The organism is Metapseudomonas otitidis (assembly GCF_011397855.1).
Lineage (GTDB): Bacteria > Pseudomonadota > Gammaproteobacteria > Pseudomonadales > Pseudomonadaceae > Metapseudomonas > Metapseudomonas otitidis.
The window spans coordinates 4,582,763-4,636,135 of the sequence record NZ_AP022642.1; the positions used below are offsets into that span (position 1 = coordinate 4,582,763).

General features: G+C 65.8%; 59 protein-coding genes and 2 tRNA genes (1 of these 61 running past the window's edge). 26 read left to right on the forward strand and 35 right to left on the reverse strand.

Annotated features, from left to right (window positions below):
* Positions 1-435: 435 nt before the first annotated feature.
* The 4 genes from rmuC to PotMrB4_RS21105 form a co-directional block, all read right to left on the reverse strand.
* The gene (gene rmuC, locus PotMrB4_RS21090; protein ID WP_202119851.1) at positions 436-1,911 is read right to left on the reverse strand and encodes a DNA recombination protein RmuC; all 1,476 of its coding nucleotides are present in this window, start codon (positions 1,909-1,911) and stop codon (positions 436-438) included.
* Between the two features lie 52 nt (positions 1,912-1,963).
* The gene (locus PotMrB4_RS21095; protein ID WP_044405541.1) at positions 1,964-2,377 is read right to left on the reverse strand and encodes a tetratricopeptide repeat protein; all 414 of its coding nucleotides are present in this window, start codon (positions 2,375-2,377) and stop codon (positions 1,964-1,966) included.
* Between the two features lie 387 nt (positions 2,378-2,764).
* On the reverse strand, positions 2,765-3,514 hold the full coding sequence (locus PotMrB4_RS21100; protein ID WP_107330689.1) for an RES family NAD+ phosphorylase: 750 nt from the start codon (positions 3,512-3,514) through the stop codon (positions 2,765-2,767).
* An 18-nt stretch (positions 3,515-3,532) separates the two neighbouring features.
* Positions 3,533-3,904, reverse strand: coding sequence for an MbcA/ParS/Xre antitoxin family protein (locus tag PotMrB4_RS21105; protein WP_044405544.1), 372 nt, complete (start codon positions 3,902-3,904; stop codon positions 3,533-3,535).
* Between the two features lie 132 nt (positions 3,905-4,036).
* Between PotMrB4_RS21105 and PotMrB4_RS21110 the strand changes: the two genes are divergently transcribed.
* From PotMrB4_RS21110 to PotMrB4_RS21120, 3 genes are all read left to right on the forward strand, one after another.
* Positions 4,037-4,519: a GreA/GreB family elongation factor gene (locus PotMrB4_RS21110; protein ID WP_172434404.1), complete on the forward strand. Its 483-nt coding sequence runs from the start codon at positions 4,037-4,039 to the stop codon at positions 4,517-4,519.
* A 36-nt stretch (positions 4,520-4,555) separates the two neighbouring features.
* Complete coding sequence (locus tag PotMrB4_RS21115) at positions 4,556-4,951, forward strand: hypothetical protein (protein WP_044405547.1); 396 nt, start codon at positions 4,556-4,558, stop codon at positions 4,949-4,951.
* A 204-nt stretch (positions 4,952-5,155) separates the two neighbouring features.
* Positions 5,156-5,329 carry a hypothetical protein gene (locus PotMrB4_RS21120; protein WP_172432200.1) on the forward strand — a complete coding sequence of 58 codons (174 nt, stop codon included), beginning with the start codon at positions 5,156-5,158 and terminating at the stop codon, positions 5,327-5,329.
* Positions 5,330-5,356: 27 nt separating this feature from the next.
* Here PotMrB4_RS21120 and PotMrB4_RS21125 read toward each other — a convergent pair whose 3' ends face one another.
* From PotMrB4_RS21125 to PotMrB4_RS21135, 3 genes are all read right to left on the reverse strand, one after another.
* A complete protein-coding gene (locus PotMrB4_RS21125; RefSeq protein WP_172434405.1) occupies positions 5,357-5,782 on the reverse strand; it encodes a LexA family protein in 426 nt (141 codons plus the stop codon).
* A 109-nt stretch (positions 5,783-5,891) separates the two neighbouring features.
* Positions 5,892-7,496 carry a M28 family metallopeptidase gene (locus PotMrB4_RS21130; protein WP_074971869.1) on the reverse strand — a complete coding sequence of 535 codons (1,605 nt, stop codon included), beginning with the start codon at positions 7,494-7,496 and terminating at the stop codon, positions 5,892-5,894.
* A 275-nt stretch (positions 7,497-7,771) separates the two neighbouring features.
* A complete protein-coding gene (locus tag PotMrB4_RS21135; protein WP_074971870.1) occupies positions 7,772-8,437 on the reverse strand; it encodes an O-methyltransferase in 666 nt (221 codons plus the stop codon).
* A gap of 94 nt (positions 8,438-8,531) precedes the next feature.
* On the opposite strand from PotMrB4_RS21135, the gene PotMrB4_RS21140 reads away from it, so the two are divergent.
* Positions 8,532-9,164: a TetR family transcriptional regulator gene (locus tag PotMrB4_RS21140; protein WP_107331600.1), complete on the forward strand. Its 633-nt coding sequence runs from the start codon at positions 8,532-8,534 to the stop codon at positions 9,162-9,164.
* Positions 9,165-9,212: 48 nt separating this feature from the next.
* On the opposite strand, the gene PotMrB4_RS21145 is transcribed toward PotMrB4_RS21140, so the two are convergent.
* Positions 9,213-9,743, reverse strand: a complete 531-nt coding sequence (locus PotMrB4_RS21145) for a TetR/AcrR family transcriptional regulator (RefSeq protein ID WP_232060750.1) — start codon at positions 9,741-9,743, stop codon at positions 9,213-9,215.
* Between the two features lie 597 nt (positions 9,744-10,340).
* On the opposite strand from PotMrB4_RS21145, the gene PotMrB4_RS21150 reads away from it, so the two are divergent.
* The 9 genes from PotMrB4_RS21150 to PotMrB4_RS21190 all read left to right on the forward strand — a co-directional run bounded on the left by PotMrB4_RS21150 (position 10,341) and on the right by PotMrB4_RS21190 (position 22,042).
* Positions 10,341-11,381, forward strand: coding sequence for an SDR family oxidoreductase (locus PotMrB4_RS21150; RefSeq protein WP_107331598.1), 1,041 nt, complete (start codon positions 10,341-10,343; stop codon positions 11,379-11,381).
* 36 nt (positions 11,382-11,417) lie between these two features.
* Positions 11,418-12,932 (forward strand): class I adenylate-forming enzyme family protein, encoded by a 1,515-nt coding sequence (locus PotMrB4_RS21155; RefSeq protein WP_172434406.1) that lies wholly within the window; start codon positions 11,418-11,420, stop codon positions 12,930-12,932.
* On the forward strand, positions 12,922-13,533 hold the full coding sequence (locus PotMrB4_RS21160; RefSeq protein ID WP_044405561.1) for an HAD-IB family hydrolase: 612 nt from the start codon (positions 12,922-12,924) through the stop codon (positions 13,531-13,533). The genes PotMrB4_RS21155 and PotMrB4_RS21160 overlap by 11 nt, the downstream gene beginning before the upstream one ends.
* Before the next feature lie 3 nt (positions 13,534-13,536).
* The gene (locus PotMrB4_RS21165) at positions 13,537-15,303 is read left to right on the forward strand and encodes an FAD-dependent monooxygenase (protein ID WP_172434407.1); all 1,767 of its coding nucleotides are present in this window, start codon (positions 13,537-13,539) and stop codon (positions 15,301-15,303) included.
* Between the two features lie 99 nt (positions 15,304-15,402).
* The gene (locus PotMrB4_RS21170; RefSeq protein ID WP_172434408.1) at positions 15,403-16,455 is read left to right on the forward strand and encodes an acyl carrier protein; all 1,053 of its coding nucleotides are present in this window, start codon (positions 15,403-15,405) and stop codon (positions 16,453-16,455) included.
* 29 nt (positions 16,456-16,484) lie between these two features.
* Positions 16,485-19,841: a polyketide synthase family protein gene (locus PotMrB4_RS21175; RefSeq protein WP_172434409.1), complete on the forward strand. Its 3,357-nt coding sequence runs from the start codon at positions 16,485-16,487 to the stop codon at positions 19,839-19,841.
* A 31-nt stretch (positions 19,842-19,872) separates the two neighbouring features.
* Positions 19,873-20,328, forward strand: a complete 456-nt coding sequence (locus tag PotMrB4_RS21180; protein ID WP_172434410.1) for an SRPBCC family protein — start codon at positions 19,873-19,875, stop codon at positions 20,326-20,328.
* Between the two features lie 33 nt (positions 20,329-20,361).
* A complete protein-coding gene (locus PotMrB4_RS21185; RefSeq protein WP_044405569.1) occupies positions 20,362-21,045 on the forward strand; it encodes an outer membrane protein in 684 nt (227 codons plus the stop codon).
* Between the two features lie 445 nt (positions 21,046-21,490).
* Positions 21,491-22,042: a GNAT family N-acetyltransferase gene (locus tag PotMrB4_RS21190; RefSeq protein WP_172434411.1), complete on the forward strand. Its 552-nt coding sequence runs from the start codon at positions 21,491-21,493 to the stop codon at positions 22,040-22,042.
* Positions 22,043-22,195: 153 nt separating this feature from the next.
* Here the strand turns inward: PotMrB4_RS21190 and PotMrB4_RS21195 are convergent, their stop codons facing one another.
* A complete protein-coding gene (locus PotMrB4_RS21195; protein WP_232060751.1) occupies positions 22,196-22,435 on the reverse strand; it encodes a DNA-binding protein in 240 nt (79 codons plus the stop codon).
* A 171-nt stretch (positions 22,436-22,606) separates the two neighbouring features.
* Positions 22,607-22,882: a helix-turn-helix domain-containing protein gene (locus tag PotMrB4_RS21200; RefSeq protein ID WP_074971879.1), complete on the reverse strand. Its 276-nt coding sequence runs from the start codon at positions 22,880-22,882 to the stop codon at positions 22,607-22,609.
* Between the two features lie 112 nt (positions 22,883-22,994).
* On the opposite strand from PotMrB4_RS21200, the gene PotMrB4_RS21205 reads away from it, so the two are divergent.
* From PotMrB4_RS21205 to PotMrB4_RS21220, 4 genes are all read left to right on the forward strand, one after another.
* Positions 22,995-23,165: a hypothetical protein gene (locus PotMrB4_RS21205; RefSeq protein ID WP_160481535.1), complete on the forward strand. Its 171-nt coding sequence runs from the start codon at positions 22,995-22,997 to the stop codon at positions 23,163-23,165.
* Positions 23,162-23,446, forward strand: a complete 285-nt coding sequence (locus PotMrB4_RS21210) for a hypothetical protein (protein WP_074971880.1) — start codon at positions 23,162-23,164, stop codon at positions 23,444-23,446. The genes PotMrB4_RS21205 and PotMrB4_RS21210 overlap by 4 nt, the downstream gene beginning before the upstream one ends.
* Positions 23,447-23,592: 146 nt before the next feature.
* A complete protein-coding gene (locus PotMrB4_RS21215; protein WP_142015445.1) occupies positions 23,593-23,829 on the forward strand; it encodes a type II toxin-antitoxin system ParD family antitoxin in 237 nt (78 codons plus the stop codon).
* Positions 23,826-24,149, forward strand: a complete 324-nt coding sequence (locus tag PotMrB4_RS21220; RefSeq protein WP_172434412.1) for a type II toxin-antitoxin system RelE/ParE family toxin — start codon at positions 23,826-23,828, stop codon at positions 24,147-24,149. Before PotMrB4_RS21215 ends, PotMrB4_RS21220 begins: the two co-directional genes overlap by 4 nt.
* A gap of 61 nt (positions 24,150-24,210) precedes the next feature.
* Here the strand turns inward: PotMrB4_RS21220 and PotMrB4_RS21225 are convergent.
* From PotMrB4_RS21225 to dapA, 4 genes are all read right to left on the reverse strand, one after another.
* Positions 24,211-24,300 (reverse strand) — tRNA-Ser (locus PotMrB4_RS21225).
* A 149-nt stretch (positions 24,301-24,449) separates the two neighbouring features.
* The gene (locus tag PotMrB4_RS21230) at positions 24,450-25,319 is read right to left on the reverse strand and encodes a phosphoribosylaminoimidazolesuccinocarboxamide synthase (RefSeq protein ID WP_044414056.1); all 870 of its coding nucleotides are present in this window, start codon (positions 25,317-25,319) and stop codon (positions 24,450-24,452) included.
* Between the two features lie 122 nt (positions 25,320-25,441).
* Positions 25,442-26,557 carry an outer membrane protein assembly factor BamC gene (gene bamC, locus PotMrB4_RS21235; protein ID WP_044414059.1) on the reverse strand — a complete coding sequence of 372 codons (1,116 nt, stop codon included), beginning with the start codon at positions 26,555-26,557 and terminating at the stop codon, positions 25,442-25,444.
* Between the two features lie 18 nt (positions 26,558-26,575).
* Positions 26,576-27,454 carry a 4-hydroxy-tetrahydrodipicolinate synthase gene (gene dapA, locus PotMrB4_RS21240; protein WP_044414061.1) on the reverse strand — a complete coding sequence of 293 codons (879 nt, stop codon included), beginning with the start codon at positions 27,452-27,454 and terminating at the stop codon, positions 26,576-26,578.
* A 166-nt stretch (positions 27,455-27,620) separates the two neighbouring features.
* On the opposite strand from dapA, the gene PotMrB4_RS21245 reads away from it, so the two are divergent.
* Positions 27,621-28,178: a glycine cleavage system protein R gene (locus PotMrB4_RS21245; RefSeq protein WP_044414064.1), complete on the forward strand. Its 558-nt coding sequence runs from the start codon at positions 27,621-27,623 to the stop codon at positions 28,176-28,178.
* Between the two features lie 16 nt (positions 28,179-28,194).
* Positions 28,195-28,668 carry a peroxiredoxin gene (locus PotMrB4_RS21250; RefSeq protein WP_069562186.1) on the forward strand — a complete coding sequence of 158 codons (474 nt, stop codon included), beginning with the start codon at positions 28,195-28,197 and terminating at the stop codon, positions 28,666-28,668.
* Positions 28,669-28,722: 54 nt separating this feature from the next.
* On the opposite strand, the gene PotMrB4_RS21255 is transcribed toward PotMrB4_RS21250, so the two are convergent.
* On the reverse strand, positions 28,723-29,802 hold the full coding sequence (locus PotMrB4_RS21255) for an AI-2E family transporter (RefSeq protein ID WP_074971884.1): 1,080 nt from the start codon (positions 29,800-29,802) through the stop codon (positions 28,723-28,725).
* A 22-nt stretch (positions 29,803-29,824) separates the two neighbouring features.
* The gene (locus PotMrB4_RS21260; RefSeq protein WP_044414073.1) at positions 29,825-30,064 is read right to left on the reverse strand and encodes a sulfurtransferase TusA family protein; all 240 of its coding nucleotides are present in this window, start codon (positions 30,062-30,064) and stop codon (positions 29,825-29,827) included.
* Positions 30,065-30,170: 106 nt separating this feature from the next.
* On the opposite strand from PotMrB4_RS21260, the gene PotMrB4_RS21265 reads away from it, so the two are divergent.
* Entirely contained in the window at positions 30,171-31,604 is a 1,434-nt protein-coding gene (locus PotMrB4_RS21265) for a M48 family metalloprotease (protein ID WP_044414076.1), read from the forward strand.
* Between the two features lie 60 nt (positions 31,605-31,664).
* Here PotMrB4_RS21265 and nadA read toward each other — a convergent pair whose 3' ends face one another.
* The 16 genes from nadA to aspS form a co-directional block, all read right to left on the reverse strand.
* Entirely contained in the window at positions 31,665-32,723 is a 1,059-nt protein-coding gene (gene nadA, locus PotMrB4_RS21270) for a quinolinate synthase NadA (protein WP_172434413.1), read from the reverse strand.
* 187 nt (positions 32,724-32,910) lie between these two features.
* A tRNA-Lys gene (locus tag PotMrB4_RS21275) sits at positions 32,911-32,986 on the reverse strand.
* A 59-nt stretch (positions 32,987-33,045) separates the two neighbouring features.
* Positions 33,046-33,720: a 7-cyano-7-deazaguanine synthase QueC gene (gene queC, locus PotMrB4_RS21280; RefSeq protein ID WP_172434414.1), complete on the reverse strand. Its 675-nt coding sequence runs from the start codon at positions 33,718-33,720 to the stop codon at positions 33,046-33,048.
* Between the two features lies 1 nt (position 33,721).
* Entirely contained in the window at positions 33,722-34,369 is a 648-nt protein-coding gene (gene queE / locus PotMrB4_RS21285) for a 7-carboxy-7-deazaguanine synthase QueE (RefSeq protein WP_172434415.1), read from the reverse strand.
* A 118-nt stretch (positions 34,370-34,487) separates the two neighbouring features.
* A complete protein-coding gene (gene ybgF, locus PotMrB4_RS21290; RefSeq protein ID WP_107328286.1) occupies positions 34,488-35,309 on the reverse strand; it encodes a tol-pal system protein YbgF in 822 nt (273 codons plus the stop codon).
* Positions 35,310-35,314: 5 nt separating this feature from the next.
* Positions 35,315-35,812, reverse strand: a complete 498-nt coding sequence (gene pal, locus PotMrB4_RS21295) for a peptidoglycan-associated lipoprotein Pal (RefSeq protein WP_044414089.1) — start codon at positions 35,810-35,812, stop codon at positions 35,315-35,317.
* Between the two features lie 59 nt (positions 35,813-35,871).
* Positions 35,872-37,176: a Tol-Pal system beta propeller repeat protein TolB gene (tolB, locus tag PotMrB4_RS21300; protein ID WP_074971887.1), complete on the reverse strand. Its 1,305-nt coding sequence runs from the start codon at positions 37,174-37,176 to the stop codon at positions 35,872-35,874.
* On the reverse strand, positions 37,173-38,195 hold the full coding sequence (gene tolA, locus PotMrB4_RS21305; RefSeq protein ID WP_107328285.1) for a cell envelope integrity protein TolA: 1,023 nt from the start codon (positions 38,193-38,195) through the stop codon (positions 37,173-37,175). Before tolA ends, tolB begins: the two co-directional genes overlap by 4 nt.
* Positions 38,195-38,653, reverse strand: coding sequence for a protein TolR (tolR, locus tag PotMrB4_RS21310; protein ID WP_044414098.1), 459 nt, complete (start codon positions 38,651-38,653; stop codon positions 38,195-38,197). Before tolR ends, tolA begins: the two co-directional genes overlap by 1 nt.
* Positions 38,654-38,689: 36 nt before the next feature.
* A complete protein-coding gene (gene tolQ / locus PotMrB4_RS21315) occupies positions 38,690-39,385 on the reverse strand; it encodes a protein TolQ (RefSeq protein WP_044414101.1) in 696 nt (231 codons plus the stop codon).
* A 2-nt stretch (positions 39,386-39,387) separates the two neighbouring features.
* Positions 39,388-39,834 carry a tol-pal system-associated acyl-CoA thioesterase gene (gene ybgC / locus PotMrB4_RS21320; protein WP_044414103.1) on the reverse strand — a complete coding sequence of 149 codons (447 nt, stop codon included), beginning with the start codon at positions 39,832-39,834 and terminating at the stop codon, positions 39,388-39,390.
* An 86-nt stretch (positions 39,835-39,920) separates the two neighbouring features.
* Positions 39,921-40,973, reverse strand: a complete 1,053-nt coding sequence (gene ruvB / locus PotMrB4_RS21325; protein WP_044414106.1) for a Holliday junction branch migration DNA helicase RuvB — start codon at positions 40,971-40,973, stop codon at positions 39,921-39,923.
* A 6-nt stretch (positions 40,974-40,979) separates the two neighbouring features.
* Positions 40,980-41,585, reverse strand: coding sequence for a Holliday junction branch migration protein RuvA (gene ruvA / locus PotMrB4_RS21330; RefSeq protein WP_172434416.1), 606 nt, complete (start codon positions 41,583-41,585; stop codon positions 40,980-40,982).
* Between the two features lie 21 nt (positions 41,586-41,606).
* Positions 41,607-42,131: a crossover junction endodeoxyribonuclease RuvC gene (gene ruvC / locus PotMrB4_RS21335; RefSeq protein WP_044414112.1), complete on the reverse strand. Its 525-nt coding sequence runs from the start codon at positions 42,129-42,131 to the stop codon at positions 41,607-41,609.
* Positions 42,132-42,264: 133 nt separating this feature from the next.
* Positions 42,265-43,014, reverse strand: a complete 750-nt coding sequence (locus tag PotMrB4_RS21340; RefSeq protein WP_044414115.1) for a YebC/PmpR family DNA-binding transcriptional regulator — start codon at positions 43,012-43,014, stop codon at positions 42,265-42,267.
* 62 nt (positions 43,015-43,076) lie between these two features.
* Positions 43,077-44,852 (reverse strand): aspartate--tRNA ligase, encoded by a 1,776-nt coding sequence (aspS, locus tag PotMrB4_RS21345; RefSeq protein ID WP_172434417.1) that lies wholly within the window; start codon positions 44,850-44,852, stop codon positions 43,077-43,079.
* A gap of 244 nt (positions 44,853-45,096) precedes the next feature.
* On the opposite strand from aspS, the gene PotMrB4_RS21350 reads away from it, so the two are divergent.
* From PotMrB4_RS21350 to PotMrB4_RS28530, 4 genes are all read left to right on the forward strand, one after another.
* On the forward strand, positions 45,097-46,206 hold the full coding sequence (locus PotMrB4_RS21350; protein ID WP_172434418.1) for an HD domain-containing phosphohydrolase: 1,110 nt from the start codon (positions 45,097-45,099) through the stop codon (positions 46,204-46,206).
* 148 nt (positions 46,207-46,354) lie between these two features.
* A complete protein-coding gene (locus tag PotMrB4_RS21355; protein ID WP_044414123.1) occupies positions 46,355-46,825 on the forward strand; it encodes a Dps family protein in 471 nt (156 codons plus the stop codon).
* 107 nt (positions 46,826-46,932) lie between these two features.
* On the forward strand, positions 46,933-48,000 hold the full coding sequence (locus PotMrB4_RS21360; protein WP_044414125.1) for a GGDEF domain-containing protein: 1,068 nt from the start codon (positions 46,933-46,935) through the stop codon (positions 47,998-48,000).
* Between the two features lie 158 nt (positions 48,001-48,158).
* Entirely contained in the window at positions 48,159-48,761 is a 603-nt protein-coding gene (locus tag PotMrB4_RS28530; protein ID WP_044414456.1) for a cold-shock protein, read from the forward strand.
* 74 nt (positions 48,762-48,835) lie between these two features.
* Here the strand turns inward: PotMrB4_RS28530 and PotMrB4_RS21370 are convergent, their stop codons facing one another.
* Complete coding sequence (locus PotMrB4_RS21370) at positions 48,836-49,045, reverse strand: SlyX family protein (RefSeq protein ID WP_172434419.1); 210 nt, start codon at positions 49,043-49,045, stop codon at positions 48,836-48,838.
* 3 nt (positions 49,046-49,048) lie between these two features.
* Positions 49,049-49,474: an HIT family protein gene (locus PotMrB4_RS21375; RefSeq protein WP_172434420.1), complete on the reverse strand. Its 426-nt coding sequence runs from the start codon at positions 49,472-49,474 to the stop codon at positions 49,049-49,051.
* A gap of 613 nt (positions 49,475-50,087) precedes the next feature.
* Between PotMrB4_RS21375 and PotMrB4_RS21380 the strand changes: the two genes are divergently transcribed.
* The gene (locus tag PotMrB4_RS21380; protein WP_165674200.1) at positions 50,088-51,383 is read left to right on the forward strand and encodes an OprD family porin; all 1,296 of its coding nucleotides are present in this window, start codon (positions 50,088-50,090) and stop codon (positions 51,381-51,383) included.
* 73 nt (positions 51,384-51,456) lie between these two features.
* Here PotMrB4_RS21380 and PotMrB4_RS21385 read toward each other — a convergent pair whose 3' ends face one another.
* Entirely contained in the window at positions 51,457-51,864 is a 408-nt protein-coding gene (locus PotMrB4_RS21385; RefSeq protein ID WP_232060873.1) for a PaaI family thioesterase, read from the reverse strand.
* Positions 51,865-51,978: 114 nt separating this feature from the next.
* Between PotMrB4_RS21385 and PotMrB4_RS21390 the strand changes: the two genes are divergently transcribed.
* Positions 51,979-53,373, forward strand: partial view of a proline--tRNA ligase gene (locus PotMrB4_RS21390; protein ID WP_172434422.1) — the 5' portion only. Its footprint extends 321 nt past the window's final position; the window shows 1,395 of its 1,716 coding nt (coding positions 1-1,395); the start codon lies at positions 51,979-51,981; the stop codon falls past the right edge of the window.

The window sequence follows — 53,373 nt, forward strand, 5'->3', positions numbered from 1 at the left end:
ATCACCTGTTTCGCCTTGCCGGGCGAGCACCTGGTCTCTGAAGCCCCCCGCCAGACAATGAGCAAATCTGAAGCGCACGGTGAAATCCTGCCTGGCTCAGAGGGTAAGGCGGGGAACCTGCCTCTTCAGGAGGCCGAGCGCAGTCGTTGCGCAGGGGGACGAGCGGCATGGATGCCGCGAGAGGCGCGCCAGGCCATGGATGGCCCATCGCGCCGGCCCCCGTAGCGGCGACGGAGGGAGGGAAGCCCCGCGAGGCGGGACCCGGATGGAGGGGCGAGCCCTTTTGGTTGCTTTTCTGTGGGCGGCATTCCGACGATTGAGAAAAGTGACTCGCCTGGGAAGGCGAAACAAAAAACATCCGCAGAACTCGATAACGGGCTTGGCCATTACCGCCTCAGCCCCCACCCGTTGTAGCCCCTATGAAACCTAACCCACCTATTCCCGCCCCTCGTCTTCATCCCCCCACGCCGCTGCCTGCTCCAGCAGGTCGGGGGCGAGGCTCTTGCTGGCGCGGGCGCCCAGCAGCTTGAGGTTCTCGGCGCGGGAGATGAGGTTGCCGCGCCCGTCCACCAGCTTGTTGCGGGCGGCGGCGTAGGCCTTGTCCAGCTGCTGCAGGCGGCTGCCCATCTCGTCCAGGTCCTGGATGAAGGCGACGAACTTGTCGTACAGCGCCCCGGCGCGCTCGGCGATCTCGCGGGCGTTCTGGGTCTGCCGCTCCTGGCGCCAGAGGCTGTCGATCACCCGCAGGGTGGCCAGCAGGGTGGTGGGGCTGACGATGACGATGTGCTGGTCGAAGGCTTCCTGGAACAGGCCGGGGTCGGCCTGCACGGCGGCGGCGAAGGCGGCTTCGATGGGCACGAAGAGCAGCACGAAGTCCAGGCTGTGGAGCCCTTCCAGGCGCTGGTAGTCCTTCACCGAGAGGCCCTTGAGGTGGCCGCGCAGGGAGCCGACGTGGGCCTTGAGGGCCTGGAGGCGGGCGTTCTCGTCCTCGGCGGCGAGGTAGCTCTGGTAGGCGGTGAGGCTGACCTTGGCGTCCACCACCACCTGCTTGTCACCGGGCAGCTGGATCAGCACGTCCGGCTGGAAGCGCTGGCCGTCGGGGCTGTTGAGACTGACCTGGGTGCGGTACTCGCGGCCCTTCTCCAGCCCGGCGTGCTCCAGCACCCGCTCCAGCACCAGTTCGCCCCAGTTGCCCTGGGTCTTCTGGCCCTTGAGGGCGCGGGTGAGGTTGGTGGCTTCGTCGCCCAGGCGCTGGTTGAGCTGTTGCAGGCGCTCCAGTTCGCGGCCGAGGGAGAAACGCTCGCGCGCCTCTTGTTGATAACTCTCCTCGACGCGCTTCTCGAAAGCCTGGATGCGCTCCTTGAGCGGGTCGAGCAACTGGCCGAGGCGCTGCTGGCTGGTTTCGGCGAAGCGCTGCTCGCGCTCGTCGAAGATGCGCCCGGCGAGTTCGGCGAACTGGGCACGCAGGTCGTCACGGGCGGCCTGCAGGTCGGCCAGGCGCTGGGCGTGGGCTTCCTGCTGCTCGCGCAGTTCGGCGGCCAGGGCGGCGCGCTCGCTGTCGAGACGGCGCAGCTCGGCGTCCTTGCTGGCGCGTTCGTCGTTCCAGCCGGCGACGGCTTCACGGGCGGCGCGGCGCTCCACGGCCAGCAGTTCGGACTCTCGGCGCAGGGCGGCCAGCTCGGCCTGCTGGTCGGCGTTGAACTGGTTCAGTTCGCGCACTTCCGCCCGGCAGTCCTCCAACTGGGCGGCGAGGCCGTCCTGGGCCAGTTGGGCAGTGGCCAGGCGCTCGTCCAGCACCAGGCGCTCGGCCTCCAGGACGGTGACCCGGCGTTGCTGGCGCCAGGCCAGGCCGAGCAACGGCGCGGCGGCCAGCAGCAGGCCAAGCAGCAGGTTGGGCAGATCGAGTGGCATGGAGGGCTCCGCGGCAGGGTGCCGGGCAGTATACCCAGCGCCCTGGGGGCGGTCAGGCCTGGGGCAGGCGGGTCAGCAGGCGGCTGGCCTCGTGGGAACCCTGGGCGGCGGCCTGTTCCAGCCAGTGGCGGGCCTGCTGCAGTTCCTGGGTACGCGGCTGGGTATAAAGACGCCCCAGTTCGAGCTGGGCGCGGCGGTCGCCGGCACGGGCGGCCTGGCGCAGCAGGTCGAGGCCGATGCGGCGGTCGCGGGTATTGCCACAGTCCCGGCAGAGCATCTGCCCAAGGCGGCTCTGGGCGGCGACCACGCCCTGGCGGGCGGGCTGCTTGAGCAGGCGGCCGGCGATGCGCTTGACGCTGTCGGCCTGGCTCAGGCGCGGGCTGTCCAGCAGCCACAGGGCGACGCGCAACGGCAGGCGTTGGTCATCGGTGCGGGAAGGGTCGATGGCGGGGGTGCGAAACTTCATTGAAAGGCAGGGGAAGCCGAGAAGGCGCGCCACTCTACTCCTTTTTTTCCACAGGTAAAGACTTGCCAATATCCACAGGCGGCGTTCTAGAGGGCCGCCTTGGGACAATCCACAGAAGCTGTGGATAACTTTGTGAAAAACGTGCTCACACTTCTCCCGGGGCCCGATGGAACGGGCCTTACAGACAGATTGGCGATTTTTTCACCAGTGGAAAAAGTCCTTATTTTTCATCGTTTTAGATTGACAAGACGAAGAATCAAATGGTTACGCGCGTTTGTGACTGCGAAATGACAGGGTGCTTCGCGAGTGTGCACAACTGCGTTCACGGCCCCGCGCGAACGCCCTGTTTCAGGGCGTTTGGCGGGGGGTGACAGGGCCCATTCCGGGTCACGCCGGCTGGGGGATGACGCCGTCCACCAGGAAGGCTTCGCGGCGGAACAAACGAGGCTGGTCCGGCGCCTGGGCGTGCTTGTAGGCGACGTAGTCGGCGGTGGTTTCGCAGAACCAGGGGGTGAGGTTGCGCGGGCGCCGTTCGGTGAAGGCGTCGGGGGTGAACAGGGCGATGTTCAGCCCCTGCTGCGGGCAGCGGGCGGAGCGGTATTCGAAGGCTTCGACCCCGGCGGCACGCATGGCCGCCCCCAGGGCCTGGGTGGCGCGGTAGTCGCGGCGATCGAGCAGCGCCGGGTAGGCATCGAACGGCGGGTTCTGCAGGCTCACGCCGCGCTCCACCTGGAAGCGCGCCTCGAAGGAGGCGTGCTCCGAGAGGATGCGTCCGCTGGGCGGTGGGGTGGCCATGCCGCTCCACAGCACGAAGCGGTAGAAGGCGCCTTCGGCCATGGCCGTCTCCAGGCGCGCGGCGGCATAGAACAGGCTGGGCTCGTGCACCGTGCCGAAGCGCGAGCCCCAGCGCAGCGGCGGGTAGCGGAACGGGGTCTTGAGCAGGTAGTGCAGCGGTTCGGCGCTGCGCGGCAGGGGCGGTTTGCTGGTCTCGATGAGTTCTTCCAGCAGGGCCTGTTCGGCGAGGTTGTCCACCAGTTGCAGGGTCGCCACCTGTTCCTGGCTCTCCACCAGGCGCACCACGCGCCCGCGCAGAGGGGTGATGTGGCGTTCGCCGTCGCATGCGCTCCAGATGTCCATTTCCATGCGCTCGAACCCTCAGACCTTGCCGCGAATGGCGTCGAGGTACTCCACCACCCGCACCAGCCCCTGCACCTGCCCCATCAGCTCCAGCGGTACGCCGCCAAGGTGACGGTTCTCGGTGCGCAGGAAGTGGCGCATGTCCTCGAGGTTGCCGCCGAACAGCGCGAACAGGGCGCGGTAGATGCGGATCACCAGCAGCGCCAGTTCACCGGTCTTGCTCTGCGGGCGGATGCTGCCGGCGTCGGCCCAGCGGGTGACGACGGTGCGGTGGACGCCGACGATGTCGGCCAGTTGCTGGCGGGTCAGCCCCAGTTGCTCGCGGGTGTTGAGCAGGGCCTTGGCCAGGACGGCGTCGGGATCGAGGTGGGGGCGGGTCAGCGCGCTCATGGTCTTCCTCCGTGCGTTGGCATCAATATACATCATCAATGCTGCTTTATCACACACGGAAGCGCCCTGCGGGCGCATCGACAGCCACGCGCCAGGACGTAGAATGGCCCGCCCACGCGAACCGGACCGACCATGGACAAAGCCCACCTGCTCCGCCTCATCCTCGACCGCCTGGCCGACGACCTGCAGTTGCTGCAGCGGGCGGCACAGACCGCCTACGAGACGGCGACCCACGAGGAGAACATCGCCGAGAACAAGTACGACACCCTCGGCCTGGAGGCGTCCTACCTGGCCACCGGGCAGGCCCGCCGCGCTGCGGAGATCCGCCAGGCGGTAGGCCTGTACGAGGCGCTGGTGCTGCGGCCCTACGACCCGGTGCGCGGCATCGCCCTGGGTGCGCTGATATGCCTGGGTGACGAACAGGGCGGCGAGCGCTGGCTGTTCCTCGGCCCGGAAGCAGCCGGCCTGCTGGTCCAGGCCGAGGGTGCCGAGGTGACGGTGATCACCCCACGCGCGCCCCTGGGCCAGGCCCTGCTGGGCAAGCGCGAGGGTGACGAAGTGGTGGTCGCCCCCACGGGCGTGCCCCAGGTGTACGAGGTGCTGCAGGTGGCCTGAGCGGCTAGCCTTGCCCCCATCCAGAAGGAGACCGACATGACCCGCCGTACCCGCCCGCCCCTGCGTATCGCCTATTCCCCGCTGCAACTGGTGCTGTGCATCGCACTGGGCATCTGGCTCGGCGCGGTCGCCGTGGTGGCCACTGCGTGGCTCGGCTACCAGGCGGTGGTGGCCCAGGCCTGGAGCCAGGCGTCGGGGCGTGCCGCCCTCCCCTCCATCCCGCCAGCCGATGCGCCGGCGCCCCAGGTGGACAAGGGCAGCGAGATGTTCCAGCACTACCAGGAGCGGCTGGACGCCGCCCAGCAGCGCGACAACGAACGGGCGGAGGCCCGCGATCGCGCACAAAGCCCGCAATGCCAGTTCTGGCGCGAGCAGCAGCGCAACGCGCCGACGGAAAAGGCCCGGCAGAACGTCGAGCGCTTCTGCCAGTAAGAACCGTTGGGCCGGCACCGGCCCGACCAAGCGACCTGCACTTTCCGCCCACCGGGTTGCCCAACCCTGCATGGGGTGGCCTGGCGCCATCCGACGAATGCCCTGTCGCCTGCCGACCGGAGGCCATGCCCTGACACACCCGGCGAAGCGGCGCGGACTAGACTTTCCAGCAGGCACCCACACGCGGGTGCCAAGGCGGTTGTTATGAGTCCTGAAGGCTTTATCGTGCTGTTGGTCGTGGGCTGGCTGCTGGTCGCAGTGGCCATGTTGTGGGGTATGTTGCGCATCGCCCATCACCACTACCATCCCACCACCCGAGCGCCACGCCAGGCGCCCCACCCGCGCAAGCCCGGCAAGTCGCGCCAACTCCTCCACTGACCCCGAACGGCCCTGGGCATCCCTGCCTCAGGGCCGGCGGAAGCTGTGGGTCACCACGCCCCGGACGCGCCACGCTTCGCCCGGTACGAGCGTTACCGGCGGGTAGCCCTCGCTGGCGGCGCGGAGCACCTTATGGCCGTTCTCCAGGCACAGCCGGCGGATGCAGAAGTCGCCCTCGATGCGGACGACCACCAGGCTGCCATCGCCAGGCTCCAGGGCCCGGTCGGCCATGAGGATGTCCCCGGCGTACAGGCCGATGGCGCTCATGCTGTCGTCCTCCAGGCGCAGGCTGAAGGTCTGCGGGATGTCGACGCCGAGCAGATCGTCCAGCGGCGCGCTGCCCGCCAGGTGCAGACGGACCGGCTGCCGGGGGGCCTGGTCGAGGGCGAGGGTGTAGAGCGGCAGGGTGGCGTACGAGGGGCCGAGGCGGCCGATGATGCGGACAGTCCCCATGGCGGATTCTCCGAATACTGTTCATACATACAGTATTTCGAGAAAGGAAACGCCGTCAACGGGGAGAAGCCCTTGCGCCGGGGCCACCGGCGCAAGGGAACAGCGGGGATCAGCGCACGTAGTCGGGACCCCAGCGGTCGCTCTGGCGAACGCTCTGGGAGCGCAGCAGGCCCTTGCCGCCGGCTGCCTTGGCAGCGGCGATCTCGTCGTCGATCACCTTGGTGGAGATGGACAGCCAGCTGGTGACGAAGGCCATGGCATCGGCGTGCAGCTCCAGGGCCTCCAGGCTGATGTTGGCCGTGCTGTCGCAAGCGTTGTGGTAGCACGGGTCGAACGGCTTGCCGGCAGCACCGCCGTACTTCTGCGCCTGTTCGGGGGTCTTGATGTCCTCGGCGCCGGTGAACAGGCCACCGAAGGCGATGCCGTCCTCGAAGAACTGCGCGTAGTCGGAGCGGAAGTCGATCTCGGTGCCTTCGCTGGCCTGGTTGCGCAGCTTGAAGTAGGCCTCGAACAGGTGCTCGATGGCGCCGGAGCCGGGCGGGCCCTGCAGACCGAAGGACGAGCCGTCACCGTCGTAGATCTGGTTGGCGTAGTTGGGCGAACCGATCATGTCGAAGTTCAGGTAGGCCTTGATCTTCTTCTTCTCCTCGGCGGTGAGGTTCTTCACGTAGTAGGTCGAGCCCACCAGCCCGGCCTCCTCCGCGCCCCACCAGGCGAAACGCAGCTTGTTCAGCGGGTAGGCCTTGCGCAGCAGCACGGCCATCTCCAGCAGAGCGGCGCTGCCGGAACCGTTGTCGTTGATGCCCGGGCCTTCGAACACCGAGTCCAGGTGGGCGCCGGCCATCACCACGTTGTTCGGGTTGCCGTAGCGGGTCTCGGCGACCACGTTGTAGGTCTGGGTCTTCTCGCGCACCACGTCCACCACCATGCGCAGCTGCAGGCCGGGGGTCTGCGACCAGGCCACGCCGTTGTCGTAGGTGGCGAACATCACCGGTACGCCGCCTTCGTAGCCGTCGCCGAGGGTGACGTTCTCCAGGCCCTTGCGGTCGTCGGTGTTGCCCTGGTTGAAGATGATCACCCCCGCCGCACCGGCGGCCGCGGCGTTCTCCGCCTTGACCTCGAAGCTGCAGGTGCCGCGCTGGACCAGGGCGATGGCGCCGCTGGGGAAGTTGGCGAAGTCCTCCGCTTCGCAGCCGCTGCTGCTGGTGTTGCCGGCCCCCAGGGCCAGGTCCACCGGCACCACCGGGGCGCTGATGTCACCGGCCTCGGTCTGGGAGAGGTAGTTGAAGTCGGTCTCCCACACGTAGTTGCCCGGAGTGGGCGACACGGCGCTGAGGGTGCCCGGCCCCTTCGGGTAGAAGGCGGTGAAGGGGAACGGTTGCACCGTGACCTTGTAGCCGGCCTTCTCCAGGGTGCGCTTCACGTAGTCGATGGAGGCCTGGTAGCCCGGCCGGCCGGCGGCGCGGTTGCCCTCGTTGAGGCTGGCGATGTCTTCCAGGGCCTGCAGCCGCGCGAACACGTTGCGCGCCTGCATGCAACGCGGCAGCCCCAGGGGCGTGCCCACCAGGAGGGGCGAATTGCAGATGGCGGCGTTGGGTTTGCCGGGGCTCCAGTATTCCTTGAACTGCTCGGCGTCCGAGGTGGGCCCCGCCAGGGCGGCGGTGGAGAGGGCGAATGCGATGGAACCGGCAACACGTTTGACGTTGTTCTTCATGTTGACTCCAATCCATTTGAAGTGGCTTTAGGCAGGCCTGGGAATGGCGCAATGCCATTGTCCGTACGGCATCCTTCGGACGGCCTCGAACCTAGACTGGACGGTGTAGCCGGGGTTCTCCCGGGGAGTCGCCGGTTTCGTGAAACTTGTCGCCTTTTTGATACAAAAAGGCGCAAATGGCCGCAAACGGCAACGAAACGCCAGGTATTTGCCATCAAGACGCCAGCAATTTCACACCTGGATTCCGCACCACGGCCCGGCGCCTGTGCCCCGCCTCAGCCCAGCCGCATGGACAGCTCCACATCACCGCCGAAGGGCACCGACAGGTAGCCCCCCGCAGGCGCGCGGACGTGGGCGAGGTACTCCGGGCTGTGGTCGGCGTTGTCGGCGATCACCAGCGCGCCCGCCCGCAGGTGCGGCTCCACCAGCGCCAGCACCTCGGGGTACAGCGCCTTGGCACCGTCCAGCAGGAGCAGGTCGACCGACTCGGGCAGGTCCGTGCGCAGGGTCTGCAGGGCATCGCCCCGGCGGATCTCCACCAGGTCCAGCAGGCCGCCGACCTCCAGGTTGCCCCGCGCCCGCGCCACCTTGCCGGGCTCGAACTCGCAGGTGATCAGCCGGCCGCCGCCGTTGTCACGCAGGGCGGCCGCCAGGTGCAGGGTGGAGATGCCGAACGAGGTGCCGAACTCGACGATGTGCCGGGCGCCGCTGCTGCGGGCCAGCATGTACAGCAGGCGCCCGGTCTCCCGCGAGACCGGCAACGGCAGGTCGCGCAACTGGGCATACAGCTCCAGGTAGTCGGTCTTGCTGTGCATGAGCCGGGTCAGGGCCGCATCGTCCAGCCCGGCCAGGGCGGGATGGTCGTCGACCGACAGGGCGTCGGCCTGCTGGAACAGGCTGTCCAGCAGGGAAGCAAGGGGGGCGGAAGTGAGGGTGGTCATGGCGACTCCGTGGGTCAGGTTGAGCGCTACGTTGCGCCTGAATAGAATGCGACGATTTCGTCACATTCACCCATTCGCATTCCGCCGAGCCCCCATGCCCGAACGCCGAAACCCGCGCATCGCCACGCGCAAGGAGCCCCAGCAGGCCCGCTCCACCGAACTGGTGGCGAGCATCCTCGACGCCGCTATTCAGGTTTTGCAGAAGGAGGGCGCGGCACGCTTCACCACCGCCCGGGTCGCCGAACGCGCCGGGGTGAGCATCGGCTCGCTGTACCAGTACTTCCCCAACAAGGCGGCCATCCTGTTCCGCCTGCAGAGTGACGAGTGGCAGCGCACCACCGACCTGCTGCGACAGATCCTCGAAGACCGTGAGCAGCCTCCGCTGGCCCGCCTGCGCCACCTGGTGCAGGCCTTCGTCCACTCGGAATGCGAAGAGGCGGACATGCGCACCGCCCTCAACGACGCCGCCCCGCTCTACCGCGACGCCCCGGAAGCCAGGGAGGCCAAGGCCTACGCCAAACGGCTGTTCCTCACCTTCGTCGAAGAAGCCCTGCCGGCCGCCACCGGTGAGCAACGCGCCCTCGCCTGCCAGTTGCTCACTACCACCCTCGGCGCCGTGGGCAAGAACTTCTCCGAACAGCCCCGCACGGCCGAAGCCATCCATGCCTTTTCCGAGGCGCTGGCGGACATGCTCTGTGCGTACCTGCGGGGGTTGGGGGCGGAGTGATCGGCAGGCCGTGATCCGACCGTGACACCTCGGGCGGGCTGCCGCCCTTCAGCGACTGGCGGGCAACCCTGGCGCCTTCTCGATCAGCGCCTCCAGCACCAGGCGGATCTGCTCCGCCGGATCGTCCCGGCCCTGCAGCATCAGCCCCTCGGAGAGGGCGGTGAAGGTCATGGCCAGCAGCTCCCGGCTCATCGGCGCCTGCTTGCCACGGTGGTGGAAGATCAGCTCGATCAGCGTGCCCAGCGCCTCGCTGTTGGCCTGGTGCAGGTCGTGGTAGTGCTGGGCGAAATCCGCGTCGCGGGCGGCGATCAGTTGCAGTTCCACATCAAGGATCACGCACGGCTTGTTGTTCTTCAGGTTGTCGATGTACATCAGCAACCCCTGGCTCAACTCCGCCGTGGACGCCCCGCTGGCCAGGGCCTGGCCAAGGCGCTCGATCTCCACGCCCTTGAAGCGCTGGGTGAGGGCAACCAGCAAGTCGGCCTTGCTGGCGAAGTTGGAAAAGAATGCCCCCTTGGAGTAGCCGGCCTGCTCGGCGATATCACTCACACTGGCGGCGTGATATCCCTTGCTCACCATAAGTTCCGTCGCCGCTTCGAATAATTGCTCGCGGGTATGAAGTTGCTTCTCTTCGCGGCCCATTCTGGTTTTGGTCAATGTGCTAACTCCAGACCTCGATTCTGAAAAGATGCCGGTCGGCCCTGCATCCCCCCGACTGCAATACCAGGCTTTCACCGCCTTTTGACCCGGCGCAGCATAACGCATCGTTCTCCGGCACGGACGTACCCGGTATCAAAACCAACTCGCCGGTGATAACGCGTTATCACCGGTTGCCGAAGCGCTCGCGCAGCGCCCGGCCACTCCCTCGCCGGCGCCAGGCGCGGGTTATCAATTCGCCAGCATCCGGCGCGATGACACAAAAAATTAACCTGCAAACGCACTGATCCGACGAGCGGCGCTCATATCGAACCCGAACAACATAGCCATGAAAATCAACAGGTTATGCACCTAAAACCCCTACATAAACAGGGGTTCTGACACATTCGGATACCGCTTGATTTTTGAATACCGACTGGTATTCAATCTGCGCCGCCAGCGTCCTAGGACAAATCCGACAGACCGCTGGCAAGCGAAAGGAAGCCCTTCACCCACGTGTTCAAACAAGGTGTTTTTTCAATGGAATGTGCATTCGTAACCGGCGCAACGGGACTCTTGGGCAACAACACCGTACATGCACTTTTACAACGCAATATCAAAGTAAGAGCGCTGGTTCGTTCCATCGATAAAGCGAGAAAACAATTTGCTGACCTGCCCGTCGAACTGGTTCAGGGCGACCTGCAGGAAGTTGATAAGTTTCGCGCTCACTTGAAAGGCTGCGATGCACTCATACATACCGCCGCTTACTTCCGCGACAGTTACAAGGGCGGCAAACATTGGCAGGTGCTCTACGACACCAATGTGATCGCCACCGAGAACCTGCTGGCCGCTGCCTACGAGGCCGGCATCCGTCGAGGTGTGCATGTCTCCTCCATCGCCGTGCTCAAGGGCGAGCCGGGCCAGCTGATCGACGAGACCATGTCGCGCCCCGAGGCCGGTGCCGACGACTACTACCGCAGCAAGATCCTCTCCGAACTCGTGGTGCGCAAATTCCTCCACAGCCACCCCGACATGCGCATGGCCATGGTGCTGCCGGGCTGGATGTTCGGCCCCGGCGACATCGGCCCCACCTCCTCCGGCCAGTTCCTCATCGACTTCATGCACGGCAAGCTGCCCGGCGTGCTCCCCGGCACCTTCTCGGTGGTGGATGCCCGCGACGTCGCCCAGCACGTACTGGCCGCACTGGAGCGGGGGCGCAGCGGCGAGCGCTACCTGGCGGCCGGCGTGCACATGGACATGGGCAGCATCTTCAAGGCCCTGTCCCAGGTCAGCGGCCTGCCTGCACCGGAGCGCAAGGTTCCCCTGGCGGTGCTGCGGGTGATCGCCGCCCTCTATGAACTGCAACACCTGATCACCGGCAAGCCGGTGCTGATCAGCAACTCCACCATCAAGCTGATGGCCGGCGAACGCGACCGGACCCACTTCAGCCACGAAAAAAGCGCAAAAGAACTGGGCTGCCGCTTCCGTCCCGTGGAACAGACGCTGGCGGACACCCTGAACTGGTACCGGGCGAACGGCTACCTGCCGGAAACCGGGAACCCCCTTCCTACTGCCGAATGAGCCTTCCCCTCGATACCGGACGGAGTTCCCCTTGCCATGAGCCCCACCTCCCACCCTCCCGGCTTCCTGCACCGCTTCCTCGACATCGCCCGGGCGCACCCGGACCACTGCGCCATCCGTGACCTGGACAGCCCCGGCAGCGACTTCACCTACGCCCAGCTCCACGCCCATGCCTGCCTGCGCAACGGCGCCCTCGCGGCGCTGGGGCTGGAGCCCGGCGAGCGGGTCGCCCTGGCGTTGCCCAACGGCGCCGAGTTCATCGCCTTCTACCTCGCCCTGCTGGGCCGGGGCGCCGTGCCGGTGATCCTCAACTACAAGCTCACGCCTCATGAAATGGGCGCGGTGATGGACGCTGCCCAGCCGGTGGCCCTCATCACCCTCGCCGAACTGGCCGAGGAGCACGCCGCCACCTTCGCCCGCGCCGGCATCCGCCACTGCCTGCTGGTGGACGGCCCCGCCAGCCAGGCGGCACTGCCGGCCAACGCCGTGCGCCTCGACGGGCTCGCCCATGCCCCGGCCCCGCTGACGCTGCCGGAGGGCAACCCGATCGCCTCGCTGCAGTACACCTACCGTGGCCTCGGCCGGCCGCTGGGCGTGCCCCACCGCTACCTGGACCTGACCCTGTCCAGCGATGGCCTGCACGAGCACTTCCACCCCCAGGGCCTGGGCTCGGTGCACCTGGTGACGCTGCCGCTGTACGCCATCTTCGGGCTGTCGGTGATGCTGGTGTTCCCGCTGAGCATCGGCGCCACCCTGCTGATGACCAACACCCTGCTCAACCGCGACCTGGCCGAGGTGCTGGCCGAGCACCAGGTCAGCTTCGCCTGCCTGGTACCGGACGTGATTCGCTACTTCAACCTGCGCCTGGCCAAGCGCAAGACCCCGCCGCCGCCGCTGCACCCGGAGCTGATGCTTTATTCGGGCGGCAGCCACCTGCCTGCCGACGAAGGCCAGAAGCTCGGCGAGCTGCTGGGCTGCCGCCCGGTGCTGCAGGGCTACGGCCTGACCGAGAGCATGCCGATGCTGGTGCAGAGTTCCCTGCAACCAACTTCGCGCGGCGCCATGGGCCTGCCCATCCGCCATGTGCAGGTGCGGGTGGTGAACAGCCGGGGCGAGGACGTGCGCACCGGGCAGATCGGCGAGCTGCTGATCAAGGGCCCCATGGTGATCGAGGCCTACGACGGTGAACCGGAGGTCAGTGCGCGGTTCATCCGCGACGGCTGGCTGCACACCGGGGACCTGGTCTGGCAGGACGACAGCGGCCACCTGTTCTTCTATTGCCAGCGCCTGCGCATCTCCAAGATCAAGGCGCAGATGATCGACTTCGCCGAGATCGAGGCGGTCGCCCTGCGCCACCCCGCCGTCACCGCCGCCCGCGCCTACGTGGTGCCCGACGCCAAGGCCATCAACGTCCTGCACCTGGCCGTGCAGTGCACGGACGAGGTCGCCCAGGGCGAGCTGAACACCCTGCTCGCCCGCCACCTGTCCGGCTTCAAGCTGCCCCGCGTCTTCGAAATCCTCACGCTCAAGGAGAGAGCCCATGCAAGCTGAAACCCACCGACCGGTCCTCGCCGTCTTCGACTTCGACGGCACCCTGACCGACCGCCACACCTTCTGGCGCTACATGCGCTTCATCCACGGCCCGGCGCGCTTCTGGCTGGCCATGGTCCCGCTGCTGCCGAAGATGGCCGGCGTGCTGCTCGGGCTGGTGCCGCTGATGACGGCGCGGCAGGCCTTCATCGAGCGCTACCTCAAGGGGCTGACCGTGGAGCAGGAGCGCGAGCACGCGCGCTTCTTCATCACCGAGCACCTGTCCCGCTGGCTGCGCCCCGAGGCCCTGCGCCGGCTCAAGTGGCACCAGGCCCAAGGGCACGTCACCGCGCTGGTGAGCAACTCCCCGGAGAACTACCTGCTGCCCTGGGGCAACCTGGTGGGCTTCGACCACGTCTGCGGCACCCGCCTGGCCACCGACAAGCGCGGCCTCAACGGCGCCATCGACGGGCGCAACTGCGTGGAGCGCGAGAAGGTCACCCGCCTGCGTGCCTGCGTCGGCGACCTGGCCCAGTACGACATCTATGCCTACGGCGACTCCTCCGGTGACCGCGACCTGCTGGACGTGGCGACCTTCCCCTTCTACCGCAACTGGTACTGACCGATGAGCCGCCAACCCTTCGCCACCGAGACCCCCACCCGGCCCACCGGCGCGCCCACCGTCCTGATCGTCGGCGCCGGCCCCATCGGCATGACCCTGGCCATCCTCCTCGCCCAGCAGGGCATCCCCCTGCGCATCATCGAGAAGAACGCCGGCCCCTCCACCGCCACCAAGGCCATCGCCATCCACTCGCGCACCCTGGAGATCTTCCGCGCCATGGGCGTGGCCGAGCAGGCCGTGGCCCAGGGCTTCGCCATCAACCAGTTCTCCGTGCAGTCCGACGACAACCGCATCCTCAACTACGACTTCGCCCAGTTGCAGGCGCCCTACCCCATGCTGCTGAGCCTGCCGCAGCCGCAGACCGAGGCCATCCTGCTGGAGCGCCTGGGCACGCTGGGCATCACGGTGGAGTGGAACACCGAGCTGACCGACCTGCAGGTGGACGGCGACCAGGCCACCGTGACGCTGCAACCGGCCGAGGGCCCGCAGCAGATCCTCCGGCCACGCTGGGTGGCCGCCGCCGACGGCGCGCGCAGCCCGATCCGCAAGCACCTGGGGCTGACCTTCGAGGGCGAGTTCTACGACCGCTTCTTCATGCTCGCCGACGCCGACATCCAGTGGGACGGCAGCCAGGACGAAGGCGCCTTCTTCCTCGGCGACACCCAGGGCTACGTGGCGGTCGCGCCGATCAATGCGCAGTCGCGCTACCGCCTGTTCATCGAGATGCCCTACGACCTGCCGGCCGACGAGGCCGACCGCCCGCCGCTGACCCTGGAGAACTTCCAGCGCCTGTGCGAAGGGCGCGGGCAGAAGATGACCCTGTCCAACCTCAGCTCCACCACCATCGCCTCCTTCCAGCACCGCCGCGTGCAGCAGATGCAGAAGGGCCCGGTGTTCCTGGTGGGCGACAGTGCCCACATCGGCAGCCCCATCGGCGGGCAGTGGATGAACCTGGGCGTGTCCGAGGCGTACAACCTGGCCTGGAAGCTCGCCTTCGTGCACCAGGGCCTGGCCGATGCCGCGCTGCTCGACAGCTACCACGAGGAGCGCTACCCCGTGGCCCTGGAGGTGGAGAACACCGCCCACCGCCTGACCACCCTGATCACCGTGCAGAAGCGCCCGCTGGTATGGCTGCGGGACCACCTGCTGCCGCTCATCACCCGCCGCCGCGCGGTGCAGCGCGTGCTGCCCTCGATGATCTCGGGGCACCAGTACCACTACCGCCCCAGCGAGCACATCCAGCAGTCGCTGGAGCCCAGACAGCGCAACCGCTGGGCGCGCAAGGGCCACGCCGGCGAGTACCACGGCCGCGCCCCGCTGGCCGGGCACCTGGCCCCGGACGTGACGCTCTGGCAAGCCAACCCGGAGGCACCGGAGCAGCACCTGATCGACCTGTTCGACAAGGGCTTCACCCTGCTGGTGTTCACCGGCGAGGACCAGTTCTCCCCGCTGCTGCCCGGCTACCGTGACCTGGCCGCGCGCATCGAACGGGACTACCCCGCCGTGCAGGCCTTCTGCGTGGTGGACGCCCTCGACACCCGCGACTTCCCGGCCCACCCGCGAACCCTGCTCGACCCGGACTGGCGGCTGCACAAGCGCTACCACGCCCCGGCCGGCAGCCTGATGCTGGTGCGCCCGGACGGCTACATCGCCTTCCAGGGCCTGCAACCCATGGCGCTGGAGAGCTACCTGCAGCTGCGCTCGGGCCTGGTGCGCCAGCCGCTGCCGGTCAGCCGGACGCTGCATGCCCCGGAGCCGGCCACGGCCTGACGCCCGCCCCCACCCACACCCTTATTCCCTGACGGAGAGCCGCCCCAGCGTGGCGGCTCGCCCGTGGATCAATGTCGCGCCCTTTTTGAGGTCAACCCCATGAACTTGGCACTGGATAACGTGGTTCAGGATTTCATCGTCTCCAACGGCAAGATCGCCCAGAGCTACTTCGATCTGTCCGGCAAGATCATCGACTCCCTGTGCGAGTCCCACAGCGCCCGCGAAGCGGTGCTGCTGCGCCTGATCGAACAGGCCCAGCTGGTCACCTCGCAGTACCTGGAGGCCCACCAGCAGGTGGTGCAGAGCCTCTACCTCAACCATCAGGACCTGGCCACCGAACGCCGCGAAGCCCCGCCGCTGTCGGTGACCCCGCTGCGGGTGGTGCCGGCCGCGCCGCTGCCGGAAGCCCCCGCCGAAGCCCCGGGCTACGAGGCCTGGCTGCGCGAGGAGATCAGCGCCATGAGCGGCCTGCCCGCCGCCGACATCGACCTGCAGCAGCGCTTCGACGAGATGGGCCTGGACTCCCTCAGCCGGGTGAACCTGTTCGACGCCCTCGGCCAGGCCTTCCCCGAGACCCGTGCCCACGCCGAGCACTTCTTCGACCTGCAGAGCCCGGCCGAGGTGCTCGCCCAGCTCGCCAGCGCCCCGGCGACCGGGCCCGTGGACGTGGCCGGCCAGGTGCTGGCGCTGCTGGCCGAGATCACCGGGTTCGACGCCGCCGAACTGGACCCGCGCCAACCCTACGAGGAGCAGGGGCTGGATTCGCTGATCCGCCTGGACTTCCTCGACCTGGTCACCCGCCAGTGGCCGGCCCTGAAGCCCCACGAAAGCGAACTGAGCGAGGCGGTCTGTGCCCAGCAGACCATCGCCCAGGTCACCCGCCTGCTGGCCGACGGCCCCCGTGCCGAGGCCGCCGACGCAGCGCCCATCGCCCCCGATGAACGCCTGCGCGAGGCCGTGGCACCGCTGCTGGCGGAACAGGGCGCCGACGCCAGCCGCCCCTTCGCCGAACTGGGCCTGACCGGCTTCGACCGCGCCGCCCTGTGCGAACGCATGGCCAGCACCTGCAGCACCAGCGCCTTCGCCGGTGAGGCGCTGATGTCCCGGCGCAGCCCCGAGGATGCCGCCGCCCTGCTCGGACGCATGGGCTGACCCGCGTGCCCCACGACAAGGAGAACGTCATGACGGCCCCCTCCCCTGCCCCGCTGTGCTTCAGCGCCATGGCCGGCACCTTCCCAGGAGCCCCCAGCATCGACGCGCTGTGGAAGCTGCTCCGCCAGGGCCAGCGCGCCCCGCAGCAGGACCTGCTGCAACGCTGGCGCATGGCCCGCAAGGCGATCCACCACCCCCGCCCCGGCGAGAAGGACCGGGTCTACCTGCACCAGGTCCACGGCCTGGGTGGCGACGAACCGGAGCAGCTGAGCGACGGTCGCCAGCTGGCCATCGGCTGCGCGGTGCTGGAGGAGTTGCTGGAACCGCTCGCCACGCTGCCACGTGCGCGCACGGCGCTGATCGTCGCCACCTCCTGGAGTGACGAGAGCTACTTCCTCGCCAGTGCCGACCCGGCCAACGCCCCCTGCCCGGGGCTGACGCCTGCCGACCAGGTGGCACGGCTGGCCGACGCCTGCGGCCTGGGCGGCCCGGCCCTGACGGTGGACACCGCCTGCAGTTCGTTCATCTATGCCGTGGACCTGGCCCAGGGGCTGATGGACAGCGGCCAGGCGGAGCAGGTGGTGGTCATGGCCCTCAACACCCTGATGCCGCCGCCGCTGTACCTGGGGTTCTCCCAGCTCACCGCGTTCTCGCCCCGGGCGCAGTTGCAGGCCTTCGGCGCAGAGGCAGACGGCATCGTCCCCGGCGAATGCGCCGTGGCCTTCCTGCTGGAGCCGCTGAAACGGGCACTGGAGGGCGCCCGCACGCCCCTGGGCCTGATGCGCGCCCTGGGGCTCTCCGCCGATGGCGCCGAAGGCTCGGTCTTCTCCCCCGGCAAGCAGGCCCAGTACACCGCCTACCAGCGCGCCTGGGCCGGGCTGGACCCGGCCAGCGTGGGCTACATCGAGAGCCACGGCACCGGCACGCCCCTGGGGGATGCCACCGAGATCGGCTCGCTGCAGCGCTTCTTCGGCCCCCATGTCGCCTGGCCCATTCCCCTCGGCTCGATCAAGGCCAACATCGGCCACACCCTTGCCGCCGCCGGCGGTCCGTCCCTGGCCAAGGCCCTGCTGATGCTGCGGCACGGCACGCTGCCACCCCAGGTGGCCTACGCCGGCAGCGGCAAACTGGCCGACACCTGCCTGCGCCTGGTGGAGGGGCAACCCCAGGCCCTGGCGGCGGGGGAGCAGCCCTTGCGCATCGGCCTCTCCAGCTTCGGCTTCGGCGGCGCCAATGCGCACATGGTGGTCGAAGCCTACCGGCCCACTGCGGCACCGGTGCCCGCGCCGGCCCGCTCCGAGGGGCCGATCCGCCTCGACCTGATGGTGGTGGAGGCCGAGGCCGCCCTGGCCGGTGGCGGCTCCCTCGCCGAGTTCGGCCAGGCACTGCGCCAGGGCCCGCAGGCGCCGCTGCCCTTTCCCCAAGGCCGCTTCGGCGCCCAGGCCCCGCAGGTGGCGGTGCGGGCCGGGCAGTTCCTGGCGCGGGACCGGGTGATCGACATCGACGGCTACGGCATGGGCCCCCGCCCACTCGCCCATGTGGACCCGTTCAAGCTGCTGGTGACCGACCGCGTCGGCCAGTTGCTCAAGCGCCTGCCGGGCACCGCCGCCTCGGACCGCACCGCCATGGTCATGTGCTGCAACCTGGGCGGCGAACGCTTCACCAACGCCTACAGCGAGGCGGAGCGTCACTACCGCGAAGGCCAGGGGCCGGCGCCGGGCATCGAGGTGGCGGACGTAGCCAGCATGCTGCCCAGCCTGCTCTCCGGCTATCCCGCCAAGTTCTTCGACCTGCGCGGCTTCCACCAGACCCTGGCCGGCGGCCCGGGGCTGTTCTGGCACACCTTGCTGGCGGCGCCGCACTGGTTCGAGCGGGGCATCGACACCCTGCTGCTGGGCGCGGGCCGCTTCATCAGCGGCGCCAGCGAGCTGCTCGCGCTGGCCGACACGCCGGTGCCCCAGGGCGAGGGCCTGGGCGTGCTGGCCCTGCAGCGCTACCGGGCCGACGGCCCCCAGGCGCCCTTGCTGCGGCTCGTCGCAGCACTGCCGGGCAGTGCCGCCACCGACCGCCAGCAGGCGGCCGAGCGCCTGGGCATCGCCCCAGGCGCCCGCCTGCTCACCTGCCAGGTGCAGGCCGGCCCGGCAGACGACCCGCTGCAGGCACTCACCGGCTACCTGGCCGAAGCCTCGGGCATCGCCACCCTGCTCCAGGCCCTGCTGGGCGAACCCGGCGAGCGGCTGGTGGAGGTGCGCGACGGCGAGCGGGTGCTCTGCTGGCTGCAGGTCGAGTGCCTGGCCACCTGGCAGGCACCGCCGGCCCCGGCCACGCCACGGGCGGCCTTCACCCTGCGTTTCGCCAAGCCCCACACAGCCCCCGCGGTACTCGCGCCGGCGGCGCAACTGCTCCCCGCCGAACCGGGCCTGGAGGACGGCGTCGACCTGATCGGCCTCGGCGACACCCTCACCCGTACCCTGCTCAGCAGCCTGCACCTGCGCAGTCGCGCCCTGCGCGAGCTGCTGGCCATCCGCCCCGACCCGCTGGTGCGCGCGCCCGGCGAAAGCTGGCGCCGCAGCGAGCGCAACACGGTGATCACCCATGTGCTGCGGCGCAGCCCGCAGAGCCTGAACGCCACCCTGCGGGTCGACGAGGGTCACCCGTACTTCTTCGACCACCCGCTGGACCACGTGCCCGGCATCCTGCTGATCGAGGGCGTGCTGCAACTGATGGAGCACGCGGTGCCGGCACTGCGCGGCGACGCGGTGTTCATCCGCGGGCTGAACGTGCGCTTCCAGCGCTACGTGATGAAGGAACGCCCGGTGGACATCGAACTGCAGCAGAACGGCCCCCACGGCTACACCGCGCGGGTGATGCAGGACGAGCAGCTGATGTGCACCTGCACCTTGATGCTGGGCCCCGGCCAGGTGCCGCCCTCCGGGGGGGCGCTCGCACCGGTACGCCCCTGCCAACGACAGGACTGGCTGCACAAGGCCCGTGCGGAGAACGTGCTGGTAGGCGACATCGACCCGCAGGCGCGGGTGCTGGCATGCCCCATCCCACCGGGGCAGTTCTTCGAGGACGGCCACCCCCGGCAGCACTCCATGGTGTATTTCCTGGAGATCGCCCGGCAGGCCTACATGCAGATCGCCCACGGCGCGCTGCGCATCCCGCTGAAGACGCCCATGAACCTGCTGGTGCTCGACTTCACCCTGACCCGCCCCATCGGCCGCTGGCAGGCGCTGGCCCTGGCACCGCAAAGCGCGCTGCCGGCCAACGCCCAGGCCTTCAAGACCAACCGCATCGTCATCGAGCTGGAGGCCGATGGCCAACCGCTCGGCGCCGCCACCGTGACCGCCCAGGTGCTCAGCCGGCAGGCGCACCCGGCCTGAGACCGGCCCATCGACCCGAGGAGAACAGACCATGAGTGACGTGAGAGTGGAACTGCGCATGAACGCCCCCGCCAGCACCATCTGGCAGCTGTGGGAGGACGTGGCCAACGCGCCGCAATGGGACACCGACGTGCGCCAATGCACCCTGGACGGCCCCTTCCGCGTGGGCACCCAGGGGCTCTGTGTGCTGAAGAACGGCCTGAAGATGCCGCTGCAGATCACCCAGGTGACGCCCCTGCGCAGCTACACCAACACCGCCCGCCTGCTGGGCATGCGCCTGACCTTCAGCCACTACCTGACGCCCATCGGCACCGAGACCCATGTGGTCCACGCCGCGCGCATCGAGGGGCGGCTGAGCGTCCTCTACCGCCCGCTGGTACGGCGCCTGCTGCAGGCCGCCATGGGCCAGGCCCTGCGCAACCTGCGAAGCCTGGTCGAAGCCCGCGCGGTGCAGGACACCCGCGAGCCGCTGCGCGCCACGCGCTGATCCGCCCCCTTCCCACCCCGAACCGAGACCACCATGACGCTATCGCTTCGACGCCTTGCTCCCCTCCCCCTGCTGCTGGGCCTGTGCACCCCGGCCCTCGCCGATGACAGCGGCCTTTACGTCAGCCTGCTGGGCGGCGCCAACTGGGTGGCCCACCAGAACCTGCGGCAGAACTCGCTGGACTTCGTGCAGATGGACTACGAACAGCCGCTGTCCTCCGGCTATGCCGTGGACCTGGCCGTGGGCTGGCGCTCCCCCATCGGCCTGCGCCCGGAGCTGGCGCTGGCCTACCGGCGCAACAGCCTGGACCAGTTCGCCGACCGCGTGTACGAAGGCGGCGGCAAGATCGACGGCAAGGGCCAGGAGGCCGGCAGCAGCCTGATGGCCAACCTCTGGTACGACCTGCCGATGCCCGAGGGCTTCACCCGCATCAAGCCGTACATCGGTGGCGGTGTGGGCTACACCCGCCTGACCATCCGCGACCTGGAGGCCAACGGCGTGTCCTTCGGTGCCACCCACCGCGACGACGTCGGCACCTGGCAGCTGGGCGCCGGCGTCGCCTACCAGTGGGATGCGCACTGGTCCGTCTCCATGGACTACCGCTACCTGCAGACCCGCACCGCGCACTTCGGCGACATCGAAGGCCTGCCACCGGGCGACGTCAGCACCCAGTACAACGCCCAGTCGCTGATGCTCGGCGTGCAATACGGGTTGTAGCCCAACGGCGCCCGGGCTCAGCCCGGGCAGGGTGGATCGATGAAGCGCGATCCACCCACGCACAACCTCCCCCACGCCCCGCAGGATGCGCTGAGCTACGCGATGCGCATCTCCCCCGCACCGACACTCGCCCGTAGCCCGGGCTTCAGCCCGGGAACGGTGGATCGATGAAGCACGCCCCAGCCACGCACAACCTCCTCCACGCCCGTAGGATGCGCTGAGCTCCGCGATGCGCATCTCCCCCGCACCGAGGCCCAACCGTAGCCCGGGCTTCAGCCCGGGAACGGTGGATCGATGAAGCACGCCCCACCCTACGCATAGCGCCCTCCACGCCCGTAGGATGCGCTGAGCTCCGCGATGCGCATCGATTCACAGCACCCGATACGAATGCTTTGCGTGCTGCATTACCATGCTCGGCCGCCCCTCGACTGCCAGCAGGAAGCCCATGAGCAGCCCCCCGGACATCACCCTTCACACCTCCCCGGTAGCCGATTCGGACCTGGACTTCGTTTTCTCCTTCGAGCGGCGGCAATTGGTGGATCGGGTCATTCGCTTGCAGGCGGGACGCGCGGTGGAGAGCGCCGATCCCTTCATCGACGACTGGTCCCCGGCCGAACGCCAGGAGGTGAAGGACACGCTGCGGGCCGCACTGGCCAACGGCGGCATGGTCTGCCTGGCGACCTGTAAGGGGCGGGTCGTCGGCTTTGCCTGTGTGGACGGCGCGCCTGTCGATCCCGGCGGGCGTTACCACCCGCTGAGGGAGTTTCACGTCGAGGCCAGCGAGCGTGGTCGGGGCATCGGGCGCCTGCTGTTTGCCTGCTGCCTTGAAGAGGCTCGTCGCAAGGGCTTCCAGCACCTGTACGTCTCTTCCCACTCGGCACGGGAGACGGTGCTGTTCTACCAGCGTCAGGGTTGCGTAGATGCGCAGTGGTTGTGGCCGGAGCAGGTGGAGCGGGAGCCGTTCGACTATCCGATGGAGTACGAGGTGGGGCGATGAGCAACGCAAGGGTGGGCAGGCCTGCCCTGTAGTCCTGCGAAGCGAAGGGCATGGCATCCGCTATTCAGGGATGCACTGGCGTTCGTCCGGTCTCAACTGCAGAGGCAAAAGCCATGCAGCGCTGGGCGGAAAGCTGCGGGACACAGCCCGTGATCACTCAGCGCTGGAGGGCGATGAATCTGGATGGGTGTCGTCATAGGCCGGGCTTGTCTGCCCGATCTCAGGTGCAATCTGCCCGCAAGCCAGCCAGAACGCGTATTGGGGGTAGGCCTTCACAAGCACGTCGATCTCTTCCGTACTGACTCTTACCGCGCCTTTGCTGACGCTTCGCCAGCGGTCATGGTTGCCTCCCCCCAGCTCGCTGGCCTTTTTCGGTCCCAGCCGCTTGATCAACGCTCGTGCTCTATCGCCTGCGGTCTGCATAAAACGTCTTCAACGTTGCCGTCTCAAAACTTGATGCCAAGAGAGATTGTGTCTTCGCAGGTCGCCTTGTAGCCCGCTTTAGATAGCTCTTGCAGCACATCAGGCGCCCGGAAAGCGCGCGCGTGCATTCAGCGCCCATTGCTACTCAGCGCTGGACGACGGCACCTCTGAATGGGCTTCGTCATAGGCCGGGCTCGTTTGCCCGATCTCGGGCATGACCTCACCAGTCAGCAACCACCACCGGTACTGCGGGAACAACTCGGCGATAGCGAGGATTTCGCTCTCTTTGATTTCCCTGTTTCGGGAGGGGTTCTTGAGGTTGTTCCAGGTGTAGCGATTGATGCCCGTACGCTCCTCCAACTCCGGGAGGCGCATCTCTGAGGTTTTCAATATTTCAATGACACGCGATTTGATCATGATTTTTAGATCTAAAAATGATCTATCCATTTCGGATTTAATGTGACATCTATCCAATTTGGATTTATGCGTGATGGATAATTTCGTAACCGCGAATAGTGATGGAATGAGCATGGAACTGGAAGACCTTGCCCAGGCCACCTTGGCCACCCCTCAGCAGAATCTTGAAGCTGCAGCCCGCACTGATGTTGTCCGCAGCACCATTCATAACCGAACGGATCGCAGAGGCATTCCCTCCGACACACTGCGCGTACTAGCGCGCCATCGGGAGTGGAAAGCATGAGCGGGCAACCTGTGGACACCAGAACGGCCCTGGCAAACCTGGGACAGACGGTGGTGATGGAGTTGCACTGGGAAGAAGTGCCGCATCCGCTGTTCTGCTGCTACCACATCGTGGGTGTGGTGGTGCCGGTGGAGGGGGTTTGCGAGGAGGGCTACTTCCTGGTGAAGGACGCGCTGGCGCCGGGGCCGTTTCCGGATGAGCTGTTCTGGTCGGACATCCGCCGGATGAAGGTGCTGGTGCAGCGCCCCCTGCCCGCGCCAGGAGCGCGCGGGTATGCCTGAATGCACAAAGCCCCTGACTCTCGCGAGCCAGGGGACTTGCTGGGCATGGGGCCGGTTTGCCGACGACTGACCCGGGGCTCTGCGACACTGGCCTGCGGTATCCGGTGCTAAGATTCTTTGGCAATTTTTGCCAAAGGGTGAACGCGATGAGCACCATGAACATTTCCCTGCCCGACAGCCTCAAGAGCTTCGTCGACGAACAGGTCAGCCAGCGCGGCTACGGCACCAGCAGTGAGTACGTGCGCGAGCTGATCCGCAAGGACCAGGATCGTCAGCGCCTGCGCAACCTGCTCCTGGAGGGCGCCTCGTCATCCCCTGCCACTCCGGCTGACGACACCTACTTCGAAGCACTGCGCAACCGGGTCCGGAATGCCAAGGCATGAAGGCCAAGCCCATCATCCCCCGGGTACGGGCCAACCAGGATATCGACGACACCATCAGCTACTACCTAAGCAAAGGCGCCGAGCAGGCAGCACTCGGCTTCATCGACGCGCTGGAGAGAACGTACAAGCGCATCGGTCGCCAGCCCGAGGCGGGCTCATCGCGGTACGCCCATGAACTCGACCTGCCGGGGCTACGCTCATGGGCGCTGGGGCGTTATCCCTATCTGGTGTTCTATCTGGAGCGCGAGGACCACATCGATGTGTGGCGCGTCCTGCACAGCCGTCGGGATCTACCAGCCTGGATGCAGTCGGGCGACTGAAAGCACAGGCGCGGAAAGCACAAAGCCCCTGGCTCTCTCGAACCAGGGGCTTTGCTGTGTATGGCGGGAAGATAGGGATTTGAACCCTAGGTGCCATTGCTGACACAACGGATTTCGAATCCGTCCCGTTCGGCCACTCCGGCATCTTCCCGAACGGCGCGCATCATACCAGCTCATCCGCCGATGGCGAAGCCCATGAGGCGATTTTTTCGCGTGGTTTCAGATGCTTGCAGCAGGTCGGGCTTCCAGCCGCCTGCCGCTCCGTTATCGGGTGCGGCAGGCGGTGGGCGTAAACTCGGCTCAGGCGGTGAGCTTGGTGAGGGCTTCGCGGTACTTGTCGGCGGTCTTCTGGGCGACGTCGGCCGGTACGGCGGGGGCCGGCGGCTCCTTGTTCCAGCCGGTGGACTCGAGCCAGTCACGGACGAACTGCTTGTCAAAGCTGGGCGGGTTCTTGCCTTCGACGTAGCTCTCGACGGGCCAGAAGCGGCTGGAGTCGGGGGTGAGCACTTCGTCCATCAGGGTCAGGGTGCCGTCTTCGTCGATGCCGAATTCGAACTTGGTGTCGGCGATGATGATGCCGCGGGTGGCGGCGTATTCGACGGCGGTGCTGTAGAGGGCGATGGCGGTGTCACGGACCTTGGCGGCCAGTTCCTTGCCGATGATGGCTTCGCACTGTTCGAAGGAGATGTTCTCGTCGTGGTCGCCGACGGCGGCCTTGGTGGAGGGGGTGAAGATCGGCTGGGGCAGCTTGGAGGCTTCCTTGAGGCCGGCCGGCAGCTGGATGCCGCAGACGGTGCCGCTCTTCTGGTACTCCTTCCAGCCGGAACCGACGATGTAGCCACGGACGATGGCTTCGACGGCGACGGGCTTGAGGCGCTTGGCGACGACGGCGCGGCCTTCGACGAGGGGCAACTCGGCGGCGGGGACGACGTCTTCGACGCGGTCACCGGTGAAGTGGTTGGGGACGATGCCGCTGAGCTTGTCGAACCAGAAGTTGGAGATGGCGGTGAGGATCTTGCCTTTCTCGGGGATGGGCTGGTCGAGGATGACGTCGAACGCGGAGAGCCGGTCGGTGGCAACCATGAGCATGCGCTTGTCGTCGATCTCGTACAGGTCGCGGACCTTGCCCGAATAGATCTTCTTCAGGCTCAGGGTGCTGGGAGTGGTCATGTCGTTTTCCGCCTCTATCAAACGAAACAGGCGAAACCGGGGTTTCGCCTATCGGGTTCCGCAGCCTGCACGGGGCCGGCCATTGGATGCCGGGCGGCGCGAGGGCCGCCCGGTTTCGGCTGTCAGCCGAGGTTTTCCTGGATCAGGGTCAGCACGCGGCGCGCCACGTCGGCGGGGGCGACGGTGTTGAGGTCCTTCTCGACGGTGACCTGGACGCTCTCGCCGACGCGGGTCAGGCGGACCTGGTAGCGCTCGGCACGGGCTTCGATCTCTTCCTTGCTCGGCGCGCTGCCGAACAGGCGGCTGAAGAAGCCGGGCTCCTTGTCCTTCTCGGCACCCTCGGCGAGGTTGATGTAGTAGACGCCGAGGCTGCGGTTGATGTCGTCGACGCGGACGTCGCCCATTTCCAGGGCGCGGCCGACGCTGGACCAGCCGCGGTCGAAGTCGGCACCGAGGTTGAGCACGGGGTTGCCGCTGCCGTCCTGGGTGAGGGTGACGCGGCTGGGGGCGTCGAAGTCGCGGGCGGCGAGCAGGGAGACGGAGCCGCCCTGTTCGGCGCTGCGGGCCAGGGTGGCGAGCATTTCGTCCATCAGCGCGGCTTCCAGGCCCGGGCTGTCGGAACGGCTCGGCCAGCCGGTGTCGGCGCTGCTGCCAGCCGGGCGGCTGGTGGTGAGGATGAAGATCTCGGAGGTGTTGCGCTGCACGCCGGGCTCAATGCGCACGCGGGCACGCACTTCGCTGTCGGGCTCCAGGCCGCTCACGCGGCTGCCGAGGCGGCGGGCCAGGGGGGCGGAGAGCTGGTCGAGGCGCTGCCAGGCGGTGCTGAATTCACCGGTCTGCGGGCGCTCGTCGGCGATGCGGAAACCGCCGTCCTCGAAGAACTGGCGGGCCACCGGCCAGACTTCGGCCGGTACGCGCTGGGCGACGACCCAGCGGGAGTCGCCGCTCTTCTGCAGGCTGTACTCGCTGACTTCGCCACGCACCTGCAGGGGCTGCGGGCGCGGGACTTCGTAGTCGGGGTCGGTGCGGTTGTCGGCGACGTTGGCCGGGATCGGCAGCAGCGGGTCGAGCCGCTTGCTGTCGGCATCCGCCGGCAGCTGCATGGGCGCGGCCTGGCGCGCTTCCTGGTAATCGTTGCCGCGGTCGCGGAAGTAGCCTTTTTCGCCCCAGAGCCAGCCGCAACCGCTGGTACTGGAGATCATCAGGGCGAGCGCGGAGAGTCCGGCCAGTCGCTTCATGCGTTGTTGCTCCAAGGGTTAGGCAAGCACGCCGGACTGGCGCAGGGCCTGGCGCAGGGGTTCGTGGCAGCGGGGGCTGAGCCAGGTGAGCGGCAGGCGGATGCCGTCCGGGATCAGGCCCATTTCGTGAAGCGCCCACTTGACCGGGATCGGGTTGGACTCGATGAACAGGGCCTTGTGCAGCGGCATCAGCTTGTCGTTCAGGCCACGCGCGGTGGCGGCATCGCCGGCCATGGCGGCGGCACAGAGCTGGGCCATCTCGCGGGGGGCGACGTTGGCGGTGACGGAGATGTTGCCCTTGCCGCCCATGAGCATCAGCTCGACGGCGGTGGCGTCGTCACCGGAGTAGACGAGGAAGTCCTTGCTGACGCGATCCAGTACTTCCTGGCCGCGCTTGAGGTCGCCGGTGGCTTCCTTGATGCCGATGATGTTGCCGATCTTGGCCAGGCGCTCGACGGTCTCGGGCAGCATGTCGCAGACGGTGCGGCCGGGGACGTTGTAGAGGATCTGGGGGATCGCGACGGATTCGGCGATGTGGCGGAAGTGCTGGTACAGGCCTTCCTGGGTCGGCTTGTTGTAGTAGGGGGTCACCAGCAGGCAGGCATCGGCGCCTACGTCCTTGGCGGCTGCGGTCAGTTCGACCGACTCACGGGTGGAGTTGCCGCCGGTGCCGGCGATGACCGGGATACGGCCGTTGACCTGATCCACCACGCGGCGGATGACTTCGACGTGCTCGGTGACATCCAGGGTGGCCGATTCGCCCGTGGTGCCGACCGCGACTATGGCGTTGGTGCCTTCCTGGAGGTGGAAATCCACCAGCTTGGCCAGGCTCGCCCAGTCCAGTTGACCCTGCGCGTCCATGGGCGTGACAAGCGCCACCATACTGCCCGCAATCATGCAACCGCTCCTGCCGGAAAAAGAGAGCGGTAATGGTACTGGCGGCCTGGGTCCAGCACAAGGTGACACGGGGCCTGCCAGCATTCCCCTTGGCGGCGCTTTTCGCTACCCTTCCCGCTTTGATAGACGCGGCCTCGCCGCCCTCCCCTCGCTTTAGGAACGCTGCATGTCCACCACCCCGCCCCGCGAACAATTCCTCGTGATCAGTGCCCTTGGCCGGAACCCGATGGACCTGACCACCGTGCTCTGCCGCGCCAGCCAGGAAAACCGCTGTGCCGTGGTCAGCAGCCGCATGACCCGCCACGGCGAGTACTGCGCCCTGGTGCTGCAGGTTTCCGGCAGCTGGGATGCGCTGGCGCGCCTGGAGTCCGGTGTACCGGCCCTGGCCAAGCGCCACGACTTCACCACCCACATGGTGCGCAGCGGCCTGCTGGAGCCGCGTCCGAACTCGATGCCGTACGTCGCCTATGTGAGCGCGGTGTACCGCCCGGACATCCTCAGCGAGCTGTGCCAGTTCTTCCTCGACCACCGTGTGGAGATCGAGAACCTGACCTGCGACACCTACCAGGCGCCGCAGACCATGGGCACGATGCTCAACGCGACCATCACCGTGACGCTGCCGGCCGGCACCCAGATCAGCTGGCTGCGCGATCAGTTCCTGGACTTCGCCGATGCGTTGAACCTGGACGCGCTGATCGAACCGTGGCGTCCGCAACACCCCTGAACAGAGGAGCTTTCCCATGGCCGTGAGCCTCGACCAGCCCGTCGCCGATTTCACCGCTGCCGCCACCAGTGGCGTGGAAGTGAAGCTGTCTGACCTGCGTGGCAAGCAGGTGGTGATCTACTTCTACCCGAAGGACAGCACCCCGGGGTGCACCACCGAGGGCCAGGACTTCCGTGATCGCCACGGCGCGTTCGAAGCCGCCAACACGGTGATCTTCGGCGTCTCCCGCGATGGCCTGAAGTCCCATGAGAACTTCAAATGCAAGCAGGCCTTCCCCTTCGAGCTGATCTCGGACAAGGACGAGGCGCTGTGCCAGCTGTTCGACGTGATCCGCCAGAAGAAGCTCTACGGCAAGGAGTACCTGGGCGTCGACCGCAGCACCTTCCTGATCGACAAGGACGGCGTGCTGCGCCAGGAATGGCGCGGTGTGAAGGTGCCGGGCCATGCCGACGAGGTGCTGGCCGCTGCGCAGGCGCTGAACAAGGCCTGAGCCCCCCGCCGCAATGAAAAATGCCGCGAATCTTCGCGGCATTTTTTTTGCCCGTCACATGATGGGCGCAGGCCCGGCCGGCTCCGCAGAAGTGCGTGGCCAGGCATCCAGCACGGCCTTGAACAGGGTGGCCAGGGGGATGGCGAAGAAGATGCCCCAGAAGCCCCACAGCCCGCCGAACAGCAGCACGGCGCAGATGATGGCCACCGGGTGCAGGTTGACCGCCTCGGAGAACAGCAGCGGCACCAGCACGTTGCCATCCAGGGCCTGGATGATGCCGTGGAGGACCATCAGGTAGATGAACTGGTCGCCCCAGCCCCACTGGAACAGACCGATCAACGCCACCGGCACGGTGACCACCACGGCGCCGATGTAGGGCACCACCACCGACAGGCCCACTAGCAGCGCCAGCAGTGCGGCGTAGTTGAGCCCGAGGGAGACGAAGGCGACGTAGGTGACGCCGCCGCAGATGACGATCTCGATGACCTTGCCACGGATGTAGTTGGCGATCTGCTGGTGCAGCTCCTTCCACACGCGGGTCATCAACTGCCGCTCGCGGGGCAGGTAGCCGCTCAGCCAGCGCAGGATCAGCTCGCGGTCCTTGAGGAAGAAGAACACCAGGATCGGCACCAGCACCAGGTAGATCATCAGGTTGACCAGCAGCGGCAGGCTGGAGAGGGAGAAGGTCAGCGCCCACTGGCCGAACTTGCCGATCTCGCTGCGGGTGACCTCGATGGCATTGAGCACCTGCTCGTCGGTCACCAGGTGCGGGTAGCGCTCCGGCAGCAGCAACAGCAGCGACTGCCACTCGCCGAGCATGCGCGGCAACTCGTTGAAGAGGTTGCTCAGCTGCTGCCAGAGCAGCGGCAACAGCACCACGAGGAACAGCGCCAGCAGGCCGATGAACAGGGTGAACACCACCCAGACGGCCGCCGGGCCCGGCATCCGCAGACGCTCCAGCTGGTTGACCAGCCCCTGCATCAGGAAGGCGAGCACCAGGCCGGCCAGCACCGGGGCGAGCATGTTGCCGAGGGTGAGCACCAGGGTGAAGCCCAGCACGAGGAAGACGGCCAGCACCACGGCCTCTTCATCGGAGAAGTAGCGCTGCACCCAGTCACGAAGCACCTTGAACATCGGAATCCCTCGAACGCGGCGCTCAGGCCTTGCGCAACCAGTAGCGGAACACGCCGTCGGCGGCGTCCTCGTGCAGCAGCTCGTGTCCGGCCAGGCGGGCGAAGGCACGGAAATCGCGTTGCGAACCGGCGTCGGTGGCGGTGACCTTGAGGACTTGGCCGCTGGCGAGGCGGTTGAGTTCGAGCTTGGCCTTGAGCAACGGCAGGGGGCAGTTGAGCCCACTGGCATCCAGCTCGGCGTCGAAGGGGACGGCGTCGGTCATGGGGCATCTCCAGAAGGGCGCCTAGGATACAGAAGCGTTCTCTGCGCTGGCCAGCCGAGCGGAATGAAAGCTACATTTACGCCTTTGCCGCTACGAGCCACCGTGCATGAACCCGTTGCGCCCTACCCTGCTAGCGCTTGCCTGTCTCCTCGCCACGCCGGCCATGGCCGATGACCTGCCCTCGCTGGGGGACGCCAGCTCCTCCATCGTTTCGCCCGACCAGGAACACAAGCTGGGCCGTGCATGGCTGGGCCTGCTGCGCGCACAGGTGGAGCAACTGCCCGACCCGCAGCTCAAGGAATACGTGGAAAGCAGCGTCTACCGGCTGGCCGAGTCCAGCCAGTTGCAGGACCGCCGCCTGGAATTCGTGCTGCTGAAAAGCCCGCAACTGAACGCCTTCGCCGCACCCGGCGGGATCATCGGCGTCAACGGCGGCCTGTTCCTCTATGCGCCCAACGAAGCCGAGTACGCCTCGGTCATGGCCCACGAACTCGCGCACCTGTCCCAACGCCACTTCGCACGCGGGGTGGAAGCCCAGCAGCGCATGCAGATCCCGGTGATGGCAGCGATGCTCGCCGGCATCGTCGCGGCAGCGGCCGGCGCCGGTGACGCGGGCATGGCGGCGATCATGTCGACCCAGGCAGCGGCCATCCAGGAGCAGCGGCGCTTCTCCCGCCAGAACGAGCAGGAGGCCGACCGCATCGGCCTGCTCAACCTGGAAAAGGCCGGCTATGACCCACGCGCCATGCCGAACATGTTCGAGCGGCTGATGCGCCAGTACCGCTACGACTCCAAGCCGCCGGAATTCCTGCTGACCCACCCGGTGACCGAATCCCGTATCGCCGACACCCGCAACCGCGCCGAGCAGCTGCCTGCTGGTGGCGTGGAGAACAGCCTGCGCTACCAGCTGATGCGTGCGCGGGTGCAGCTGATGTTCGAGGAAACCCCGGGCATCTCCGCCAAGCGCTTCCGCGCCATGCTGGACAGCGATCCGAAGCTGGACGCGGCGCGCTACGGCCTGGCCATCGCCCAGATCAAGGCCGGCCAGTTGAACGAAGCCCGCGAGGCGCTGACGCAGTTGCTGGCCAAGGCGCCCAACGAGGTGGCCTACAACCTGGCCCAGGTGGACCTGGACATCACCGCCAACCGCCTGCCGGACGCGCAGAAGCGGGTGGACCGGCTGCTCGGCCTCTACCCTGCCAGCTACCCGCTGAAGCAGGCCCGGGTGGACCTGCTGCTGAAGCAGAACAAGCCCCAGGACGCCGAAAAGGTACTGGACGACCTGGCCCGCACCCGCGCCAACGACCCGGACATCTGGTACCAGGTGGCGGAAGTGCGCGGCCTGGCCGGCAACACCATCGGCCTGCACCAGGCCCGTGCCGAATACTTCGCCCTGGTGGGGGATTTCGACCAGGCGATCGAGCAACTGGACTTCGCCAAGCGCCGGGCCAGCAGCAACTTCCCGCTGGCAGCCCGCATCGACGCGCGCCAGCAGGAGCTGATCGAGCAGCAGAAGGCGGTGAAGCAGATGATGCGCTGAGCCTGCGCGAAACGAAAAAGCCCGGACATCGATCCGGGCTTTTTCATGGGCGCTGTGGGCTCAGGCGTTGCCGCTGAGTCTCATGCGGGCGGCATGGGTGAAATCGAGCATGCGCTTGAGCGGCTTGACGGCACGAGGGATCAGCGCGGCGTCGACGAAGATCTCGTTGCTGCCTTCACGCAGGCACTGCAGGGTGCGCTCCAGGGTGTTCATGGCCATCCACGGGCAATGGGCGCAGCTGCGGCAGGCGGCACCGTTGCCGGCGGTGGGCGCTTCGATGAACTGCTTGTCCGGGCAGAGCTGCTGCATCTTGTAGAAGATGCCGCGGTCGGTGGCGACGATGAAGGTCTTGTTCGGCAGCGTCTGGGCGGCCTTGATCAACTGGCTGGTGGAGCCGATGGCATCGGCCAGCTCGATGACCGACTCGGGCGACTCCGGGTGCACCAGGATGGCGGCGTCCGGGTAGAGCGCCTTCATGTCTTCGAGCTGCTTGGCCTTGAACTCCTCGTGGACGATGCAGGCACCGTCCCACAGCAACATGTCGGCGCCGGTCTCACGCTGGATGTAGCGGCCCAGGTGCTGGTCGGGTGCCCAGAGGATCTTCTCGCCGTTGTCCATCAGACTCTCGACGATCTCCAGCGCACAGCTGGAGGTGACGACCCAGTCCGCCCTCGCCTTCACGGCTGCGGAGGTGTTGGCATAGACGACGACCGTGCGCTCGGGGTGCTGGTCGCAGAAGGCGGAGAACTCATCCACCGGGCAGCCCAGGTCGAGGGAGCACGTGGCCTCGAGGGTCGGCATCAGCACGCGCTTCTCGGGGTTGAGGATCTTGGCGGTCTCGCCCATGAAGCGCACGCCAGCGACCACGACGGTCTGGGCAGCGTGCTGGTTGCCGAAGCGCGCCATCTCCAGGGAGTCGGAGACGCAGCCGCCGGTCTCTTCCGCCAGCGCCTGGATGACCGGGTCGCAATAGTAGTGGGCCACCAGGACGGCGTTCTGCGCCTTGAGCTCGGCCGCGATCGCCTGGCGCAGCTGGGTCTCTTCTTCGGGCGTCAGTTGCCGGGGTTGCTTGGCCGCCAGGTGGGCCTGGACGAGGAAACGTTCGGAGAGCTGGGACATGTCTGCGGACCTGCGGGACGCCTGAGCGTGGAAGCCATGTAGAACCACGGGCCGGACGACGGTCAGGCACGTGGGCGGCGGATGATAGCGCAGATCAATGACGGGGTGGATGGCTGCGGCGCCACAACGAAAAAGCGGGAAGACCTTTCGATCTTCCCGCTTCTGTTGGCCTCTTCGAGGCCTTGTATGGTGGGTCGTGTAGGATTCGAACCTACGACCAATTGGTTAAAAGCCAACTGCTCTACCGACTGAGCTAACGACCCAACGCGAGGCGTATAATACTGATTTTATTCAGGAATTCAACACCCCTCGGAAAAATTTTTCAGAAATAGGGTGTCGGATCTTCCACGCCGGCCGCCGCAAAGCCTGCGGCACGCAGCCGGCAGCTGTCGCACTTGCCGCATGCACGCCCCTGGTCGTCGGCCTGGTAGCAGGAAACGGTCAGGCCGTAGTCCACCCCCTGGGCGATACCGGCCCGGATGATCTCGGCCTTGGAGAGGTTCTGCAGCGGCGCCTGGATACGGAACCCCTGCCCTTCCACACCCGCCTTGGTGGCGAGGTTGGCCATGCGTTCGAAGGCGTCGACGAACTCGGGGCGGCAGTCCGGATAGCCGGAGTAATCCACGGCATTCACACCAATGAAGATGTCGCGCGCACCCAGCACTTCGGCCCAGCCCAGCGCCAGGGAGAGGAACACGGTGTTGCGTGCCGGCACATAGGTGACGGGGATGCCCTCGGTGGGGCTCTCCGGCACGGCGATGCTGTCGTCGGTCAGCGCCGAGCCGCCGATGCCGTTGAGGTTGAGGCCGATGACCTTGTGCTCCACGACACCCAGCTGGCGAGCCACGCGCTCGGCTGCCTGCAGCTCGGCCCGGTGCCGCTGGCCGTAGTCGAAGCTCATGGTGTAGCAGGCGTAGCCGTCGGCACGGGCCAGGGCTACGACGGTGGCGGAATCCAGGCCGCCGGAAAGAAGGATGACCGCTTTCTTGTCGCTCATGTCAGTGTCCCGGTTCGTCGTTCCAGAGAATCTTGTGCAGCTGCAGTTGCAGGCGGACGGGCAGGTTGTCCGCCACGATCCAATCGGCCAGTTGGCGCGCGTCCACCTGGTGGTGGCTGGGGGAGAACAGCACCTCGCCGGCCCGCTGTTCAAGGCGGTACTCGATGAGCTTGGAGACCGCCCAGTCGTAGTCCTCACGGGAGCAGATGACGAACTTCACCTGGTCGTTCGGGGTGAGCTGGGCAATGTTCTCGTAGCGGTTGCGCGCGACTTCGGCGGAGCCGGGCGTCTTGAGGTCGAGCACGCGGCTCACGCGGGTGTCGACGGCGGCGATGTCGAGCGCGCCGCTGGTCTCCAGGGACACCTCGTAGCCGGCATCGCACAGGCGCGCCAGCAGCGGGATGCAGTTGGGCTGGGCCAGCGGCTCACCCCCGGTGACGCAGACATGGCGCGGCCGGTAGGCGGCCACCTGCTCAAGGATGTCGTCGAGGGACTGGAGTTGCCCGCCATTGAAGGCATAGGTGGTGTCGCAGTACTGGCAGCGCAGGGGACAGCCGGTCAGGCGCACGAATACCGTCGGCAAGCCGGCGGTACGCGTCTCCCCCTGCAACGAGTAGAAGATCTCGGTGATTCGCAGGGTCTGTTGCATAAGGGCCACGGGCGTGACGGCGAAACAGGCCATCCGCCTCCGTTGCGGGTAAGAAGGGCGGCGATTCTAAACGAAAAAACCCGCGACGGGCGCGGGTTTCTCGATGGACGCGAGGGACTCAGCGAAGACGCTGCAGGTCGCGCTGGGCCAGCTGGGCAGCCGAAGTGCCCGGGTACTGGGAAATCACCTGGCGGAGGATGCCCTTGGCCTTGTCGGCGTTACCCAGGCGCTGCTCGACATCGGCGAGCTTGTAGAGCGAGTCGGGCACCTTGGCGTGCTGCGGGTAGGTCTGGCTGACACGGGCAAAGGCCTGGCCAGCACCTTGCAGGTCGCCTTTGGCCAGATTCACTTCACCGAGCCAATACTGGGCATTACCGGCGTACTGGCTGTTGGGGTATTTGCGCAGGAAAGCGGTGAAGGCCTGGCTGGCCTTGTCGAAGTCCTTGGCCTTGATGAGGTCGAAGGCGGCTTCGTAGTAGAGCTTTTCCTTGGCGGGGTCGGCAGGCTCGTTGCTCGCAGCAGGTTGCTGGGCGGGAGCAGCCGGGGCACCGGCGGCGTTGATGGCGCCATCGGCGGGAGCATTCTGTTGGGCCGGAGCCGGGGCACCTGCGGCGCCAGAGCTCAGCCGGCTGTCCAGGTCCTGGTAGCGTTCCAGGCTCTGTTGCTTCAGCTGTTGGATCTCGTTCTGCTGTTCTTCGACCATGCCGCGCAGGCGACCGATCTCTTCCTGCATCTGCTGCAGTTGCATGAACAGCTCGCCCTGCGCGGAAACCGGGGCTTGCGCCCCGGTTCCGGCATAGGCGCCGTTCGTACCATAACCAGCGGGCGGATAGGCGCCGTAACCGGCGTTGTTTCCGTCCACCACGGGAACCTCGGCAAACGCTGCGAAGGGCAGGCTACCCAGGGCCAATACAGTCAAAGCACGACGGCACTTGCGCATAGCTATTACTTACGCAGCTCTACGCGACGGTTCTGAGCCCAGGACTGCTCGTCGTTGCCGGTGGCAACCGGACGCTCTTCACCGTAGGAAACCAGCTCCAGCTGAGCCGGGGAAACGCCCTGCAGAACCAGGTAGCGCTGAACGGCCTTGGCACGACGCTCACCCAGAGCCATGTTGTACTCGCGGGTGCCGCGCTCGTCGGTGTGGCCTTCCAGGACAACGCGGTTGCCGTTGGCTTTCAGGTCCTTGGCGTGTACGTCCAGAGCGCGCATGGCTTCCGGCTTCAGGTCGGAGCTGTCGTACTCGAAGTAGAAGGTGGTGATGGCGCGCAGAGCGGCTTCTTCGCTCAGGCTGGAATCCAGACCACTGTTGTTGGCGTTGTAGCCAGCGTTCGGATCTACGGCGCCTTCGCCGGAGTTTTCGCCGCCCTTGGAGGAGCAACCTACTGCTACGGCCATGGCCAGAGCCAGTGCTGCGAATTTACCGAACTTGATCATTTCCATCGTTGTAACTCCTAATGAGCCCCAGTGTGTTTAGCAAAAAGCAAATAGTCAGCACCGCGTCAGTTCAGGTACGGCGACCAGGACGGTTCGCGGATATCGCCTTGAACGGTTGGAATTGGAAGCCGCACGCGCCCATTGGTGGACACGAGCATCAGGACTCCCTGGCCCTGCTGGCGGGTGGCGTAGATTAGCATGGTGCCGTTGGGCGCAACAGTGGGCGAATCGTCCAGCGAAGTGTTGGAAAGGATGCGCGGAGCGGCCCCGGCACGGGTCAGATCGAGGGCGGCCACCTTGAAGTTGGTGAAGCCATCCTGGCGGTGGATCATCACCAGGGTCTTCTCGTCAGCGGAGAGTTTCGGGTTGGCGTTGTAGTTGCCCACGAAGGTCACGCGCTGCGGTTCCCCACCGTTGATGTTGGCCTTGTAGATCTGCGGCTTGCCGGCACGATCGGAGGTGAAGTACAGGGTCTGGCCGTCGGCGCCCCAGAAGGGTTCGGTGTCGATGGCCATGTGGTTGGTGACGCGGCGCAGCTGACGGCTGCCCAGGTCCATCACGTAGATCTCCGGGTTGCCGTCCTTGGACAGGACGAATGCCAGGCGATTACCTTCCGGCGACCAGGCCGGCGCACCGTTGAGGCCTTCGAAGTTGGTGATCTGCTCGCGGCGACCGGTATCGATGTGCTGGATGAAGATGCGCGGACGCTTCTGCTCGAACGAAACGTAGGCGATGCGCCGGCCATCCGGCGCATAGCGCGGCGAGAGGATCGGCTCGCGGGATTGCAGCAGGGTCACGGCACGGGCGCCGTCATAGTCGGAGCGCTGCAGGGTATAGCGGGTGTTGTTCACCGAGAAGCGCTCTGCGGTGACATACAGCATGCGGGTGGAGAAGGCGCCCTTCACGCCGGTGAGCTTCTCGAAGGCCTGGTCGGAGACGTAGTGGGCCATGTCACGCAGCTGGTCGGTGGAACCGCTGACGGTTCCGGCGAACACCTGCTGCTCGGTCGCGACGTTGAACAGGGCGAACTGCACCTGCAGGCGGCCTGCAGCCGGCACGATGCTGCCGACGAGCACGTACTGGGCGCCCAGCGCCTTCCAGTCGCGGTAGATCACTTCGGCTGCCTGGGTCGGCAGGCTGATCATGTTCTGCCGCGGGATGGGCTCGAAGTAGCCGGAATTGCGCAGGTCATTGCCGATGATCTCGGACATGTCTTCCGGCAGCACGGTGCCGCCCTGCCAGCCGAACGGGACGACGGCGATGGGCGTGGCGCTGTTGGCACCGCCGGTAATCAGTAGCGGGTCAGCGGCCTGAACGGTACCGACCAGCATGGTCAGACCGAGCAGGACGATACGAATCAGTGTGTTCACAGACCTAAATCCTCCGGTTTGAAGATGACGCGACGCTGCCTGTAGAGCTTATCGAAGGTAGCGCGATCCAATTGTTGCATTTCGGGGATACGACCTACGTTGCGCACCGCCGCCACGGCGGAGCTGTCGAATGGCGCATCACCGCTGGAGCGGGTCACGCTGGCGTTGGTGACGGTGCCATCCGGAAGCATCTGGATCAGCAGTTCGACACTCATGCCCTTGCGCGTGGTTGGCGGCTTCTGCCAGTTCTCGCTGATCAGCTTGATGATCAGGTCATCCAGGCTACCAGCCACCTGGTCGCCTACCTCATCGGCAAGCGCCTGCTGGTTCTCGGCCTTGTCGGACAGGAGGTCTGCCAACGCAGCCGCCTTCTGGTCACGGGCCGCCTTGCGCTTGGCTTCTTCCGCCGCTTTCTTCTTGGCCTCTTCGGCTGCCTTTTTCTTGGCATCCTCGGCGGCTTTCTTCTTCGCTTCCTCGGCCGCCTTCTTCTTGGCGTCCTCAGCCGCTTTCTTCTTCGCCTCTTCGGCGGCCTTCTTCTTGGCCTCCTCTTCGGCTTTTTTCTTGGCTTCTTCCTCGGCCTTCTTCTTGGCGATGTCGGCCTGCTGCTTCTTGGCCGCTTCCTCGGCCGCCTTCTTGGCGTCCTCGGCCTTCTTCGCCTCTTCAGCTTTCTTGGCTTCTGCCGCCTTTCGAGCTTCCTCGGCTTTCTTTTGTTCCGCGGCCTTGGCGGCAGCCACTTTCTGCTCTTCCGCCTTCTTCATTTCCAGCTGCTCGGCTTCATACATCGGAGCCGCGGTCTTCTTGGCCTCGCCGGCGATCTTCTGGTTGGTCTGGGTGGTCGCCTGGCTCTGGGACTTCAACTGGTAAAGGGTGGCCTGGACGATGGGGCGTGCCGGTGGCAGCTCCGGGGTGAAGGCGAAGCTGACGAAGAGCATGCCGAAGATGAGCACATGCAGCCCGACAGCCCATACGACGGGCCAGAAGTAACTTTCAGAGGGGGAGCGTTCGCTCTGCTGATGCATCAGGGCGCCTCGGTGATCAGCCCGACATTGCCGACGCCGGCCTGCTGCAGGCCACCCATGACCGCCATGACGGAGCCATAGTCGACCGCCTTGTCACCCCGGACGAAGACCTGGACCTTCTTACCCTGGCTGGCGTTCTGGCTCATGATCGCGGTCACGGTGCGCACCAGGTCCGGCAGCGCCGTGGCGGTTTCGCTGCCCTTGCCCTGGTCCGGGTCGACTTCCTCGCCCATGTTCCAGTAGTAGGTCTTGTCGGCCTTGATGGAGATGGTGAGCACGCGGGAGTTGTTGTCCTGCGGCAGCACCTCGCTGGAGACCTTGGGCAGGTCGACCTTGACGCCCTGGTTGAGCATGGGCGCCGTCACCATGAAGATGACCAGCAGCACCAGCATCACGTCGATGTAGGGCACCACGTTCATCTCGGCGACCGGCTTGCGTTTATGGCGGTTTCTGGCCATGGCTTGGAACCTGTCCTTTCGTTGAACCTGCGTCTATCACTCGTCGCTGGTGTGCACCTTGCGGTGCAGGATGGCCTGGAACTCGTCGGCGAAGGTGTAGTAGCGACCGATCAGGGTTTCGCCACGGGCCGAGAAGCGGTTGTAGGCGATGACCGCCGGGATCGCCGCGAACAGGCCGATGGCGGTGGCGATCAGGGCCTCGGCGATGCCGGGGGCAACGGTCGCCAGGGTGGCCTGCTGGACCTGAGCCAGGCCACGGAAGGAGTTCATGATCCCCCAGACGGTGCCGAACAGGCCGATATAGGGGCTGGTGGAGCCAACGGTGGCGAGGAACGGCAGGCTCTGCTCGAGCTTTTCCTCTTCACGGGAAATGGCCACGCGCATGGCACGGGCCACGCCCTCCATCACCGCGTCCGGGTCGACGCCGGGCTGCTGGCGCAGGCGGGAGAACTCCTTGAAACCGGCACGGAAGATCTGCTCCACGCCGCAGTCCGGATCCGGGTTGCTGCCGGCCTGGCGGTACAGCTTGGACAGGTCGATGCCCGACCAGAAGCGCTCCTCGAAGGCCTCCAGGGACTTCTTGGCCGCACGCAGCAGGTTGCTGCGCTGGAAAATCATGATCCACGAGGTGACCGAGGCGGCCACCAGGGTGAGCATGACCAGTTGCACCACGAGGCTGGCGTTGCTGATCAGGCTCCACATGGAGGTATGGTCGACGACGTTGGCTTCCACGCTTAGTCTCCTGCAGGGGATTGGCCCGGTACGGCGGCGAAGGCTTCACGCAGCGCTTCGGGGATCGCCCGGGGTTTCAAACTGTCGGCGCGCACACAGGCCACCAGGAACTGCCCTTCGCAGAGCAGCGCATCATCCGTAACCCGCCTCACCTGTTGACGAAACTTCAGGCTCGCACGGTTCAATTCGATCACTTCGGCGCTGATGGCCAGTTCATCGTCCAGGCGGGCCGGCTTGTGGTAACGCGCTTCGGCCGAATGCACGACGAACAACAGGTTCTCCCCGACCAGCTCGGACTGGGCAAAACCCAGGCTCCGCAGGTACTCGGTTCGAGCCCGCTCCATGAACTTGAGGTAGTTGACGTAATAGACGATGCCGCCGGCATCGGTGTCCTCGTAATAGACGCGGCTCCGATGCACGAAAGGTGGGGCCTCATTTTGCGCGCGCATACTCTAGTGCTTACTCCAAGGGTTGCCAATCCGGCCCGACAACTGTTTTTGCGCCGTTCCGACGCACGCTTCGACAGCAGGGATGTTCATTCGTCACCCGGGGTGAACAAATCCCCCGAGGGCTCCTCCAGCAGCCGCCCCGGCAGCTTCAGGCCGAAGTGCAGGTAGGCATGCCGGGTAACCACCCGTCCGCGCGGGGTGCGCATGATGTAGCCCTGCTGGATCAGGTAGGGCTCCAGCACATCCTCGATGGTGTGCCGCTCTTCGCTGATGGCAGCGGCAAGGCTGTCGACGCCGACCGGGCCACCGTCGAACTTGTCGATCATCGCCAGCAGTAGACGCCGGTCCTGGTGGTCGAAGCCACGTTCATCCACATCCAGCAGGTTGAGCGCCTGGTCGGCGATGACGCGGGTGATCTGCCCCTGGGCCCGGACTTCGGCAAAATCCCGCACGCGGCGTAGGAGGCGGTTGGCGATACGCGGCGTGCCACGGGCGCGGCGGGCGATCTCGAAGGCGCCCTCCGGCTCGATGTGCAGGCCGAGGATGCCGGCGGAGCGCGCCACGATGGTGGAGAGGTCCTGGGTGTTGTAGAACTCCAGGCGCTGGACGATGCCGAAGCGATCCCGCAGCGGGTTGGTCAGCATCCCGGCGCGGGTGGTGGCTCCTACCAGGGTAAAGGGCGGCAGGTCGAGCTTGATCGAGCGGGCCGCCGGGCCTTCGCCGATCATGATGTCCAGCTGGAAGTCTTCCATCGCCGGGTAGAGCACTTCCTCGACCACGGGCGAGAGGCGGTGGATTTCGTCGACGAACAGCACGTCGCCCGCTTCGAGGTTGGTCAGCAGCGCCGCCAGGTCGCCTGGTCGCTCCAGCACCGGGCCGGAGGTGCTCTTGAGGGAGACGCCCATCTCGTGGGCGATGATGTTGGCCAGGGTGGTCTTGCCCAGGCCGGGCGGACCGAAGATCAGGGTATGGTCCAGGGCCTCCCCCCGCCCCTTCGCGGCCTTGATGAACAGCTCCATCTGCTCGCGCACCACCGGCTGGCCGATGTAGTCGGCCAGGCTCAGCGGGCGGATGGCACGGTCCAGCTGTTCGTCGCGGTCGCGGCTGCTGGCAGTGATCAGGCGGTCGGCTTCGATCATCGGGGCTTACACCATTCCTTTCAGGGCGCGGCGGATCATTTCCTCGCTGGACAACCCTTCTTCCTTGATCGCAGCGACGGCGCGACTGGCTTCCTGCGGCTTGAAGCCGAGGGCGATGAGGGCGCTGAGGGCGTCGCTTTCGGCGCTGGAAACACCGGAACCGGCCACAGGCTCGACAATGAGGGGGGCGATGGAGGGCATGTTCTCCCAGGCCTTGAAACGGTCCTTGAGTTCCACCAGCAGGCGCTCGGCGGTCTTCTTGCCGACGCCAGGGATCTTCACCAGCGTGGACGTGTCCTGGGCCTGCACGCAGCGAACCAGTTCATCTACCTCCAACCCGGACATGAGCGCCAGGGCCAGCTTGGGGCCGACGCCGTTGAGGCGGATCAGCTCGCGGAACAGCTCCCGGTCACGGCGCTCGTAGAAGCCGTAGAGCAGATGCGCATCCTCCCGCACCACCAGGTGGGTGTGCAGGGTGACGGGCTCGCCGACACTGGGCAGGCGGTAGAGGGTGGTCATGGGCACTTCCAGTTCGTAGCCGACGCCATTGACGTCGAGGATCAGGTGCGGCGGCTGTTTCTCCGCCAAGGTGCCACGCAAACGTCCGATCACGAAGAGCGTCCTTAAATGAGGTTACAAACGCAGGCGGCCACTGCGCCGCTTGGCGGTGGCCAGTCCATGGGGAATCAGGCTCTGCCGATGGTGGGCGTGGCAGAGGGCGATGGCCAGGGCGTCGGAGGCGTCGATCTGCGGCTTCTGCACCAGCTTGAGCAGGTGCATGACCATCATCTGCACCTGCTGCTTGTCGGCGCCGCCGGTGCCGGCGATGGCCTGCTTCACCTGGCTGGCGGTGTACTCGGCCACCTCCAGCCCCTCCTCCACCGCCGCCACGATGGCAGCCCCCCGGGCCTGCCCGAGCTTGAGGGCGGAGTCAGCATTGCGTGCCATGAACACCTGTTCGATGCCCATGGTGACGGGGCCGTGGGTCTGGATCACTTCACGCACGCCACGGAAGACGATCTGCAGGCGCTCCTGCAGCGGGCCCGCCCCTGTACGTATGCAGCCGGAAGCGACGTACTCGCACCCTCGCCCGGTGTCACGCACCACACCGTAGCCGGTAATGCGCGAACCCGGGTCGATACCAAGAATCAGGGTCATGCCGCCCGTCTCTCCACATGCCGGCGAACCAGCACACTGTCTATTTATCCAGCCGCGAGTATACGGACCGGCCCTCCAACAAAAAAGCCGGAAGCGCACGAGGCGACTTCCGGCTTCAGGCGCAGGCTGGAACTCAGTCCAGCTGCTCCATGATCTCGTCGGGGATCTCGGCGTTGTGATAGACGTTCTGCACGTCGTCGAGGTCTTCGAGCATGTCGATCAGCTTCAGCACCTTCTGGGCGGTCTCCAGGTCGGCAATGGGAGCGCTGATGGACGGGATCATGGCGATCTCGGCTTCCTCACCCTTGAACCCGGCGGCCTGCAGGGCCTCGTTCACGGCATGGAAGTCGGGGAAGCTGGTGGACACCAGGGCGGAACCGTCCTCGCCCATTTCCACATCCTCGGCACCGGCCTCCAGGGCTGCTTCCATCAGCGCATCTTCGTCGACGCCAGGGGCGAAGCTGATCTGGCCCTTGCGGTCGAACATGTAGGCGACGGAACCATCGGTCCCCAGGTTGCCCCCGCACTTGGTGAAGGCGTGGCGCACTTCGGCGGCAGTGCGGTTACGGTTGTCGGTCATGGCCTCGATGATGATGGCCACGCCACTGGGCGCGTAACCCTCGTAGGTCAGCTCGGCCATGTTGTCGGCATCGTTGTTGCCGGCACCACGGGCGATGGCGCGATCGATGGTGTCGCGCGGCATGTTGGCGGTCAGCGCCTTGTCCACGGCCAGGCGCAGACGCGGGTTGTCCGCCGGGTTCGGGCCGCCGTGCTTGGCCGACACGGTCAGCTCACGGATCAGTTTGGTGAAGATCTTGCCCCGCTTGGCGTCCTGCCGACCCTTGCGGTGCTTGATGTTGGCCCACTTGGAATGACCAGCCATAACGCACTCCGTACTCTGCTTTGACGGACGGCGCCCTGGGGCGCCGTCGCGGTTGGTTCTACTTACTCAGCCTTGGGCTGCTCGCGCAGCCGGATGTTCAGCTCGCGCAGGGCCTTGGCATCCACGACACCCGGCGCCTGGGTCATGACGCAGGCGGCACTCTGGGTTTTCGGGAAGGCGATCACTTCGCGGATCGACGAGGCTCCGGTCATCAGCATCACCAGGCGGTCCAGGCCGAAGGCCAGGCCGCCGTGCGGCGGAGCACCGAACTTCAGGGCGTCCAGCAGGAAGCCGAACTTCTCCTGCTGCTCGTCTTCGCTGATGCCCAGCACGCGGAACACCGCCTGCTGCATCGCCTTGTCGTGGATACGGATCGAACCGCCACCCAGCTCGGTGCCGTTGAGCACCATGTCGTAAGCGCGGGACAGCGCGGCGGCCGGGTTGGCCTCCAGCTCTTCCGGGCTGCACTTGGGCGAGGTGAAGGGGTGGTGCATGGCGGTGAGGCTGCCGTCGTCGTTCTCTTCGAACATCGGGAAGTCGACCACCCACAGCGGGGCCCACTCGCAGGTCAGCAGGTTCAGGTCGTGGCCCAGGCGGATGCGCAGAGCACCCAGGGCGTCGCAGACGACCTTGGCCTTGTCGGCACCGAAGAACACGATGTCGCCATCGACCGCGCCCACGCGATCGAGGATCACGTTCAGGTTCGGCTCGGCGATGTTCTTGACGATGGGCGACTGCAGGCCCTCGACGCCCTTGGCGCGCTCGTTGACCTTGATGTAGGCCAGGCCCTTGGCACCGTAATTGCCGACGAACTTGGTGTACTCGTCGATCTTGCTGCGCGGCATGCTCGCACCGCCCGGTACGCGCAGGGCGGCGACGCGGCCTTTCGGGTCGTTGGCCGGGCCGGAGAAGACCTTGAAGTCGACATCCTTCAGTTGGTCAGCCACGTCCACCAGCTCCAGCGGGATGCGCAGGTCCGGCTTGTCGGAGCCATAGCGGCGCATGGCTTCGGCCAGGGTCATGTGGGGGAATTCGCCGAACTCCAGATCCAGTACTTCCTTGAACAGGTTGCGGATCATGGTCTCGGTGATGCCCATGATGTCGTTCTCATCGAGGAAGCTGGTCTCGATGTCGATCTGGGTGAATTCCGGCTGACGGTCGGCACGCAGGTCCTCGTCGCGGAAGCACTTGGCGATCTGGTAGTAGCGGTCGAAGCCGGCCACCATCAGCAGCTGCTTGAAGAGCTGGGGCGACTGCGGCAGGGCGAAGAAGCTGCCGGGATGGGTGCGGCTGGGCACCAGGTAGTCGCGGGCGCCTTCCGGAGTGGCGCGGGTGAGGATCGGGGTCTCGACGTCGAGGAAGCCGTTCTCGTCCAGGTAGCGGCGGATGCTGCTGGTGATGCGCGAGCGCAGCTTCAGCTTGGCGGCCATTTCCGGGCGACGCAGGTCAATGAAGCGGTAGCGCAGGCGGGTTTCCTCGCCCACGTCGGAGTACTCGTCCAGCGGGAAGGGCGGGGTTTCGGCCTGGTTCAGTACTTCCAGCTCATAGCCCAGCACCTCGATGGCACCGGACGCCATGTTGGCGTTGCGCGCACCCTCGGGGCGCAGGCGCACCTTGCCGGTGATCTTGACCACGTACTCGCTGCGCACGCGGTCGGCCTTGACGAAGGTGTCGGCACGATCCGGGTCGAAGACCACCTGGGCCAGGCCTTCACGATCGCGGATATCAAGGAAGATGACCCCGCCATGGTCGCGACGGCGGTGAACCCAGCCGCAAAGGGTGATTTCCTGGCCGTCCAGGCTCTCGTTCAGTTGGCCGCAATAATGGCTGCGCATCATGGTCGTGTTTCGCTTCTCTGAGTCGTGAATTCGTCGGGCCGCTGGGCACGAGGGGAAATATCGTCCATCGGCGCCAGACCGGCCGACAAGGCGACCGGAGGCGCATCGCCCCGGTGCTTCGGCAGGCCGAGCACAGGCCCGCAACCGTGGCAAAGGGCCGGATTATATATGGTTAATCGATACCGCGCAGCCGCCCGCCCACAGGCTTTCTATACTCAAATCCCCGAGCACGCGGAGCCTCGCCATGGCCACCCAACGCCCAGCAGACTTCAATCAGGACCTCCTTGATGATTTCCGCCAGGAAGCCTACGAGGGCTTCAATCGCTGCGAGCAATTGCTGATCGACCTTGAGCGCACGCCAACCGATCCGGAGCGACTGCGCCAGCTCTTCCGCCAGGTCCACAGTTTCAAGGGCAACCTGGGCTACGTCGGCCTCGAACGCCTCAACACCCTGCCTCAGGCCCTGGAGGATGTCCTCGACCAGCTGCGCGAGGGACGGCTGACCTTCGACAGCCTGCTGGGCGACATCATGCTGCTGATACTGGATCGCCTGCGCGATCTGGTCAGGGGCGCACTGGCCGGCGAGCCTGGACTACCACCCGACACCCTGCCGCTGGCCAAGGCGCTGTCGTCGCTGGCCCTGGCGCCCGAGCAACGGCAGACGGAGATGCGCCAGGCCTTGCTGTTCCGCCTGGACCCGAACACGCGATTGACCACGCCACAGGCCGCCCCCGTAACAGCCACCGGCGCCCTGACACGCCACGGGCTATCGGATGACCCCGACCTGGCGTTCTTCCTCGACCTCATGCAAGCCGCCGAGCGGCGCTCGCACTATTGGCTCGGTCGGGGTGAGCGCCAGTTGGAGGTGGCACTGGCGATGAACCACCGCGCCGGCCACCCCGTCGACCCGCGTCAACTCGCCACGGCCGTATGCCTTCATGACCTGGGCATGGCGCTGATGCCCCTCCCCCTCCTGCACAAGGCCGAACGCCTGACTCGGGAGGAACGCCGTCTGATGCAAGCGCATCCTCGGATGGGCGCCGATCTGCTGCGACGCCTGCCCCAGTGGGACGAAGCGGCCGAGATCATCCTTCAGCACCAGGAGCACGCGGACGGAAGCGGCTATCCCAAAGGGCTACGCGAGACGGAGATCGTCCCCGGCGCGCTGATCCTGAACATCGTCGACACCTTCGACGCCCGCACCCACGAACGCGCCCACCAGACGCTCAGCAAGCGCCCCGTCCTGCGTGCGATCCTGGAGATCAATGGCCTGGCCGGCAGCCAGTTCAGCGCCCACTGGGTCGAGGTATTCAATGCCTGCCTCGGCGAAGAGCCCCACCTGACCCGGCTGTAACGCCCGCCGCGCAGCCGCTCCCCGGTGCGCGACGATAGGCATAAGGCATCGCAACCATTGATTTTTACCGGCATCGAAGCGCCATTTCCCTGTGCTAGTCTCTGCCGATCACGGGCCCTAGCCGGCCCGCACCACTGAGGAGAGACGTATGGAAATCAACATCGGAATCGCCGAACAGGACCGCGCAGCCATTGCCGAAGGCCTCTCCCGCCTGCTGGCGGATACCTACACCCTTTACCTGAAGACCCATAACTTCCACTGGAACGTGACCGGTCCAATGTTCAACACCCTTCACCTGATGTTCGAGGCCCAGTACACAGAACTGGCCCTGGCCGTCGACGCCATCGCCGAGCGCATCCGCGCCCTGGGCTTCCCGGCTCCCGGCACCTACGCGGCCTACGCCCGCCTGTCCTCCATCAAGGAAGAAGAAGGCGTCCCGGCTGCAGAAGACATGATCAAGCAACTGGTCCAGGGCCAGGAGGCCGTGGTTCGAACCGCGCGCGGCATCTTCCCGCTGCTGGACAAGGTGAGCGACGAACCGACCGCTGACCTGCTGACCCAACGCATGCAGGTCCATGAAAAGACCGCGTGGATGCTGCGCAGCCTGCTGGCTGCCTGACCCTCCATGCCCTCCGAGAGGCCCGGTTCGCCGGGCCTTTTTGCTGGGCGACAGCACCCCGCCTGAACTATGCTTCGCACAATCTCCCTCCTTGTCAGTACCCGTTGATGAGCCAGCCCTCCAAATCCCCCCTGCTGCTCGAACTCTATCCGGAGGAGACCCGCGAGGCAGCGGAATTGCTCAAGCAGGCCGTCCCGCTCATGGTTCGCCATGACATTCCGCCAAACCCCATCCACTACGCCCTCTGGTACACCTACAGCCAGGGCAAGCAGCCCGACCTCAACCGCCGCCTGGACAAGATCGTCAAGGACTTCGACGCTTTCCCGCCTGATTCGGCAGTGAAGCTGTTCCGCGACTTCATAATCCGCGGTGAACTGGAAGAGGCCCGCGCAGGGCAGCAGCAAGTCATCGAACTGGTGGATGACATCGAGACGGATGTCAGCCGGAGCGTCGTGGGCAGTACGGTCTACCAGCAAAGCCTGGAAGCGGGCCTGGCCGCCCTGCATGACCCGATCATCGACGACCTGCCCAGCGTGCTGAACGATCTGCACCAGAGCACCCAGCTGATGCATGACCAGCAGGAGCAGTTCCTCTACCGACTGCGCGCCGCTCAGGCCGAAATCCACACCCTGCGCCTGCAACTGGAACGAGCCCAGATGGCCGCCACGCTGGACAGCCTGACCCAGGTGTTCAACCGGCACGCCTTCACCCGACTGCTGGAACAGGCCCTGGCAGAAAACACAGCCGGCCTGGCCCTGATCATGCTGGATATCGACCACTTCAAGCAGTTCAACGACCACTTCGGCCATCCCCTGGGTGATCGCGTGCTGCAGCATGTCGGCCAGTTGCTCAAGGACCTGCTGCCCCCGCGCGCCCTGGCAGCCCGCTACGGTGGCGAGGAGTTCTGTGTCGTCTTGCGCGACTGCCATGAACTGGCCAGTGCCCGCGCCTTCGCCGAGATGCTGCGATTGAAGTTCCAATCCCTGCGCGTCAAGGTCCGCCGCACCGACCAGGTGCTGGACACCATCACTGCCAGCTTTGGCATCGCCCTGGCCGAACCGGGCGACAACCTGGAAAGCCTGCTCACCCGAGCCGACGATGCCCTCTACCAGGCCAAGCGCAACGGCCGCAACCAGGTCCATCCCGGCGCGCCAGAAGCTGCGCTAACTGCTTGATTTGAGTAGCCCTAGTCTTTCCTGTTAAATAGCGCCCGGTGCCTGCAACCCGCCACACAGCAGGGTTATAGGCATAGGCTGGCGCGACCTCTTTACCGGATTACCGGCGCGCCCGCTCTTTCCGTTGTGCGTTTCCTATCAAGGTGAGTCCATTGAACATGTTGAAAATCGTCCATCTGCTGACGGGCGCTGCTGCGCTCCTGTTGTCCTTCATTCCCAGCCTGCGCGGTGATGCCCTGCCGTACCTGCAGCAACCTGACGCCCTCTACCTCGCTCTGATCGGGCTGCTCAACCTGCTGATGGCGCCCGTCGTTCCGGTCTGGGCACGTGGCACCCGCAGCCAGCTCCAGGCGTCTGTCTCCGCCCTGCTGGTGCTCGCGGTGATCCTGCAGATCGCCGTGCTGCTGGCACCGATCCCGGAAATCGGCGGCAAGCCCGCCATCCTGCTGAGCCTGCTGGCCAGCTTCCTCGCCGTCGCTCTGCACCTGCTGCTGAACCTGCGCAAGGTCACCCAGGCCGCCCCGATCCTGCAGGACATGAGCAACCGTGAAACCGGCACGGTGAAGTGGTTCAACACCTCCAAGGGCTTCGGCTTCATCTCCCGGGACTCGGGGGACGACATCTTCGTCCACTTCCGCGCCATCCGTGGCGAAGGGCATCGCGTCCTGGTGGAAGGCCAGCGCGTCGAGTTCACCGTGATGCAGCGGGACAAGGGCCTGCAGGCGGAAGACGTGATCGCCGCCCTGCCCGGCCGCCGCTGAGCAATACCAGGCTAATGAAAAAGCCCGCCATCACGGCGGGCTTCTTCTTTATATAGAGGCGAAACAGGCACAGCTCAGTAATGGGGCGGCGGCGCCTCATCGCCGCCGGAAGCACCGAACTGGCTCAGCAGCTCTTCCTGTCGACGTGCCAGCGCCGCGACCTGCATCTGCAACCGGTCGACGATCCGCTGCTGTGCCACGATCTCATCATTGAGGGCCTGGATCGTGTCGTCCTGGAAAGCCAGGCGAGTCTCAAGCTCCATCACGCGCATTTCCAGACTCATGCCTTACTCCTCCACGAATCGGAAATCATCCGTCAGGACCAGGCGCAGACGTGCCAGCAGGTCCGCGATCTGCCCTTCGGTGTAGGGAATGGCAGGAGCACGCCCCCACACGGGGGCCGGCCAGGCAGCGTCACTCTTGCGCCGGGCGATCACGTGCACGTGAAGCTGGCTGACGACGTTACCCAGCGTGGCGACGTTCATCTTGTCCGCACCGAAACTGTCCTTCAGCACCTCGGCCAGCGACACCGCCTCCTTCCAGAGCTGCTGCTGATCGGCAGCGTCCAGCTGGAACAGCTCGCTCACCTCTTCCCGCCTAGGAATCAGAATGAACCAGGGATACTGCGAGTCGTTCATCAGCAACAGGCGGGAAAGGGGGTAGTCCCCGATCACCCGGCAATCCTGCTGAAGCCTTGGGTCCAGATTGAACATGGCGATCTTCACCTCAGTCATGCAAAACGCCCATCAAACGGGGCAAGAAATGGCTGCGAAGAATACCCAACCGTCACCGATCGGGACAGCCAAACCCGGCAGGGTTACCGCCATGCACCAGAATCGACCACGCGCACCACCGTGAGGCGTTACCTCGTAACACCTCAAGCAGCCGTTTCGGTCGCATCGAGAACGAATGACCAATACCCAGCTATCATTTCTGCCCAACACCTGCACGCCCGGCGGAAAACTCACAGCAGCAAGAGCAGGCCGTCTGGTTTGTGCACGGATGTTGCTTTATGCAACGCCATGGTCGACCGGGTCATCTCGGTACGCCTGTTCCGGACGCGAACGTCGCGCCAGGCCTAGTTGCACTAAGTGCCTGTAACGACCGCAGAAAAACAAGAACCAAGGGATTGAAGCAAGAACTACGAATATGCGACACGCGCCCACCCGAATTGCGACATGGCCGTGAAGTTTTCGTAAGGAGCGGAGCCCAGCTATCGCCATCTTGAGACGTCGTGCTATAAGTTAGCGCCGACACAAAAAGAAAGAACCGCCTTCAATAAATAAGAAAGCGGCGAGAATCTTCAAAACCAAAGGAGCAATCACAATGCAAGTGATGAAGTGGAGCGCACTGGCCCTGGCCGTGACCGCCGGTACCACCCAGTTGGCGTTCGCCAGCGCCCAGGACGAGTCCAAGGGCTTCGTCGAAGATAGCAGCCTGAAAGTCCTGGCTCGCAACCTGTACATCAACCGTGATTACCATCGCGGTGGTGATGCGACCGAATACCGCGCAGTTGGCGGCAACCCCGCAGGTTACACCTCTGAGTGGGGCCAAGGCTTCATTGGCACCTTTGAGTCAGGCTTCACCCAAGGCACCGTGGGTGTAGGCGTTGATGCATACGGCTTGCTCGGCATTAAGCTGGATAGCGGCAAAGGTCGCGCCGGCATTCTTGAGATGCCCATGGACAGCGATGGCCGCTCCCAAGACGAATTCTCTGAAGCAGGCGCTGCAGTAAAAGTACGAGTGTCCAACTCCGTACTGAAATACGGTAACCAGTTCGTAGCCCTTCCAGTCTTCGCAACCGATGACAGCCGACTGCTGCCTGAAGCCACTACCGGCACTCTGTTGACCGTCCAAGAAATCGAAGGCCTGACCCTGAACGCCGGTCGCTTCACTGCTCTTAATCAGCAATGGCAGACCGATCGGGACAGCGGTCGCATGAAGTCGATCAATGTTTACGGCGGCACTTATGCCATCACTGAGCAACTGAGCACCTCGCTGTTTGCTTCTGACCTGGAAGATACATTCAAGAAGAAGTACGCCAACGTGAACCTGACTGTTCCGCTGGCCGACGAGCAGTCTCTCGGGTTCGATTTCAATATCTACAAGACCGACTACGACAAGAAAGCCTACGGCTCCAGCCTTGATAACACCATCTGGAGCTTGGCAGCCTCTTACACCATGGGCGCCCACAAGTTCACCGTTGCACACCAGCGCAGCAATGGTGATGCCGGCTACGATTATGGTGCAGATGGCGGCGGCACCATTTACCTGGCTAACTCCATTCAAGTGAAAGACTTCAACGCTGAAGACGAGACGTCTTGGCAAGCTCGCTACGATATCGACATGGCATCCTTTGGTGTGCCTGGCCTTACCTTCATGGCACGCTATGTAACCAGCGACAACGCCACTATTCGCGCCAAGGACCGCAGCATCACCGATAGCGACGCTGGCCGCTGGGAGCGCAACTTCGAAGCCAAATACGTCGTGCAAGATGGCGCAGCCAAAGACCTTTCCTTCCGCGTTCGTCAAGCAACCGTTCGCAGCGACAGCTCCTTCGGTGCGTCGAATGACCTCGAAGATGTTCGCCTGATCGTCGAGTACCCGCTGAGCATCCTGTAATACAGGTCTCTTCGGTAAGCGACACGAAAAAGCCCGGCCTAGCCGGGCTTTTTCTTTTCCGCTGTCCCGTCATTCATATCGGCAGCGCATAGGTGCCCGTTACATGGGCCACCATCTCCTCCTCCGCCCCCACCGAATACAGCGCAACCTCGCACACAGCCTGACGCCTGCTCAAACGCAGGATGCGAGCATCGGCCAGCAGGTCAACCGGCCTGGGTTTCGCCAGGAAGTTGATGTTGAGGTTGCTGGTGACCGCCATCTCCACCCTCCCCAGACTGCCCAGCACCACCGCGTACATCGCCGCATCGGCCAGCGCCATGATGGTCGGGCCGGACAGGGTGCCGCCCGGGCGGACCAGGCGAGGCTGGAAGGGCACCCGTGCCAGGGCACGGTGGGTGTCGAGGAGGTCGATGTGCAAGTCGATATCCGCCGCCATCGGCACCCCTTCCCGGATCAGCGCCTGCACCTGCTGAGCATTCAATGAAGACATCACCACCCTCCTCTCGCGGTTGGGCCCGCAACCTGTACGCGCCCCGATGAGCGCCGTACAATGCCCAGCCACTCAAACCCATCGCAACCGACGAAACGGCCAAACATGCGTACCAGTCAGTACCTGCTTTCCACCCTCAAGGAAACTCCCGCCGATGCCGTGGTGATCAGCCACCAGCTGCTGCTGCGTGCCGGCATGATCCGCAAGCTGGCGTCGGGCCTCTACACCTGGTTGCCGATGGGCCTGCGGGTACTCCGCAAGGCGGAGACCATCGTCCGCGAAGAAATGAATGCCGCTGGCGCGCTGGAAGTGCTGATGCCCGCCATCCAGCCCGGCGAGCTGTGGCAGGAGTCCGGTCGCTGGGAGCAGTACGGCCCCGAGCTGCTGCGCCTGAAGGACCGCCATGGTCGCGAATTCTGCGTCGGCCCGACCCACGAAGAAGTCATCACCGACCTCGCCCGCAACGAGCTGAACAGCTACAAGCAGCTGCCCATCAACATGTATCAGATCCAGACCAAGTTCCGTGACGAGATCCGTCCGCGCTTCGGTCTGATGCGTGGCCGCGAATTCATCATGAAGGACGCCTACTCCTTCCACGACTCCCAGGCTTCCCTGCAGGAAACCTACGACGTCATGTACGGCGCCTACTGCAAGGTCTTCACCCGCCTGGGCCTCGACTTCCGCCCCGTGCAGGCCGACAACGGCTCCATCGGCGGCAGCGGCTCCCACGAATTCCATGTGCTGGCCGAGTCTGGTGAAGACGACATCGTCTTCAGCGACAGCTCCGACTACGCCGCCAACATCGAGAAGGCCGAAGCCGTACCGCGCGAGAAGGAGCGCCAAGCCCCCCATGAGGAGCTGCGCCTGGTCGACACCCCCGACACCAAGACCATCGCCGCCCTGGTTGAAAAGTTCGGCCTGCCGATCGAGAAGACCATCAAGACCCTGGTAGTCCACGGCGCCGAGGAAGGCACCCTGGTGGCCCTGATCGTCCGTGGCGACCACGAACTGAACGAGATCAAGGCTGCCAACCAGCCCCTGGTCGCCAGCCCGCTGGTCTTCGCCAGCGAAGAAGAACTGCGTGCCGCCATCGGCGCCGGTGCCGGCTCCCTCGGCCCGCTGAACCTGCCCATGCCCTGCATCGTCGACCGCTCCGTGGCCCTGATGAGCGACTTCGCCATCGGCGCCAACATCGACGACAAGCACTACTTCGGCGTCAACTGGGAGCGCGACCTGCCGCTGCCCGAAGTCGCCGACCTGCGTAACGTCGTCGCCGGCGACCCGAGCCCCGACGGCAAGGGCACCCTGGTGATCAAGCGCGGCATCGAAGTCGGCCACATCTTCCAGCTCGGCACCAAGTACAGCGAGGCCATGAACCTCAGCGTACTGGGCGAGAGCGGCAAGCCGGTCACCCTGATCATGGGCTGCTACGGCATCGGCGTTTCCCGCGTGGTGGCCGCCGCCATCGAGCAGAACAACGATGACCGCGGCATCCTCTGG

Coding starts and splice junctions, on each gene's coding strand:
- PotMrB4_RS21170 (WP_172434408.1), top strand. CDS start 15,403: ATGAACTTGGCACTGGATAACGTGGTTCAGGATTTCATCGTCTCCAAC.
- PotMrB4_RS21360 (WP_044414125.1), top strand. CDS start 46,933: ATGAGCCAGCCCTCCAAATCCCCCCTGCTGCTCGAACTCTATCCGGAG.
- PotMrB4_RS21120 (WP_172432200.1), top strand. CDS start 5,156: ATGAGTCCTGAAGGCTTTATCGTGCTGTTGGTCGTGGGCTGGCTGCTG.
- PotMrB4_RS21370 (WP_172434419.1), bottom strand. CDS start 49,045: ATGAGTCTGGAAATGCGCGTGATGGAGCTTGAGACTCGCCTGGCTTTC.
- tolR (WP_044414098.1), bottom strand. CDS start 38,653: ATGGCCAGAAACCGCCATAAACGCAAGCCGGTCGCCGAGATGAACGTG.
- PotMrB4_RS21190 (WP_172434411.1), top strand. CDS start 21,491: ATGAGCAGCCCCCCGGACATCACCCTTCACACCTCCCCGGTAGCCGAT.
- PotMrB4_RS21205 (WP_160481535.1), top strand. CDS start 22,995: ATGGAACTGGAAGACCTTGCCCAGGCCACCTTGGCCACCCCTCAGCAG.
- PotMrB4_RS21150 (WP_107331598.1), top strand. CDS start 10,341: ATGGAATGTGCATTCGTAACCGGCGCAACGGGACTCTTGGGCAACAAC.
- PotMrB4_RS28530 (WP_044414456.1), top strand. CDS start 48,159: ATGTTGAAAATCGTCCATCTGCTGACGGGCGCTGCTGCGCTCCTGTTG.
- pal (WP_044414089.1), bottom strand. CDS start 35,812: ATGGAAATGATCAAGTTCGGTAAATTCGCAGCACTGGCTCTGGCCATG.
- PotMrB4_RS21155 (WP_172434406.1), top strand. CDS start 11,418: ATGAGCCCCACCTCCCACCCTCCCGGCTTCCTGCACCGCTTCCTCGAC.
- PotMrB4_RS21230 (WP_044414056.1), bottom strand. CDS start 25,319: ATGACCACTCCCAGCACCCTGAGCCTGAAGAAGATCTATTCGGGCAAG.
- PotMrB4_RS21200 (WP_074971879.1), bottom strand. CDS start 22,882: ATGATCAAATCGCGTGTCATTGAAATATTGAAAACCTCAGAGATGCGC.
- queE (WP_172434415.1), bottom strand. CDS start 34,369: ATGCAACAGACCCTGCGAATCACCGAGATCTTCTACTCGTTGCAGGGG.
- rmuC (WP_202119851.1), bottom strand. CDS start 1,911: ATGCCACTCGATCTGCCCAACCTGCTGCTTGGCCTGCTGCTGGCCGCC.
- PotMrB4_RS21130 (WP_074971869.1), bottom strand. CDS start 7,496: ATGAAGAACAACGTCAAACGTGTTGCCGGTTCCATCGCATTCGCCCTC.
- PotMrB4_RS21145 (WP_232060750.1), bottom strand. CDS start 9,743: ATGGTGAGCAAGGGATATCACGCCGCCAGTGTGAGTGATATCGCCGAG.
- PotMrB4_RS21180 (WP_172434410.1), top strand. CDS start 19,873: ATGAGTGACGTGAGAGTGGAACTGCGCATGAACGCCCCCGCCAGCACC.
- PotMrB4_RS21135 (WP_074971870.1), bottom strand. CDS start 8,437: ATGACCACCCTCACTTCCGCCCCCCTTGCTTCCCTGCTGGACAGCCTG.
- ruvB (WP_044414106.1), bottom strand. CDS start 40,973: ATGATCGAAGCCGACCGCCTGATCACTGCCAGCAGCCGCGACCGCGAC.
- dapA (WP_044414061.1), bottom strand. CDS start 27,454: ATGATTGCGGGCAGTATGGTGGCGCTTGTCACGCCCATGGACGCGCAG.
- PotMrB4_RS21220 (WP_172434412.1), top strand. CDS start 23,826: ATGAAGGCCAAGCCCATCATCCCCCGGGTACGGGCCAACCAGGATATC.
- bamC (WP_044414059.1), bottom strand. CDS start 26,557: ATGAAGCGACTGGCCGGACTCTCCGCGCTCGCCCTGATGATCTCCAGT.
- PotMrB4_RS21115 (WP_044405547.1), top strand. CDS start 4,556: ATGACCCGCCGTACCCGCCCGCCCCTGCGTATCGCCTATTCCCCGCTG.
- PotMrB4_RS21245 (WP_044414064.1), top strand. CDS start 27,621: ATGTCCACCACCCCGCCCCGCGAACAATTCCTCGTGATCAGTGCCCTT.
- PotMrB4_RS21265 (WP_044414076.1), top strand. CDS start 30,171: ATGAACCCGTTGCGCCCTACCCTGCTAGCGCTTGCCTGTCTCCTCGCC.
- tolA (WP_107328285.1), bottom strand. CDS start 38,195: ATGCATCAGCAGAGCGAACGCTCCCCCTCTGAAAGTTACTTCTGGCCC.
- PotMrB4_RS21140 (WP_107331600.1), top strand. CDS start 8,532: ATGCCCGAACGCCGAAACCCGCGCATCGCCACGCGCAAGGAGCCCCAG.
- PotMrB4_RS21210 (WP_074971880.1), top strand. CDS start 23,162: ATGAGCGGGCAACCTGTGGACACCAGAACGGCCCTGGCAAACCTGGGA.
- PotMrB4_RS21260 (WP_044414073.1), bottom strand. CDS start 30,064: ATGACCGACGCCGTCCCCTTCGACGCCGAGCTGGATGCCAGTGGGCTC.
- PotMrB4_RS21185 (WP_044405569.1), top strand. CDS start 20,362: ATGACGCTATCGCTTCGACGCCTTGCTCCCCTCCCCCTGCTGCTGGGC.
- PotMrB4_RS21355 (WP_044414123.1), top strand. CDS start 46,355: ATGGAAATCAACATCGGAATCGCCGAACAGGACCGCGCAGCCATTGCC.
- ruvC (WP_044414112.1), bottom strand. CDS start 42,131: ATGACCCTGATTCTTGGTATCGACCCGGGTTCGCGCATTACCGGCTAC.
- PotMrB4_RS21255 (WP_074971884.1), bottom strand. CDS start 29,802: ATGTTCAAGGTGCTTCGTGACTGGGTGCAGCGCTACTTCTCCGATGAA.
- PotMrB4_RS21100 (WP_107330689.1), bottom strand. CDS start 3,514: ATGGACATCTGGAGCGCATGCGACGGCGAACGCCACATCACCCCTCTG.
- PotMrB4_RS21215 (WP_142015445.1), top strand. CDS start 23,593: ATGAGCACCATGAACATTTCCCTGCCCGACAGCCTCAAGAGCTTCGTC.
- PotMrB4_RS21375 (WP_172434420.1), bottom strand. CDS start 49,474: ATGTTCAATCTGGACCCAAGGCTTCAGCAGGATTGCCGGGTGATCGGG.
- nadA (WP_172434413.1), bottom strand. CDS start 32,723: ATGTCCCAGCTCTCCGAACGTTTCCTCGTCCAGGCCCACCTGGCGGCC.
- PotMrB4_RS21350 (WP_172434418.1), top strand. CDS start 45,097: ATGGCCACCCAACGCCCAGCAGACTTCAATCAGGACCTCCTTGATGAT.
- PotMrB4_RS21175 (WP_172434409.1), top strand. CDS start 16,485: ATGACGGCCCCCTCCCCTGCCCCGCTGTGCTTCAGCGCCATGGCCGGC.
- ybgC (WP_044414103.1), bottom strand. CDS start 39,834: ATGCGCGCGCAAAATGAGGCCCCACCTTTCGTGCATCGGAGCCGCGTC.
- PotMrB4_RS21095 (WP_044405541.1), bottom strand. CDS start 2,377: ATGAAGTTTCGCACCCCCGCCATCGACCCTTCCCGCACCGATGACCAA.
- PotMrB4_RS21380 (WP_165674200.1), top strand. CDS start 50,088: ATGCAAGTGATGAAGTGGAGCGCACTGGCCCTGGCCGTGACCGCCGGT.
- PotMrB4_RS21105 (WP_044405544.1), bottom strand. CDS start 3,904: ATGAGCGCGCTGACCCGCCCCCACCTCGATCCCGACGCCGTCCTGGCC.
- PotMrB4_RS21340 (WP_044414115.1), bottom strand. CDS start 43,014: ATGGCTGGTCATTCCAAGTGGGCCAACATCAAGCACCGCAAGGGTCGG.
- queC (WP_172434414.1), bottom strand. CDS start 33,720: ATGAGCGACAAGAAAGCGGTCATCCTTCTTTCCGGCGGCCTGGATTCC.
- aspS (WP_172434417.1), bottom strand. CDS start 44,852: ATGATGCGCAGCCATTATTGCGGCCAACTGAACGAGAGCCTGGACGGC.
- PotMrB4_RS21160 (WP_044405561.1), top strand. CDS start 12,922: ATGCAAGCTGAAACCCACCGACCGGTCCTCGCCGTCTTCGACTTCGAC.
- PotMrB4_RS21250 (WP_069562186.1), top strand. CDS start 28,195: ATGGCCGTGAGCCTCGACCAGCCCGTCGCCGATTTCACCGCTGCCGCC.
- PotMrB4_RS21125 (WP_172434405.1), bottom strand. CDS start 5,782: ATGGGGACTGTCCGCATCATCGGCCGCCTCGGCCCCTCGTACGCCACC.
- PotMrB4_RS21165 (WP_172434407.1), top strand. CDS start 13,537: ATGAGCCGCCAACCCTTCGCCACCGAGACCCCCACCCGGCCCACCGGC.
- PotMrB4_RS21110 (WP_172434404.1), top strand. CDS start 4,037: ATGGACAAAGCCCACCTGCTCCGCCTCATCCTCGACCGCCTGGCCGAC.
- ybgF (WP_107328286.1), bottom strand. CDS start 35,309: ATGCGCAAGTGCCGTCGTGCTTTGACTGTATTGGCCCTGGGTAGCCTG.